Annotated in this window: 48 protein-coding genes and 1 tRNA gene (2 of these 49 running past the window's edge); 31 read left to right on the forward strand and 18 right to left on the reverse strand. The window is 44.8% G+C overall.

Going from position 1 to position 57671, the window contains the following annotated elements:
• Window positions 1-74: the 5' end (the start) of a branched-chain amino acid aminotransferase gene (locus KOD92_RS23060; protein ID WP_215235976.1), read on the reverse strand. Its footprint begins 994 nt before the window's first position; the window shows 74 of its 1068 coding nt (coding positions 1-74); the start codon lies at window positions 72-74; the stop codon falls past the left edge of the window.
• 97 nt (window positions 75-171) lie between these two features.
• Window positions 172-732, reverse strand: a complete 561-nt coding sequence (locus tag KOD92_RS23065; protein WP_215235977.1) for a cob(I)yrinic acid a,c-diamide adenosyltransferase — start codon at window positions 730-732, stop codon at window positions 172-174.
• 97 nt (window positions 733-829) lie between these two features.
• Between KOD92_RS23065 and KOD92_RS23070 the strand changes: the two genes are divergently transcribed.
• The 9 genes from KOD92_RS23070 to KOD92_RS23110 all read left to right on the forward strand — a co-directional run bounded on the left by KOD92_RS23070 (window position 830) and on the right by KOD92_RS23110 (window position 9894).
• Entirely contained in the window at window positions 830-1342 is a 513-nt protein-coding gene (locus KOD92_RS23070) for a hypothetical protein (protein WP_215235978.1), read from the forward strand.
• Window positions 1343-1353: 11 nt separating this feature from the next.
• On the forward strand, window positions 1354-2622 hold the full coding sequence (locus KOD92_RS23075; protein ID WP_215235979.1) for an S-adenosylmethionine:tRNA ribosyltransferase-isomerase: 1269 nt from the start codon (window positions 1354-1356) through the stop codon (window positions 2620-2622).
• A gap of 21 nt (window positions 2623-2643) precedes the next feature.
• A complete protein-coding gene (locus tag KOD92_RS23080) occupies window positions 2644-3804 on the forward strand; it encodes an ABC transporter substrate-binding protein (protein ID WP_215235980.1) in 1161 nt (386 codons plus the stop codon).
• Between the two features lie 4 nt (window positions 3805-3808).
• Window positions 3809-4861 carry a FecCD family ABC transporter permease gene (locus KOD92_RS23085; protein ID WP_215235981.1) on the forward strand — a complete coding sequence of 351 codons (1053 nt, stop codon included), beginning with the start codon at window positions 3809-3811 and terminating at the stop codon, window positions 4859-4861.
• Complete coding sequence (locus KOD92_RS23090) at window positions 4858-5889, forward strand: ABC transporter ATP-binding protein (protein WP_215235982.1); 1032 nt, start codon at window positions 4858-4860, stop codon at window positions 5887-5889. Before KOD92_RS23085 ends, KOD92_RS23090 begins: the two co-directional genes overlap by 4 nt.
• A gap of 82 nt (window positions 5890-5971) precedes the next feature.
• Window positions 5972-7984, forward strand: coding sequence for an ArnT family glycosyltransferase (locus KOD92_RS23095; RefSeq protein WP_215235983.1), 2013 nt, complete (start codon window positions 5972-5974; stop codon window positions 7982-7984).
• Entirely contained in the window at window positions 7962-8366 is a 405-nt protein-coding gene (locus KOD92_RS23100) for a nuclear transport factor 2 family protein (RefSeq protein WP_215235984.1), read from the forward strand. Before KOD92_RS23095 ends, KOD92_RS23100 begins: the two co-directional genes overlap by 23 nt.
• A complete protein-coding gene (locus tag KOD92_RS23105) occupies window positions 8366-8968 on the forward strand; it encodes a GNAT family N-acetyltransferase (protein ID WP_215235985.1) in 603 nt (200 codons plus the stop codon). The genes KOD92_RS23100 and KOD92_RS23105 overlap by 1 nt, the downstream gene beginning before the upstream one ends.
• Window positions 8968-9894, forward strand: a complete 927-nt coding sequence (locus tag KOD92_RS23110) for a carbon-nitrogen hydrolase family protein (protein ID WP_215235986.1) — start codon at window positions 8968-8970, stop codon at window positions 9892-9894. Before KOD92_RS23105 ends, KOD92_RS23110 begins: the two co-directional genes overlap by 1 nt.
• A gap of 78 nt (window positions 9895-9972) precedes the next feature.
• Here KOD92_RS23110 and KOD92_RS23115 read toward each other — a convergent pair whose 3' ends face one another.
• The 3 genes from KOD92_RS23115 to KOD92_RS23125 form a co-directional block, all read right to left on the reverse strand.
• Window positions 9973-11520, reverse strand: a complete 1548-nt coding sequence (locus tag KOD92_RS23115) for a tail fiber domain-containing protein (RefSeq protein WP_215235987.1) — start codon at window positions 11518-11520, stop codon at window positions 9973-9975.
• Window positions 11521-11658: 138 nt separating this feature from the next.
• On the reverse strand, window positions 11659-12537 hold the full coding sequence (locus KOD92_RS23120) for an alpha/beta hydrolase (RefSeq protein ID WP_215235988.1): 879 nt from the start codon (window positions 12535-12537) through the stop codon (window positions 11659-11661).
• A 68-nt stretch (window positions 12538-12605) separates the two neighbouring features.
• Window positions 12606-13880: a hypothetical protein gene (locus KOD92_RS23125; RefSeq protein WP_215235989.1), complete on the reverse strand. Its 1275-nt coding sequence runs from the start codon at window positions 13878-13880 to the stop codon at window positions 12606-12608.
• Window positions 13881-14131: 251 nt separating this feature from the next.
• On the opposite strand from KOD92_RS23125, the gene KOD92_RS23130 reads away from it, so the two are divergent.
• The 4 genes from KOD92_RS23130 (at window position 14132) to KOD92_RS23145 (ending at window position 20003) form a co-directional block, all read left to right on the forward strand.
• On the forward strand, window positions 14132-15622 hold the full coding sequence (locus KOD92_RS23130; RefSeq protein ID WP_215235990.1) for an ArnT family glycosyltransferase: 1491 nt from the start codon (window positions 14132-14134) through the stop codon (window positions 15620-15622).
• A 44-nt stretch (window positions 15623-15666) separates the two neighbouring features.
• A complete protein-coding gene (locus KOD92_RS23135; protein WP_215235991.1) occupies window positions 15667-16473 on the forward strand; it encodes a DUF2490 domain-containing protein in 807 nt (268 codons plus the stop codon).
• A 199-nt stretch (window positions 16474-16672) separates the two neighbouring features.
• Window positions 16673-18001, forward strand: coding sequence for an MGH1-like glycoside hydrolase domain-containing protein (locus KOD92_RS23140; protein WP_215235992.1), 1329 nt, complete (start codon window positions 16673-16675; stop codon window positions 17999-18001).
• Window positions 18002-18158: 157 nt separating this feature from the next.
• Complete coding sequence (locus KOD92_RS23145; RefSeq protein WP_215235993.1) at window positions 18159-20003, forward strand: BspA family leucine-rich repeat surface protein; 1845 nt, start codon at window positions 18159-18161, stop codon at window positions 20001-20003.
• 255 nt (window positions 20004-20258) lie between these two features.
• Here the strand turns inward: KOD92_RS23145 and KOD92_RS23150 are convergent.
• From KOD92_RS23150 to KOD92_RS23165, 4 genes are all read right to left on the reverse strand, one after another.
• Window positions 20259-20332: transfer RNA gene (locus KOD92_RS23150), tRNA-Asn, on the reverse strand.
• 84 nt (window positions 20333-20416) lie between these two features.
• Window positions 20417-20698 (reverse strand): hypothetical protein, encoded by a 282-nt coding sequence (locus KOD92_RS23155; RefSeq protein ID WP_215235994.1) that lies wholly within the window; start codon window positions 20696-20698, stop codon window positions 20417-20419.
• 20 nt (window positions 20699-20718) lie between these two features.
• Window positions 20719-21339: a 16S rRNA (guanine(527)-N(7))-methyltransferase RsmG gene (gene rsmG / locus KOD92_RS23160; protein ID WP_215235995.1), complete on the reverse strand. Its 621-nt coding sequence runs from the start codon at window positions 21337-21339 to the stop codon at window positions 20719-20721.
• Window positions 21330-22460 carry a glycosyltransferase gene (locus KOD92_RS23165; RefSeq protein ID WP_215235996.1) on the reverse strand — a complete coding sequence of 377 codons (1131 nt, stop codon included), beginning with the start codon at window positions 22458-22460 and terminating at the stop codon, window positions 21330-21332. Before KOD92_RS23165 ends, rsmG begins: the two co-directional genes overlap by 10 nt.
• A gap of 109 nt (window positions 22461-22569) precedes the next feature.
• On the opposite strand from KOD92_RS23165, the gene tgt reads away from it, so the two are divergent.
• The 12 genes from tgt to KOD92_RS23225 all read left to right on the forward strand — a co-directional run bounded on the left by tgt (window position 22570) and on the right by KOD92_RS23225 (window position 38585).
• Window positions 22570-23703, forward strand: a complete 1134-nt coding sequence (gene tgt / locus KOD92_RS23170; RefSeq protein WP_215235997.1) for a tRNA guanosine(34) transglycosylase Tgt — start codon at window positions 22570-22572, stop codon at window positions 23701-23703.
• Window positions 23704-23928: 225 nt separating this feature from the next.
• Window positions 23929-25383 (forward strand): OmpA family protein, encoded by a 1455-nt coding sequence (locus KOD92_RS23175; protein ID WP_215235998.1) that lies wholly within the window; start codon window positions 23929-23931, stop codon window positions 25381-25383.
• A 113-nt stretch (window positions 25384-25496) separates the two neighbouring features.
• A complete protein-coding gene (glf, locus tag KOD92_RS23180; protein WP_215235999.1) occupies window positions 25497-26600 on the forward strand; it encodes a UDP-galactopyranose mutase in 1104 nt (367 codons plus the stop codon).
• A gap of 140 nt (window positions 26601-26740) precedes the next feature.
• Window positions 26741-29080 (forward strand): GumC family protein, encoded by a 2340-nt coding sequence (locus KOD92_RS23185; RefSeq protein ID WP_215236000.1) that lies wholly within the window; start codon window positions 26741-26743, stop codon window positions 29078-29080.
• Complete coding sequence (locus tag KOD92_RS23190) at window positions 29080-30081, forward strand: N-acetylneuraminate synthase family protein (protein ID WP_215236001.1); 1002 nt, start codon at window positions 29080-29082, stop codon at window positions 30079-30081. Before KOD92_RS23185 ends, KOD92_RS23190 begins: the two co-directional genes overlap by 1 nt.
• A 1-nt stretch (window position 30082) precedes the next feature.
• On the forward strand, window positions 30083-31234 hold the full coding sequence (gene neuC / locus KOD92_RS23195; protein ID WP_215236002.1) for a UDP-N-acetylglucosamine 2-epimerase: 1152 nt from the start codon (window positions 30083-30085) through the stop codon (window positions 31232-31234).
• The gene (locus KOD92_RS23200) at window positions 31234-31962 is read left to right on the forward strand and encodes an acylneuraminate cytidylyltransferase family protein (RefSeq protein WP_215236003.1); all 729 of its coding nucleotides are present in this window, start codon (window positions 31234-31236) and stop codon (window positions 31960-31962) included. Before neuC ends, KOD92_RS23200 begins: the two co-directional genes overlap by 1 nt.
• Complete coding sequence (locus KOD92_RS23205; protein WP_215236004.1) at window positions 31932-33272, forward strand: glycosyltransferase family protein; 1341 nt, start codon at window positions 31932-31934, stop codon at window positions 33270-33272. Before KOD92_RS23200 ends, KOD92_RS23205 begins: the two co-directional genes overlap by 31 nt.
• Window positions 33260-34660, forward strand: coding sequence for an O-antigen ligase family protein (locus KOD92_RS23210; protein WP_215236005.1), 1401 nt, complete (start codon window positions 33260-33262; stop codon window positions 34658-34660). The genes KOD92_RS23205 and KOD92_RS23210 overlap by 13 nt, the downstream gene beginning before the upstream one ends.
• Window positions 34653-35630, forward strand: coding sequence for a glycosyltransferase family protein (locus KOD92_RS23215; RefSeq protein WP_215236006.1), 978 nt, complete (start codon window positions 34653-34655; stop codon window positions 35628-35630). The genes KOD92_RS23210 and KOD92_RS23215 overlap by 8 nt, the downstream gene beginning before the upstream one ends.
• A 393-nt stretch (window positions 35631-36023) precedes the next feature.
• Window positions 36024-38021 carry a DNA primase gene (gene dnaG, locus KOD92_RS23220; RefSeq protein WP_215236007.1) on the forward strand — a complete coding sequence of 666 codons (1998 nt, stop codon included), beginning with the start codon at window positions 36024-36026 and terminating at the stop codon, window positions 38019-38021.
• Between the two features lie 15 nt (window positions 38022-38036).
• A complete protein-coding gene (locus KOD92_RS23225; RefSeq protein WP_215236008.1) occupies window positions 38037-38585 on the forward strand; it encodes a DUF4136 domain-containing protein in 549 nt (182 codons plus the stop codon).
• 64 nt (window positions 38586-38649) lie between these two features.
• On the opposite strand, the gene KOD92_RS23230 is transcribed toward KOD92_RS23225, so the two are convergent.
• On the reverse strand, window positions 38650-38946 hold the full coding sequence (locus KOD92_RS23230; protein ID WP_215236009.1) for a YtxH domain-containing protein: 297 nt from the start codon (window positions 38944-38946) through the stop codon (window positions 38650-38652).
• 56 nt (window positions 38947-39002) lie between these two features.
• On the opposite strand from KOD92_RS23230, the gene KOD92_RS23235 reads away from it, so the two are divergent.
• Window positions 39003-40154, forward strand: a complete 1152-nt coding sequence (locus KOD92_RS23235; RefSeq protein WP_229254808.1) for a WD40/YVTN/BNR-like repeat-containing protein — start codon at window positions 39003-39005, stop codon at window positions 40152-40154.
• A 17-nt stretch (window positions 40155-40171) separates the two neighbouring features.
• Here KOD92_RS23235 and KOD92_RS23240 read toward each other — a convergent pair whose 3' ends face one another.
• Complete coding sequence (locus KOD92_RS23240) at window positions 40172-41179, reverse strand: YpdA family putative bacillithiol disulfide reductase (protein WP_215236058.1); 1008 nt, start codon at window positions 41177-41179, stop codon at window positions 40172-40174.
• Window positions 41180-41365: 186 nt separating this feature from the next.
• Here KOD92_RS23240 and KOD92_RS23245 point away from each other — a divergent pair, with 186 nt between their 5' ends.
• Genes KOD92_RS23245 through pyk form a run of 4 tightly spaced genes read left to right on the forward strand, consistent with a single transcriptional unit; the run spans window position 41366 to window position 46961 of the window.
• On the forward strand, window positions 41366-42367 hold the full coding sequence (locus tag KOD92_RS23245; protein ID WP_229254809.1) for an aminodeoxychorismate synthase component I: 1002 nt from the start codon (window positions 41366-41368) through the stop codon (window positions 42365-42367).
• Window positions 42354-42947: an aminotransferase class IV gene (locus KOD92_RS23250; RefSeq protein WP_215236010.1), complete on the forward strand. Its 594-nt coding sequence runs from the start codon at window positions 42354-42356 to the stop codon at window positions 42945-42947. The genes KOD92_RS23245 and KOD92_RS23250 overlap by 14 nt, the downstream gene beginning before the upstream one ends.
• Before the next feature lie 51 nt (window positions 42948-42998).
• Window positions 42999-45494 (forward strand): replication restart helicase PriA, encoded by a 2496-nt coding sequence (gene priA, locus KOD92_RS23255; protein WP_215236011.1) that lies wholly within the window; start codon window positions 42999-43001, stop codon window positions 45492-45494.
• A gap of 27 nt (window positions 45495-45521) precedes the next feature.
• Window positions 45522-46961 (forward strand): pyruvate kinase, encoded by a 1440-nt coding sequence (pyk, locus tag KOD92_RS23260; RefSeq protein WP_215236012.1) that lies wholly within the window; start codon window positions 45522-45524, stop codon window positions 46959-46961.
• Window positions 46962-46994: 33 nt separating this feature from the next.
• Here the strand turns inward: pyk and KOD92_RS23265 are convergent, their stop codons facing one another.
• The 5 genes from KOD92_RS23265 to KOD92_RS23285 all read right to left on the reverse strand — a co-directional run bounded on the left by KOD92_RS23265 (window position 46995) and on the right by KOD92_RS23285 (window position 54245).
• Complete coding sequence (locus KOD92_RS23265; protein ID WP_215236013.1) at window positions 46995-47540, reverse strand: hypothetical protein; 546 nt, start codon at window positions 47538-47540, stop codon at window positions 46995-46997.
• Between the two features lie 18 nt (window positions 47541-47558).
• Window positions 47559-49346 (reverse strand): sialate O-acetylesterase, encoded by a 1788-nt coding sequence (locus KOD92_RS23270; protein WP_215236014.1) that lies wholly within the window; start codon window positions 49344-49346, stop codon window positions 47559-47561.
• A 29-nt stretch (window positions 49347-49375) separates the two neighbouring features.
• Window positions 49376-50782, reverse strand: coding sequence for a hypothetical protein (locus tag KOD92_RS23275; protein WP_215236015.1), 1407 nt, complete (start codon window positions 50780-50782; stop codon window positions 49376-49378).
• Between the two features lie 327 nt (window positions 50783-51109).
• Window positions 51110-51751 carry a ligase-associated DNA damage response endonuclease PdeM gene (pdeM, locus tag KOD92_RS23280; RefSeq protein ID WP_215236016.1) on the reverse strand — a complete coding sequence of 214 codons (642 nt, stop codon included), beginning with the start codon at window positions 51749-51751 and terminating at the stop codon, window positions 51110-51112.
• Window positions 51741-54245 (reverse strand): ligase-associated DNA damage response DEXH box helicase, encoded by a 2505-nt coding sequence (locus KOD92_RS23285; RefSeq protein WP_215236017.1) that lies wholly within the window; start codon window positions 54243-54245, stop codon window positions 51741-51743. Before KOD92_RS23285 ends, pdeM begins: the two co-directional genes overlap by 11 nt.
• A gap of 181 nt (window positions 54246-54426) precedes the next feature.
• Between KOD92_RS23285 and KOD92_RS23290 the strand changes: the two genes are divergently transcribed.
• Window positions 54427-55455, forward strand: coding sequence for an acyltransferase family protein (locus tag KOD92_RS23290; protein ID WP_215236018.1), 1029 nt, complete (start codon window positions 54427-54429; stop codon window positions 55453-55455).
• Window positions 55456-55469: 14 nt separating this feature from the next.
• Here KOD92_RS23290 and KOD92_RS23295 read toward each other — a convergent pair whose 3' ends face one another.
• Entirely contained in the window at window positions 55470-57068 is a 1599-nt protein-coding gene (locus tag KOD92_RS23295; RefSeq protein WP_215236019.1) for an ATP-dependent DNA ligase, read from the reverse strand.
• Window positions 57065-57671, reverse strand: the 3' portion of a protein-coding gene (locus KOD92_RS23300; RefSeq protein ID WP_215236020.1) for a ligase-associated DNA damage response exonuclease. Its footprint extends 536 nt past the window's final position; the window shows 607 of its 1143 coding nt (coding positions 537-1143); its start codon lies off the right edge, out of view — the gene reads right to left on this strand; the stop codon is at window positions 57065-57067. Before KOD92_RS23300 ends, KOD92_RS23295 begins: the two co-directional genes overlap by 4 nt.

Below are 57671 nucleotides of genomic sequence, written 5' to 3' on the forward strand. Positions count from 1 at the left end.
TTGTTGAAGTCAACATCCTGTAAGCGAGACTGGCTTGTAGGCTGAATCTCAATCTGTAATGTGTCGGCTGTCATGATGCCAGAATTTAATTTTTCGTACGCTAATAACGACTTTATCAGGGATTGCAATTTAAATATTTAATCTATAAATACCCGATATTTAGTATAACAATTATTTTTTTGAAGATACCCGCGGATTCCACGTCACTTCCTCAATTCCAAGCTCATAAGTCATCGCCCGGCAAAGCATGAAAAGGTAGTCGGAAAGCCTGTTGAGATACCTGACAACGATTTCTTCCACTTCCTCACCCTGCTGCAAATGGATCACCCCGCGCTCGGCCCGGCGGCAAACCGTCCTGGCCAGGTGCCCGAATGAAACCGACTGGTGCCCGCCCGGCAAAACGAATGCGCGCAACGTGGGAACGCTCAGCTCGATCTGGTCCATTTCGGTTTCCAGCAGAAAAATGTCGTCATCGTGCAGGTCAGGCAATATGCGCTTGCTACGGTCTGATTCTGAGGCTAAATGCGAGCCGATGGTAAAGAGCCTGTCCTGGATTTCCTTCAACAATTCTTTCCTCCCCTCATTCACGGGCTGGTCGCGCAGGAGGCCGATATAGCTGTTCAGTTCATCCACTGTCCCGTACGCATCGATCCGCACGTGGGCCTTGCTGAGCCGCGTGCCCCCGATCAGCGACGTCATGCCTTTGTCACCTGTCTTTGTGTATATTTTCATTTTTGGCTTCGTTGTCAATTAGGTTTTAGAAACTCCCCGCCCTAATTTTGCACCCTGATTTTAATTTGGCGAAAACCTCCGGAAGGTTGAAGAATTCATGAAAATTACAACATTTGCAATAAAAATCTGGCGCTGGATGTCCATATTGTTTGTGGTCGGAGCGCTGGTCTGGACCTATTCACTATTCCCCGAAATGGTCGCAGTAGACTTTGCCAATACCGGCCTTGCGGAACGGTATGTGAGTAAAGAACATATTTTTTACATCATTATGGGTCTCTTTTTGCTGAACAATGTGGTGATCGCCGCATTTGCCAGACATATTTCCAATGTAGACCCAATGCACCTCCCGATCCCGAACAGAAAAGCCTGGGCGCAGAACCGTCCCGAGCTGAACGAGCACCTTATCAACTGGATCTACTTCCTGGTAGCGGTGATCAATACCATCATGGGATTCAGCCTTTTTGCACTGGCGACCATTAATAGCACGCAATACAAGCTGGATGTTTTCGACTTTTCTTGGGTGTATTACGCAGGGATCGTTTTAATAGTAGCTGTCTTCCTGTTGCCTTTGCGCCTGCTCCGGCCGCCTGTTCCTGAGGATAAGCTGTAAAATCTGGCGGTATGGAAAATGAGAATGGGACGCCCGAAATAACGCAGGCCGGCTGGCTTCGGGAGGCAGAGGCGATAACACTCGAAGATTACGTTTATGACCTGCCAGATGAACGAATCGCGCATTATCCGCTTGAAGTGCGCGATCAGTCCAAACTGCTTGTTTATCGAAATGGGAATATAGCTCACAGCCAATTTTCGGATTTACCGGCACAGCTTCCTGCCAATACCTTACTCATTTTCAACAATACCAAAGTAATTCCTGCGCGGGCCTATTTTAAAAAACCGACCGGCGCAGTGATCGAAATTCTGCTGCTGCATCCCGAATTTCCCACTCGGGTAATTCAGGATGCCATGCTGGTGAAGCAGCAATGCGTTTGGGAATGTATGATCGGAAACAAGAAACGGTGGAAGATAGGCGAAAGCTTGAAAACGAGTGTCGAGGTCGGTACGCAGGAAGTTACGCTGGAAGTTTCTTATGTGGATTATGTGAAAAATCATGTTCAGCTGAGCTGGAATGCAGATTTTACATTTCTTGAAATTATAAAAGCACTGGGCGAAATACCATTGCCGCCCTACCTGAACCGCGACACCGAAGAGGCTGACAAGCAGACTTACCAGACCGTTTACGCGCATCACGATGGCGCAGTTGCGGCACCTACCGCCGGCCTGCATTTCACAGATCGTGTTTTTGAAGAACTGGAAGCAAAAGGTATCCGCCGCTCATTTCTGACGCTGCACGTGGGAGCCGGCACTTTTCTGCCGATTAAAGTGGAGTCTGTTACGGCGCATCAGATGCACTCCGAGCAGGTCGTTTTTTCTAGACAATTGATTGATGAATTACTCGCGTCGCCTGAAACGATAGTTCCTGTGGGCACTACTTCGCTGCGGTCGCTGGAAAGTTTGTATTGGTTTGGTGTGAAGTTGTTTAGAAACGAAACTGACGAATTCAGGATTGAGAAACTGTATCCTTACTATTCCTCTCAAAACACACTTCCCACATCCTCGGAAGCACTTGCGGAGGTAGCGCGTTTTATGGATGCGAACTCTATGGAACAGCTGATCGGTGAAACGGAGATATTCATTTTTCCGGGTTATCGTTTTCAGCTTTGCAAAGGACTTCTTACCAATTTTCACCAGCCTGGATCGACGCTTATTTTACTGGTAGCCGCTTTTGTAGGGAAAGATTGGAAGGATATTTACACAAAAGCATTTGAGAATAATTACCGCTTCCTCAGTTACGGCGACTCTTCTTTATTGTGGGGTCAAAATGCTGATTAATAAGTGTTTCAAAATAAAACTATGAAGAAATTACTCCCACTTTTACTAATTTTCTGGCTACTGCAGGGATGTAATACAGAGAAAGCTTCCCACGAAAAACCGCAGGAAAAGCAAGCCAAAACTAGCTTCACTGACACGACAAGTGTTCGTCACGCGAAAGGTTTTTCAATCGGATATTTTGATCAGTATAAAATAATAAGCATCAAAAATACTGATTCAAGCGCCCGCCAGGACCAATATATCCTGCTCGAAAAAGGGGCCACTCGCCCGGAAGGATTTCCCGACGCGCAGGAAATCCGGATTCCGCTAAAAAGCATGGTCGCAATGTCGTCGATGCATATTGGACTGCTGGAATTTTTGGGAGCTGAAAATATACTGACCGGGCTTGGTAGCCTGCAATACGTATATTCACCCAGCGTGAATGCGATGATCAAAGCAGGTAAAGTCGCGGAAGTGGGGCGAGATAATGGTTTGAATCAGGAAAAACTTGTGGAAATGCACCCTGACCTAGTGATGACAATTGGTACATCGGGCGCAAAAAAAGATGGTTATGCAATATTGAAACAGGCCGGAATACCGGTTTTGGCCAACTCCGAGTGGATTGAAACAACGCCGCTCGCAAGAATGGAATGGGTCAAGATAGCTGCTGCATTGCTGAACAAGGAGAAACTCGTGAACGATAAGTTTGATGTAATTGAAAAGGAATATAAAAATCTGTCGGCGCTTGCAGCTTCTGCTAAGTCAAAGCCTGCTGTGATTTCAGGGTTGAATACAAAAGACGTCTGGTTTTTGCCAAACGGAGAAAACTATATGGCGCAATTTCTGAAAGACGCCGGCGCGGATTATCATTGGGGCGGCACAAAAGGCGGCGGAAGCTTGTCGCTGAATTTCGAATCCGTATATCCTTTTGCATTGGATGCTGAATATTGGGTGAATGTGGGTTTTGATAAAAGTGATACGCGCAAAAGTGTCCTGGCGATGGATTCAAGATATGCCGATTTCAAAGCTTACAAAAGCGGGAAAATGTACAGCTACAATAATCGCGTGAATGCACAGGGTTCGAACGATTTTTTTGAATCGGGTACTATCAACCCGCACAAGGTACTTGCCGATTTGATCCGTATATTTCACCCGGAGCTCCTGCCTGAGCATCAATTGGTTTACTATAAACAACTTCCGTAATAAGATGACCGCACGTGCAAACAGACAAGGGTTGCTGCTGACCGGCCTGGGAATACTTACGGTCGCCCTGTTTGCATTGGATATCATGTTGGGGTCAGTGGCAATACCATTTAAAGAGGTATTCAATATTGTCGTCTTTCAGAAATCCGAAAATACTGCCTGGTTATTTATTGTTGAAAAGATCCGTATTCCGAAGGCTATTACTGCTGTTCTGGCAGGATGCGGCTTGTCTGTGAGCGGTTTACAAATGCAAACCCTATTCCGTAACCCGCTCGCGGGACCATCGGAACTAGGAATAACTGCCGGGGCCGGGCTCGGCGTGGCATCGGTCATGCTGGCGGGCGGAAGCAGCGCGGGCATGTATGCGATCCGCGAGCTGGGAATTTCGGGCAGCTGGCTGGTGATATTAATGGCCTCGCTAGGCTCAGCACTCGTTTTGTCGCTGATCCTGTTGATCGCTGGCAGGGTGAAAGACAATGTGGTACTGCTGATTGTGGGCGTGATGATCGGTACCATTACGCTTTCTGTGATCAGTATCTGGCAATATATCAGCCAGCCGGAGCAGTTGCAGGAGTACATTATGTGGACTTTCGGCTCGCTGGGCGGCGTTACGCAATATCATTTATTTGCACTGGCGGCGGTGGTTTTGTTTGGTTTGGGAATCGCATTTATTTCCTCCAAATCTCTGAATGCATTGCTTTTGGGAGAGAATTACGCAAGAAGCATGGGACTCAGTATCAGCCGCACACGCCTGCTGATCATGATCAGTACCAGTCTGTTAACCGGCAGTATCACTGCGTTTTGCGGACCTATCGGATTCATTGGAATTGCGATCCCGCATTTGACAAGGTCACTATTAAAAACCTCCAACCACCGCATTCTCATTCCCGCAACCTGCCTGACGGGAACCTTATTAATGCTTTTTTGCGATATCGTAGCCCAATTGCCGGGCACCGAATCCGTGATCCCTATTAACGTAGTAACCTCATTTTTGGGCGCTCCTGTGGTGATATGGGTGATTTTGCGCAGTAATAACCTTCGTTCGTCATTCTCATGAAAGGCCTGCAACCCGTACTCGAAACCACCGGCCTTTCGATCGGTTACCGTTCCAAAAAAGTCGAAAAGGTTATCGCCACCCAACTTGATCTCAATTTGTATGCAGGTCAGCTGGTCTGTCTGCTGGGTGCGAATGGTTCGGGGAAGTCAACATTAATGCGCACGCTGGCTGGCTTGCAGCCTGCACTTTCCGGAGAAGTTATGCTTGATAATCAGCCGCTAACCGCGCTGAAACCCCAGGGACTGGCAACGAAACTCAGTCTTGTTTTAACAGAAAGACTCGAAACCGGTAACCTGACTGCCGCAGAAGTGATCGCATTGGGCCGCACACCTTATACGGGGTGGCTTGGGAAACTGAGTGAAAAGGATCAGGAAAAAGTAAATGAAGCAATTGCATTTACCGGGACCGACCAGCTGCTAGACCGGCACATGAACCAGCTCAGCGACGGGGAGCGGCAGAAAGTAATGCTCGCGAGGGCGCTGGCGCAGGATACCGGCGTGATCATGCTCGACGAGCCCACGGCACATTTGGATTTGCCTAGCAGGATAGAGCTGATGAAATTGCTGCATTACCTCGCCGACGAAACGCAAAAAGCCATTTTACTAAGTACCCACGAACTCGATCTTGCCCTGCAAACTGCCGACCAGCTTTGGTTGATGGAGCCCGGAAAGCCGCTGGTGACAGGCGTGCCCGAAGATTTGATATTAAACGGTTCTTTCGAATCCGCATTCAACAAGAATGGGATATTGTTCGACGCACTATCGGGCGGCTTCGTCATTGAGCGACAGGCGCAATCGTATTTAATAGACTTGTCAGGAAATGAAAAACAGGTATTGTGGACTAAAAAAGCATTTCAAAGACAAGGGATAAGGATCGAAAAGGGTGAAAGGGCAAGATTTAAGATTAACGCTTTAAAAGATCAGCTGGGAGCGAATATTTGGGAAGTGATCTTTGAAAATCGCCTGATAAAGCTGCATTCCATTGCGGAGCTTTTGCATTTTATCAAACTTAACAATGAAAAGAAATAGAGGGGCGGTGACTTAGTGCTGTTGTTTTCGCCTTATTAACTAGTTTTGGTACATACTAGTCAAACAGTACTTTACCTTCCACATGATTTTTTTGATTCCGCTGGCGATGTGGCTTTGTTCAGCCTGTTGCTATCTGGCTTTTTTCAAAGGCTCGCCCCAGTCGTTCCGGCGCTCGCTGCTGGCTTCGGGGATATTTTTGTTCTTTTTTATAGCCGCCAGTACGGAATTGCTCAGCGCATTCAATCAGATCAATGCTATTGCGATCGACATGGTTTGGCTCCTATTGAGTGTCACTCTGATCGGAATTTCAGCCCGCCTTCAAAAAAAGCAGCGTACCAATTTGCGGACGATCATGGGAGACTGGCTCGTTTCTTCCAAGGCTTTTTACAAAAAACTGGGTGCCCTTACCGTTTTTGCATTGGCATCGATATTAACCTGTACGTTAATCGTCGCCATTGTTGCCACACCCAATAACCTGGACTCGTTCAGTTATCATTTGAGCAGGCTTGTTTATTGGGTTCAAAATGGAAATGTAGAGCACTATGCTTCTCATATTGAGCGTGCTATCTCATTCAGTCCATTTTCTGAATATGTGCATCTGCATACTTACCTGCTTTCAGGCGGCAACCGCTATTTCCAGCTGGTGCAGTGGCTTTGTCTGGCGGGTATTTTAATATGCATTTCCATCATCGTATCGCTGCTTTCGGGCAGTGACCGCGCTTTGCGGATCGCATTATGTTTCGCAGCCACTTTGCCGATCGTGGTGCTGGAATCGATGACAACCCAAAACGACTTAATTGTCGCGTTCCTGATCGTAGCCACCGCTCTGTATGTTTTCGATTTTACGGTTAACCGCAAGTACATTGCTTTTTTTCTGATTGCCCTCACAGTCTCGCTGGGCATGATGACGAAAGGTACTTTTGTGTTTTACGTGCTGCCATTTGGTTTTTATTTATTGATTTTCCTGCTGATCAGGCCGGTTTACTGGAAAGCGCTCGCTTTTTCAATGGGGGGTATAGTGATTATCGTGCTGCTGCTGAATGCCCCTTTCTGGCTGCGTACCTATGAAATATTCGAATCGCCGGTGGGCACTATGAGCAATGGTAACCGGGCAGATATCCGGAGCGCGACCGACCTGACTTCGTTACTTTCAAAGCATATTTTTCTTCATCTCGGATTTGTATCCCCAAGTAATGCCTACAACAATTTTATGGAATCGCAGCTGCTCAGTCTGCACGAAACCATCGGCGTCCCGATTGACAAACCTGCGACCGGAATGCCGTTTAAAATGAATAAGCTGAATTTCAATGAGGATTTTGCGCATAACTTCTTCGGAATGTGGCTTGTACTGCTGAGTATTCCGCTGCTGTTCCTTGCCCGGCTTTCTAAGGAAGCAAAATGGTTTACCGGACTGGCCTTTCTTAGTTTTCTCGCTTTTTGCTCATTTATAGGCTACCAGATTTACGGTTCGCGGCTGCACATCGGTTTTTTTGTATTGATATCCCCGGTAATCGGACTGGTTTACGGATCAGTATTTTCCTCCGTTTTGTCCCGAATTCTGATCATTTTTCTCTGGCTTGCCGCACTGCCATTTGCATTGCTGAGTTCAACACATCCGCTTCTTTCAACGAAATGGTTTTTTGAGACCGTTTTTCCCAAGATCAATACTGCACTGCATTTAAATATGCAGGTAGGCGCTCAAAACCTAAACCTGATGCAGGAAAGTGTCCTTTTTGCTAAACCGGAGAAAATAATCTGGGGAGATTTCCTTCCGGAAACGGAGGCACTTACCCGATATGTCAATGCAAGGAACCCGCAGAAAATAGGATTTGTATTTACAGAGGCCAGTTATGATTACGCATTTCAGTATTCATTGCAAAAGGAAGGCCGTATTTTTGAGCATGTGATGGTGCGGAATCCTTCGAATGCTTTGGAGAAATCCGAATTCCAGCCTGATCTGATTTTGGCGGAACGTTTTGAAGGTGAGCAGTTTGCCTGTCATGGAAGAAGCTATAAATTAGGATTTCACAAGCGCGATAAATGGATTTATATACCTCAAAACGAATTTGAAAATGACAGCACTGGAAACCGTTGAACTGTATTACGATAGGTTTAATAATAAAGACTGGAAAGGAATGCTCGCGCTGCTCGACCCAGAAATTCGCCACGAGCCGAACCAGGGAGAAGTACGGATCGGGATTGAAAAGTTTACCGCATTTTTAGGTGATATGGACACCGCTTATGAGGAAACGCTGACCGAAATGGTCTTTTTTACCGAACCGTCAGAAACCCGGGTAGCGGCCGAATTTGTGGTGAATGGCATTTATAAAAAAGGCGAAGAAGGCTTCCCGGAGGCGCACGGGCAGACTTATGTGCTTCCTGCTGCGGCATTTCTGGAAGTGAAAGAAGGGAAAATCACCCGGGTGACAACCTACTACAATCTGCCGCACTGGATTGACCTGGTTTCGAAAAAGTAATGGAAAATCTGACATTTATCTGGAAAAAGGGCGCTGAGATCGAGTCGGTTTTTGAAGATCTGGGGAAATTACGCATTACGGTCTTTCACGATTTCCCATATCTGTATGAAGGTTCGCTCGACTATGAAATGGAATATCTGAAAATATATTCCCAGTCTGCGAAATCGTTGCTTTTCGCAGTGTACGATGGTGATCAAATGGTAGGCGCCACAACCTGCATTCCATTGTCAGACGAAACGGAAGAAGTACGTAAGCCTTTTAAAGATGCTGGTTATGAAGTAGATAAGGTTTTCTATTTCGGAGAAAGTATTCTGTTAAAAGAATGCAGAGGTCTTGGACTGGGTCACCGGTTCTTTGACGAAAGAGAAGCTCATGCACGCAGTTTCGGAAGCTTTCATATCGCGTGTTTTTGCGCTGTCGAAAGGGACGCTGATCATCCTTTAAAACCCGCAGAATATCGTCCTAATGATGCATTTTGGTTGAAACGGGGTTATAGGAAGGAGCCGGGGCTTCAAAGTAATATGGAGTGGCTCGATATTGGTGAGCGTGAGCAAACCAGCAAGAAAATGACGTTTTGGGTGAAGAGTTTAGAGAATAATTAATGAAAGTAACGATCGCTTCGGCGCAATATCCGATCACGGAACACGCGGATTTTTCGGCGTGGAAAATACATATCACAAGCTGGGTTACGGAAGCTGTCGCAAAAGGTGCACAGCTGCTGCTTTTTCCCGAATATGGTGCGATGGAGCTTGTGAGCATATTTTCGGAAGACATCAGGAACGATGTCAGAAAACAGGTCTTTTCATTGGATGGTATTAAAAGTGAGTTTTGCGCCGTATTCGAAGATCTTGCAAAGCAATATAAAATAACCATCGTTGCCCCCACTATTCCGGTTATCGAAAATGGCTTGAATGTGAACCGTGCGTATGTTTTTTCTGAGAATGGATTTGCAGGTTATCAGGATAAGTTTTTCATGACCCGTTTTGAAAATGAGGAATGGGGTATTGAAAGTGCGCCCAAAAGACTGACAGTTTTCGAAGCTGATTGGGGGAAGTTTGGTATTCAAATCTGCTACGACGTCGAATTTGCAATAGGCTCTCAAATATTAAGTGAAGCCGGGGCAACACTCATTTTGGCACCCAGCTGCACAGAGACGATCCGCGGTGCAAGCCGCGTTCACATAGGTGCCCGGGCGCGGGCGCTGGAAAATCAAGTCTATACCGTAGTCTCTCAAACAGTTGGGGATGCAGCGTGGTCGCCTGCAGTTGATATTAACTACGGTTTCGCAGCCTTTTATTCAACACCAGATACAGGCCTGCCGCAAGAAGGTATTATTTCAACTATGTTGCCGCAAAAAGAGGGCTGGCTGATTCAGGAGCTCGATTTTTCAAAAATTGAGCAGGTTAGGAGCGAAGGACAGGTTTTTAATCACAAAGACAATCAGCAAATCAGCTACACATTAAAAACAGAAGAAATCCAGATCAACCATATCCAACTTTGTCCCCGGGCTGAAGCCCGGGGCAATTGATTTTTTTCTTGCGGCCTTGCCGCTTTTGTTGGTGTTTCACCAACTTATGCCTTTGTTGGTGTTTTTACCAACATTTGTTCATTTTGCGTTGCCACTTGTTTTGACTGTATTCGCTGCTTCCAGCGCTTGCAGCCTGCTTTCGAATGTGCTATTGGAAGTTTTGAGCGCTTCATTCTCTTTTGTCAGCTGCTTAACGGATTCGATCAGGTGCGGAATAAGGCCGATATAATTAACAGATTTAAAACCCTTATCATCTGTTTGGACCAGCTCCGGGAAGAGCTTTTCGACTTCCTGCGCAACAAGACCAGTTTGCATCGACTGGTCGCGGGCAGGGTCAATCCAGTTGTAGTGATAACCGGTGAGATTATTTACTTTTCTTAAACTTCCCGAAAGCGGAGACAGATTATGTTTCAGGCGGGCGTCAGAAGTAAGGCTCACATTCCCTCTCAAATATGCATTCCCTTGATTATTAACCCACAATTGCCAGGTATCCATAAAGAACCCGACTTCGTCGTCCGTTTTCATGCCGACAAATGCCCGTTCAGTGCTTTGGGAATTATCTAAAAAAATACCCGCAGTGGCACCGTTGTGGCGTATACGCGGCCTGCCGCCAATGTCAAGAATGCGGGTAGGTTCAAGTACAAATTCTCCTAGCCCAAGATTTCCGTTTCTTATCATTGTCAATGCATTTTTTCTGGCATCAATGGACCCATTGCCTATTTGAAAAATTCGATCGGTTTCCTTGTCTATCGCAGGGTCAGGTTGATCAGAGAAGTTATTGTACAATCCGGCAACAAAGGAAGCCTTCGTCTTTGTCCTGGTAAAATATCCGAAGGCCGTGGACATATCGCCGTATGCCGCAGTATTTACTCCGAAACTGGATAAGTAATATCCTGCCGCCTCCGAATTAAATCCTGTGGCCAGAGAGTAACTTCCAAGAGCTTTTGTATTGCTTCCAAAGGCGGCGCTGACCGCACCGCTTGCCTCTGTTTCTGTGCCAGTGGCAAAGGAATTACTTCCCATTAAATTATCTTCCCATTTCCCAGCGGAGGAATAACCCACCCGGAATGCACCTTTAATCGGGTACCAGATTAGCTTATATCCATCCCCTATTGTCGGAAGAAGATATTTTTGAAGCTTTGGATCATTCGGCTCAGGTGCAATCGGGTCTAATCCTGGTTCTAGCACCATACTCTGAACGACCGGAAGCCCGTGGTTCCAATGCGACGCTTCTTTTGCCTGCAAAGCATAAGGTACACTCAGCAACTGTGTCGTTCCTAAGTCTACCAACGCATTTCCGCCGGTCGGGTCCATTTCCAACTGTATGAATTGTTCCTGCGCCTTCCATGGTATCTCTTCGAAAATTCCAGTTTTGCCAATCCCTTTCCCAATAGCTATCGTGAAAATTCCGTTTTCGTTAGTTAGGGGACGATGGTTTTCCTGGTAAACTGCTGGCCCGGTGATACTTTCGGAGTGAATGGTCACACGAAGGCGTACGACAACGTTTTTGACCAAATTACCGTCGGCACTTCGTGCCACTCCCTGAAAGTTGAATTGCTCCGGAGCCTGCGCGGCCAGAAATCGATAGGTTAGCAGAAAGAGAAGTGATAAAAATACGGATTTCATAAAGTTGCTTTAATATGGTAAAACTCCACTTGCCTCGTTTGAGGGAGTCAGACCTAATTAAAACAAACTTTAATCGAATGCTGAAAGCAATTATCCAGTAGCCCGTTTGAGATTTTTAAAGGAATATATGCCGGATGTCTAGTGGCCGATTTTTACGCTTTTCATAAAATCCATTATTTCTGAATATCTGCGGTTCCAGGGGTTAAAAAATTGCGTGATCATAGGTATGTGCTTTTTCTTTTCCTGGATGCGATAGGGCGTTTCTGGGGCATATTCCTGTAAAGCTTGGATAAACTTCTCATTACTTTTTGAGATAGAGGGATACGTTTTTCCGCCGCGGTAAATCAGCATCGGCGGCATTTTTTTGTGCAAATGATAAAGTGGCGTCGCGGCCTTCCAGATCTTCGGATCGTTCGTGAAGGTGTTCAGGTAAGTATGCCCTTTTTCTAGTTTTTCTTCTGTTAAATAGCCGAACATATCCAATCCGGCGGCATCGATGAGAATCGTTCCCGCCAGCGGATTTCCAATTTTTAAATTCTCAAAATACTGATTGTCAATAGAAACAAGCGCGGCTAAATGCCCACCCGCAGAATGCCCGGACAGAAATATACGTTCCGGATCTCCACCATATTGACTGATATTTTCCTTCACCCATTTCACAGAATTCGCAGTCGCGTGGGCCATATCGCTATAATCTACACCCGAACCCAGCGGATAATCGATCACGACATAAACGATGCCCTTCTTTGCCCAGTGATTCCCGATAATGTTGTACTGCGATTTTTTGCCCGAATTCCAGTTTCCGCCATGTACGAATAGCAGCACGTCGCTGGCCTTTTTATGTTTTTTAGGGGCAAAAATGTTGAGGTGCTGGGCAATTACTGATTTGTCAGACGGCTGATATTCAATATGTTTCGAGCGTGAAATGGGCCTGAGGGAGCAAGCGGAGAGCGTAAGTAAAAATGCGCATACGATAATGGTAAGTACAATCAAAGTAACCCTGGCTTCCGATTTCATGAGATAATGTGTCGTTTATAAAGACATACGCACATCGTTCCGCCAGCGATTACCGCTCACCAAATACCTTACAACCGCGTTACTTTTCCATTGTTTTCAAACCACGTATCTTTCACCGCTCCGGTACCATTGAAACGGATCTGAACACCGACGATGCCGGTCGGCTTATTAGGGAATTGGAGTGAATATGCCCTGTTTCCGTTTACAAAAATGCTGGCTTTTTTATCGATCGTTTCAATCCTGAGTTTCGTCCATTGCGTCAGATCGGCTCCGAATCTGGATAGGTCGGCTGTTTTGCTTGTCAGATAATTTCCGCAAAATGCGAGTGCCAGGTCTCCCACACATGCCTTTGCGGCGAGCGGAATGATGATCACATCGTCTTTGCATTGGATCAATACCTGCACAGGCTGACAGGCGTTTGCACCGAGCGCGAAGTCGTTTTTTACAGTAGTTTCAAACACAAAATTGTCACTCATCAAATCCCCCATATCCCGCTGGTTAAACATCCTCACCCGCGGCGCCTTGGGGTGAAGAGAAAGGTTATAGTTTTTCAAAATGTCCTCATTTACCTCTACAATGCCATTTTTAATGCATTCTTCTTTCTTAAAATACACCGGTGTCGGCTCGTCTTCTGCCAGGCATAACCAGCCGTCCGAAGTGATCCACAAATCGTGCGTTTTCACAATCTGGTTGTCGGCGATCAGTTTGGTATTGAAATAGCCGGGGTAATAATAAATTGCCGAATGGTAATTTTTGACCTTCGAAACGTGCGTGCGGCGCCGCATATCCCACGTTTGTATGATGAAAACGGAATCGGTTCTGGCCGCTTTTGCATTATAATGGAACACGACAGAATTGGGAACACCTTCTGTCATTATTTTATCAGCTTTAAAAGAAAATAGTTTCGGATCAAGCTCACGATCAGCGGCTGTAATGGAAAATAATGCATACCCAGCCAGCACAAGCGGGATCAATGCGAAAAACCAGTAATATCTGGATTTGCTTTTGGACGAAACGGGAGTGGGAGTTAATACCGGCTCGCTCGTGTCGGGTTGGGTAAAAAGCCTTTCCTGCCGCTGCCTGAGCATTCGCCAATCTTCATATCCTGCAAACCGGGCCAGTGCATTGAGCGTCGTGAGGGTAGGGGCGCTGTCGTATTTCAGCTTGCCCCAAATCCGCTTTAAAGTGGTGACACTAAGCCTTACGCCCGTTTTTTCGTGAAAAATGTCACTTAATTTTTCGAAATCATAGTTTGTCCAGTTTGCACTGCTGCCCCAACCGAGCTGCGACTCGATCAATGTCAGGCATTTTTGTAAGTCCTGCTCTTCTCCGTTTTTTGTCATGGCTGGCGGTAAGAATGCATTTGCATTCAAAACCAAAACCATTTGTAGCCAAAAACTTACTTCCTCTATTCCTTATTTCAATGATCCTGACAGGTATGATCAAAATCTGTCGCTGCCGCCAATGAGTTCGTGAATACCATTTGCTTGTTTTTCAACTGCTTTATTACGATTGTGCAACATTATTTATTTATCGGTTTTGTTAGTCAGCGGTTACTTAGCGATATTCGGGAATCCTAACAAACAGAACCTGCATGGGCGACACGCAACTGGCTGTTTCGAGAAAATCGATACTCAACTTAAAAATAGCAGGCTGGCTGCTGGCGATCTGCTTCATCTGCCTCACCTTCGTTCCCCGCTCTTTTGACCACGTCTTGTTCGTCGACGGGCTTGCTTACGCCGCAATTTCCCGAAATATGGCGATGGGACTTGGCTCATTTTGGGAGCCTTATTTCGCCGATTCCTTTTGGCTTCCCTATAATCGCTGTACTTTCTTTTGCGAGCATCCGCCACTTATGTTCGGAATGGAATCACTTCTTTTTCGCCTTTTTGGAGATAGTCTGGTGGTAGAAAATATCTATAATCTGATCGTTTTAATTGCCAGCGTCCTGCTTATAAGCCTGATTTGGAAGGAGTTATTTAAAAATAACATGGCGGCGCAAAAGCAAGCCTGGCTGCCTGTTTTAATGTGGTACGGAATACGGGTTGTGTGGTGGAGCGTGCCGAACAATCTGCTGGATACTACAATGGCGGTGTTCTGTTTGTGGTCTTGCTATTTTCAACTAAAAGCATTGCAATCGCCGCAAAAGAAACTCCATTACTGGGTGGCCGCGGGTTTGATGATCATGCTGGCTTGTCTCACAAAAGGTCCGGTCGGGCTCTTCCCGCTGGCGTTTCCGGCGATCTACCTGTTTGTTTACGGAAAGGCGTTTTTCACGAAAGCTGCGTCGGGGTTAGTTGTCACCTCCGTCACATTTTCCATACTCTTAGGTGCGCTTCTCATTTATCAACCGGCAAATTACTTTCTCAAAAATTACTTCGAGGGACAGGTGATGGCGGCGCTTTTACAAAAGCGCGAGCGGGTTACCTCCGGTTGGACAGCCCATTTATATCTGTTAATGCTGCTGCTGGTAAATATCGTGCCTCATTTGCTCATTCTTGGTGGACTTTACCTGTTCAAACTTTTTGCAAAAATCAATATCCCTGCCCCGTCAGAAACCCGGAAAGTGCGCATACTGACAATTCTGGTGGGTATTTCAATTATACTTCCAATGCTTGCCAGTGTGAAGCAAGGTGACTATTATCTGATGCCCGCGCTGCCTTTTGTAGGCTTATTTTTCGGCGCCTGCTGCATTGAGCCTTTACTTTTGCTGGCGGACAGATTCAGCATTTTACCCAAAGTTTTGTTTCCTGCTGTCGCAGTTTTGCTGGTCGGGTTAATGGTCTACAAGCTCGGCCACCCAGATTTCGACAGGAATTATGAAGTAGCAAAAGCGCTGAAAGCGAAGGTCCCGGAGCGTTCCAAGGTTTATCTGCCCAGGGAAGTGAGCATGGAATCGGGCATTCACACGGCCTACCAGCGTTACGCCAGACTTTCGATTGCATTTGACACCACGGACACCGACTACCTCCTTTTCGAAAAAAACGGCACCAATCTCCTGGATTCTATCTCAAAAAGCCCGGCCTACGAAATCCTCGATCTGGGTAATGAAGCGACGCTGGCCATTAGAAAAGCGCGGCGCTGATTTGGCTTGATATTTGAGTCGGTTATCTTTTCAAAATCACTTAAATGGAGCTGGCCAAAAAGAATTCTTCCCGATTTTCCGTACCTGTTTTGACGGTGCTTCTATTTTTGTCTTTTTCAAATGCAAATGCGCAGCGCGAACGTTTGATCGATCATAATGCGATTGGCTGGTTTGTCTACAACGGCGACCATAAACTGAGCGAAAAGTGGGAGTTGCATACGGAGTATCAGTGGCGGCGCATTGATTTCGTTCGGATTTGGCAGCAGTCTCTGGCACGCGTCGGCGCTAATTTCATTATTTCAGAAAAAGTTAAAATTGGGGCTGGCTACACATTCTTTCAAACGTTTCCCTACGGAACCTATCCGCAGGCAGATCTGGGAAAATCCTATCCCGAGCATCGGTTGCACCAGGACATTTCAATGGAGGAGAATTATGGAAAACTGGCATTGAAGCACCGTTTCCGGCTCGAACAACGTTGGGTTTCAGAGCTTGACGAGACAAATCCTTCAAAGGTAGCTAAGTGGCCATTTCAAAATCGGATCCGTTATCAGATCGGCGGAAGTTTTGCATTAAAGGGTCAGACAATAGACGATAAGGAGTTCTATATCAATGCGTTCGATGAAATATTTATAGGTTTCGGAAAGCATGTAGGTGAAAATGTTTTTAACCAAAACCGCATTTCACTTGGCCTGGGTTATCAGGTTTCCGACGGACTGCAAATTGAACTGAATTACCTGAACCAGATTGTCCAGCATGCGGACAATGATCCACTTTCCGGTCGGCCGGTTTTTGAAATAAATAACGGTTTCAGGCTGAATATCAACCATTCTCTTGATTTCAGTAGAAATTAAACCAATTAGTTTTTGTTCAACTGCGGCTTCATTAAGGAATATCAAATGAAAGTCCATGAACTTCTTTGCAAAACACCGCCTCTTCATTCTTTTATATTTCACAATTTTCGTCGCTAATGTAGCTGCCGCTTCAAATTTCAGTGCTTTTTCGAAATCAGATTCAGTTCCTTAACGTGAAAATCTGAATGGGAGCGACGTAGTGCCGGTTCTGACTTTCCCGGGCATTACACAGGCAGACTTTCAGGATGCATTCAATGTATTGAACGAATGTCTGGTGATGAATGCTGGTTTTGGGTTCAAATATCCATTTATCGCGCCGGGCGGGCATTATGGGCAATGTTGGTGGCAGCTGGATGGTTCGATCAGTTTGCAGGCAACGAAATGGGTGAACCAGACATTTTCCGAAAATATGGTCCGGGGCTTCGCAGGGGTGCAGAAACCCGACGGTCGGATACCGCTGTATGGGCACGATAAAGTTCCTAATTTTCCTACCTGCAGCTCGCTGCCCAAACTATTCGAAGCTGCGTACCAGGTTCTTAAACATTCCAGGGATAAAAAGCTGATCGCCGAAACTTATAGTAGCCTCAAACTTTACCTCGACTGGTGGTTTTCCGACGCCCGCCTCGACAAGGAAAGCGGCCTGATCACAGGCGTATTTGAAGAGTCTTTCCCTCCTTTTGAAAACAGGTTAAAAGCCGTCGCACAGGTGGATTTGAATGTGGAAATAGTGGCGAGCTGTCAGGTTGTGGCAGGTCTGGCGAAGAAATTGGGACTAAAATCGGATGTTATAAAGTATGCAAGGCTGGGTGAAGAATTGAAGCAAAGTATTAATAAATACATGTGGAATGAGCCTACGGGCGCATATTTTGCCTATTTGGTAAATGAAAAAAAGCAGGACGATAAGCTGATCTGCTACACATTCGATCCGCTCCGCTTCGGAATCGCCCCGGCTGACAGGATTCCGGCGATGATCCGCATGCTGACAGACCACAAATATTTTAACTGGGAAGGCAATGCAATCACCAGCGTTGCCAAAACCGATCCGCTTTATAATGAAACGGTAGGCGACTACAATGGAAATCCAGCCTGGTCGGGCGATATCTGGACACTTCGGAACCAGGTGGTGATTGAAGGATTGGAAGATATCGGAAGGTTTGACCTTGCGTCGGAGCTGAGCTTAAAAACGGTGCAGATGTTCAACTCAAACTACACCGAATTCCTGAAAACTTCGGACGCGAGCGGCCAGGGCGTAAAAAGATACGCATGGAGCGCCGCGCAGTACATTCAGATAATGACGGAAAACATATTCGGTATTGATTACAACAGATTTACAAAAACGATCACCATTAAACCAAACCTGCCAAAAGCATTGCTCGGTCAGGATATTGCGTTGGAAAAATTGCTCCTGCCGGACGGTAACCGGCTGAATGTATATGTTTCGAATCAAGCCGGTTCGGTGAAGGTGAGATATACTATCGATGGTGATCGAAACGATATGGAAGTGGTCGTAAGCCTGGCCGGGCATTAAAAGTCAGGTCCAGTTCTTGTGCCATTACTTCAATAATGACCATTTCGTCATGGACTGCTTCAGTACCTTTCTTTCCCTCGCTATTTAGTTTTGAAAATATGGGAACTTCGACGATAAATCGCATATTTATTCCAACATTACTCAATACTTTATCCGCATGACCAAACTCTGCTCCCGTTTAAATTTTTTATTGTCCATCTGGCGGCCCCTGCTTCCAATTTTACTAATTTTTGTTGCAGTAGATTTTTCCTACGCACAGATTGCCGCTACGGATTATGTAACCATCTGGAAAACCGATAATGCCATTCCTGAAAATACCCAGATTTCTATTCCGGCCTATGGTGAGTACACGCTCTATTATGAAAGTATTCCGGCGGGCATATCCGGCACGCTACCGGAAACCGGCACTTTTACGGATGTTCAAACTATTACGTTTCCGGCTGCTGGCACATACCGGGTAGCTATTAAACCAACCGGCTCCATTCCATTTCACAGGATCACTTTTGGAATTTTGGGAGGCTCTGACACCATATTAGAGATTGAGCAATGGGGGACGACCGTTTGGTCATCAATGGAAGATGCATATGTGAATTGTAGTTTCCTAACATCATTGCCGGAAACGGATTTGCCGGTGTTGAGCAGCGTCACATCAATGCGATCCGCCTTTAACGGATGCAGGTCCCTAACCGGCTCCTCGAAGATGAATGACTGGGATGTCGGTAACGTAACTGATATGCAAGGTACCTTTACCAATGCAAGTGTGTTCAATCAACCGATCGGTAAATGGGATGTCAGTAATGTAACTAGCATGCTGTATACCTTTAACAATGCAACTGTATTCAATCAGTCTCTGGCAGATTGGGATGTAAGCAGCGTGACAAATATGCGAGCGATGTTTTGGAGGGCAGAAGCATTCAATCAGCCGATTAACAGCTGGAATGTAAGCAATGTGACCACTATGCGGGATATGTTTTTGCAGGCTAACAGTTTTAACCAGCCGTTGGATAACTGGAATGTGGCGAATGTCAGTGTTATGAGATCAATGTTTGAAGATGCTGTGAGTTTTAATCAGCCCCTTGGTAATTGGAACGTTACCAATGTGAACGACATGGGAGATATGTTCCGGGACACGGAAGCCTTCGATCAGCCTTTGAACAATTGGAACGTCAGCAATGTGACCCTTATGGCGAGTATGTTCAGAAATGCATCAGCTTTCAACCAGCCGCTCAGTCAATGGACATTTAGTCCTGACAATATCAATTTGAATAACATTTTTACTGGCAGCGGCCTTGATTGCGGTAATTACAGTACTTCTCTGATTGGGTGGGCGGCAAATCCTAACACGCCTGACGGAATAATTCTGGGTGCCGATGGAAAGGTTTATGGCCCGCTAGCAGTAACTGCACATGACGATCTGATAACTAACAATGGCTGGACGTTCAACGGCGACAGCTTTGACGCCACCTGTGCAGGCCTTCCGGTTACATTAGTATCATTTGGGGTAAAAAAGCGGGAATCTTCCTTACTGCTCACATGGTCTACCGCCGAGGAAACAAACAGCGAGAGGTATGAAATACAAAGAAGTGCAGATTCCAAGATCTGGAAAGCGATAGGAATCGTGGCTTCTGCTGGCGAGAGCAGGGTTACTCAGCAGTATCAGTTCAATGATCACTTTCCGATGGATGGTATCAGTTATTATCGCCTGAAAATGGTTGATAAAGATTTAACATTTGCATTCAGTGGCATCGAAGCTATTGAATTCTCTACCGATACGGGGTTCGGCATATATCCCAACCCTGCCAGCGACAGACTCCTGATTGATGATTATAAGCAAATCAAGCAAATCGAAATATACAATGCCTCGGGGCTAAAATTGCTGGACAACAAGAGGGTAGGTGCTCATGGACTGGACCTAAGGAGCCTCATGCCAGGTATACATACGGTTAAAATGTATTTCGAAAATGGTCATTTTCAGACCAGTAAGCTTGTGATTTCCAGGTGAAGCAACCGATATGGCGCTAATCAAACGTGAACTGGTCTACGACGGCATCTTATAATCCACAGCGAGTTCTCTTGCCTTTGCGCTATCAAATGCGTGTTTAAAGGGATTTTATTTGATTGATCGCCTGATGAATTTCAACGTTTCCTTCCCTTTCCACAATTCGATACCTATTGCAACCTCTATTGCGACAAAACAAAAAAAGCACCTAGCAAATTAATGCTAAGTGCTTTCGGAGCGGCGAACCGCATTTTCAGGCTCCCGAAGTTGGGCTCGAACCAACGACCCTCTGATTAACAGTCAGATGCTCTAACCGGCTGAGCTATTCAGGAGTGTAAACCCGGTTGTTTATTCGAATTATGGTGCAAATGTAAGCGTCAAAGGTATATAGCGCAAGTTTTCACGCTAAAAAAATGTTACGCCTGCACCTTCTGCAATATTAACTCCTTGACTTTCTTGGCATCTCCCTTCGTAAAATTGTTGATAATAATTTCAGGACGCATTCTTGGGATCACCCGGATCGTCGAGAAAAACATGCCGCTGTCGACTTCAACACCTGAAATGTCGGAATAAAATACAAAGTTGTCCGTACTTCTGAAAAGCTTGCTCACTTTGAATGTTACACCTTTATCCCCGAATGTTACTTTATCCGGAAAAAATGGATTCATTAGTCCACTGGCGCTGAATTGTTCGTTCATAAGATTAGGTTATTAAATTTTTATAAAGGTACGTAGACGACCTTCTTCGTCTCAAAGAATTCTTCACTGAAATAGTCCGATAGCTCGAAAACGCGCTTTTTGTGCGGCAATTCTGCCAGCTCTTCGGTCAGGTCGCCGCCTTTCAGGTATAAAATTCCGTTCCTGAGTTCGTGAAATGAATTTCGGCTGATGTTTTTCCTGACCCAACCTACGAAAGGAGTAATTCGGGTAACCGCTCTGCTCACCACAAATTCGTAAGAATCGTCCAGCTTTTCGGCCCTGATCTGCTCGGCTTTCACATTGGTCAGCTTCAATGCATCGGCGATTTCCTGCACGACGCGGATCTTTTTCCCAATACTATCCACCAAATGAAACTGCGCATCGGGAAACATGATCGCGAGCGGAATACCCGGGAATCCGCCGCCGGTACCTACGTCCAAAACGCTCGTGCCCGATTTGAAGGGCTGCACCTTGGCAATACCCAGCGAGTGCAGAATGTGTCTTTCATATAATGTATCAATATCCTGCCTCGAAATCACATTGACCCGCGCATTCCAATATTGATATAGTTCTTCCATTTCGCTAAACTTACTGCGTTGATCATCAGTAAGTTCAGGAAAATATTTATTGATTAATTCCATGTCCGGCGAGGCCTTCTTTTAATTAGAGTAACAAATCCGAAAACGGTATAATAGGCGAATAACGCAAAATCCATCAGCAAAAAACTAAACCACTCTACCGTTTTATCGAGTTTTAAATTAATAAGGATCAGCAAAAACCATTGGATCACCCAACGGGCCCCAACAATGATCCCGAGATATTGCAGATAGACAAAGTCCATGGTGACCAGTCCGAAAACCAGCGCTACCAGTCCCAAAAGCCAGATCGCAATGTGGCTGCCGGAAAGCAGGGCCAACAGGATCTTGTTCCGCATTTTATAGTATTTACTAACCGAAATATGCCGCTGTTTCTGACGGTACCACGCTTTCCAGGTCGTTTTTGGGATAGAATAAACAAATGAATCTTCCTCGATCGAAACGGTGGTGTTTGAGCTGTTCGATACTTCATTCAGGAAAATATCGTCATCGCCGCCGAATACACTTTTGTGCTTATAAAAACCTTTGTTTGCGAAGAAAACAGAACGCTTATATAATATGTTACGTCCGACACCCATATAGGTCATTCCGGCGAGCGCGAACGATAGGTACTGAACGGCGGTGTAAAAGGTTTCGACACGGATAAACCAGTTGAGCAAACCCGCATTTTTGGAATAGGGGGAGAAACCTAAAACGATATCCTTGTCTTCCGTCACGCGGGAGGTCATTGCAGTAATCCAATGTGTGGAGGAGGGGCGGCAATCGGCGTCGGTCATCAATGCGATCGGATATTTGGCCTGCTTCATTCCGACTGTCAACGCGTACTTTTTCGGAGTAACGTGATCAAACTGATCGTTGATCCGGATGTACCTGATATGTTTCCAATTAAATATGTTGCTGCGGATATAATCTTCGCTTCCATCGTCCGACCTGTCGTCGAGCAGGATTACTTCAAATTCGGGATATTCCTGTGCGTCCAGCAGCGGCAGCAACTCAGTCAGATTTTCCTTCTCATTCCATGCGCATACGAGTACAGTTACTCCCGGCCTTGAATTGCCATAGTTCGCGCCTTTTTCATAAAATGCAAGTCTTGTAAAAAAGAAGAGATAATAGAATAATTGTACTGAAACGAACGCCGCTAGCGCATAGAGTAAAGAGTCGGCCACAATAGAAGAGAGAAGTAAATTTTTACCATATTGTCACAAATATACAGTCATTGTCAGGATTCTTCGAGACCTTCAATCTATTTTTGCAGGGCAGAAATTTAAAATTTAAATGAAGTTTACATTAGAGGCGAAAGACCCCGGATCGAAGGCGCGGGCAGGATTCATTGAAACAGATCACGGAATAATTGAAACGCCGATATTCATGCCGGTGGGGACTGCGGGTACAGTAAAAGCAGTTCATCAGCGCGAGTTGCACGACGATATTCAGGCACAGATTATTCTTGGGAATACATATCATCTTTACCTTCGCCCCGGACTCGATATTATTGGCAGGGCTGGCGGCTTGCATGCATTTAATGGTTGGGATAAACCGATCCTTACCGATAGCGGCGGCTACCAGGTTTACTCACTGGCAGGTACCGGTAGAAAGATAAATGAAGCAGGTGTGGTATTTAAGTCACACATTGACGGTGGCGTACACACATTCACGCCGGAAAATGTGATGGATATTCAACGCACGATCGGAGCAGACATTATCATGGCGTTCGACGAATGCACACCATATCCCTGCGATTTTTCGTATGCGCGGCAATCCATGGAAATGACTCACCGCTGGCTGACGCGCTGCTGCGAAAGATTTGACAGTACAACTCCGCTTTACGGTCACAATCAGACACTTTTCCCGATCGTACAAGGCAGTGTCTATAAAGATCTCAGAAAACAGTCAGCAGAATATATTGCTTCTTGTGACAGGGAAGGGAATGCAATAGGCGGACTGTCAGTTGGGGAGCCGGCCGAGATCATGTACGAACTGACGGAAGTGGTTTGCGACATTTTACCGGAAAATAAACCAAGGTACCTCATGGGAGTTGGAACCCCTGCGAATATCCTGGAATGTATTGCTTTGGGGGTAGATATGTTCGACTGTGTAATGCCTACCAGAAACGCCCGTAATGGCATGATTTTTACTACGGAGGGAGTGATCAATATCAGGAATGAGAAATGGAAGGATGATTTCTCGGCGATCGATGCCGGCCTGGGTGGTTATGTGAGCACTTTCTATTCAAAAGCGTATCTGCGTCATCTGATCAAATCGGATGAAATGCTTGGCGCACAAATTGCAAGTGTACATAATCTTACTTTTTACCTCTGGCTGGTGCGGAGTGCGAGGGAAAAAATCAAGGAAGGGAATTTTGTTTCCTGGAAGAGGGAAATAGAAAAAAAAATAAATCAACGTCTTTGAAAGTTGCAGAATCGGCATTTCTTTCGGGAAAAATTAAAATGAAAATTCCTGAAACTTTTTCCAATTCTGGTGTACTTCGGTTGATTTAATGATATTGTTAACCTATTTTTGTGCGCACTAGGCATTTGGTTAACGTACAATTGGCCATGAATTGAATACCTAATTTACTCATAATTGACTAAAAGATCAATCCTAGTTAATCTTAATAACGCTAACTTGAATAGTATGAAAAAAGTATCCCAGTTGATTTGTTCGTTTGCCTTGGGGGCAATGATGGCGCTGCCTTCATTGGCGCAACCACTAGAGCAACCGAATTCTCCGGATTACAATCCCAAAGCAACCTACGACGGTCCCTACAAGCTGAACACCTGGTCAATTTCAGCGCATTTCGGTCCATCCATGTTTTTTGGCGATTTAAGAGAGTATGATTTCTGGCCTGTTACCAAAACAACAGCTGACAGCCACAAGGAATCCGGAACAATTCAAGGAGGCCTCACTTTAAACAAACAGCTTTCATACTGGTTCGGCTCTCGCCTGGACGTTTCTCTCGGAAACCTGAGAGGTATGAAACGCCGGAATTACAACCGTTATTTTGAGGGCAACTATTTTGATGTTTCTGTTGCCGGAACAGTGAATTTGAAAGGTCTTTTAATGGGACCTAATAAAATGAAACGCTGGAAAGTAGATGCGTATGTTGGAGTAGGACAGATTTTCTACAACGCTGACGCTTACGATCTGACTGGCGGTGTTAAGTTGCGCGAAACCGGCAGCATGAACGACTGGATCGTTCCAACGGGATTGAACGTTAACTATGAAGTAACCAAAAGAATTGACATCGGACTTGACTTCCGTTTGACTCATACAAATTCTGACTACCTGGACGCAACGTTCGGTGGTGACTACGACAGAACTGCGAATAGCTTTGTAATTGCAGATCAAAAAACCTCCCGCAAAGGAAATTCAGAACTGGATAGCTACGGATATGGTGCTGTGCAGGTAACTTACAAATTGGGTAAAAACCCATTGAAAGTTCAGAAAGTGGATGGCAAATGGGATTACAAACCTGACGAAGGCGGATACTACCACCTGCGTTACACGGATCCTAAGGCGCTTATCAAGCCTCCGAAAATCCTTACACTTGAAGAAATGGACTCAGTTGCAAAAGCAAACCGCCCAAAAGATATCGATCCAAGATTGTTGCTTGATACAGATGGTGACGGTGTTTCTGACTTCTTCGATAAAGAACCAAATTCACCTGCTGGAAGCATAGTTGACGGTGGTGGTCGCGTTCTTGACTTCGATGCTTACGTGAAAAATGCGCTTAAAAATGGTGCAGCTTGTGCTGAGATCTTCGCTAACGTAATGTTCGATACTGACAAAAACACGATTAAGCCAGAAGCTCAGGAAATGTTGAAAAATGTAGCGAAACTGATGAACCTGAACGGTTGCCGCTTGCAATTGGCTGGTCACACGGATCGTCGTGCATCTGACCGCTACAACATCGCACTTTCACGCCGCCGGGTTGATGCAGTTAAAAACTACCTGATCAACGAAGCAGGATTGACTGACCCAAGCAAAGTGATCGTTGATTACTTCGGTTCATTCAAACCAATCGCTGATAGCGCAAGACGTGAAGGACTTCAAAGAAACCGTCGCGTAGAACTTAAACTTCTTCCATAGTATTTAATGGAATAAAGATAAATACAGAATAAGGTCTCCTTCATGGAGGCCTTTTCTGTTTTATAAAGGGGTTGAAAAACAAACATACTTACATCAATTATTCTAAAAACTGAATGAAACAATACGATTATCTGGTAGTGGGGGCGGGGTTATGGGGTTCCGTCTTTGCGCATGAGGCTACTAAACGAGGCAAGAAATGTCTTGTAATTGACCGAAGATCACATATTGGCGGTAATGTTTACTGCGAAAATGTAGAAGGTATTAATGTCCATAAGTATGGCGCACACATCTTTCACACTAACGATAAGGAAGTATGGGATTATGTGAACTCATTTGTTGAATTCAACAGATATACGAATTCCCCGATCGCTAATTTCAATGGGGAGATGTATAATCTGCCTTTCAATATGAATACCTTTTACCAGCTTTGGAAGGTAAAAACGCCAGAGGAAGCGAAGGAAAAGATCAGGGAACAAGTGGAAGCGGCAGGTATTAAAGATCCGCAAAATCTGGAAGAACAGGCAATTTCTTTGGTTGGTACCGATATTTATGAAAAGCTGATCAAAGCCTATACAGAAAAACAATGGGGGAGAAAGGCGACCGAGCTTCCTGCATTCATTATCAAACGTTTACCTGTTCGGTTTACGTTTGATAACAACTATTTCAATGATAAATATCAGGGTATTCCAATCGGCGGGTATAACAAACTGACGGAGGGACTTTTGGAAGGTGTGGAAGTAAGGTTAGGGGTTGATTTTTTCAAAGAGCGGGAATCACTTACCGCACTCGCGGAAACGATTGTCTACACAGGACCGATTGATGAATATTTTGACTTCAAATTCGGCCAGCTTGAATATAGAAGTCTTCGGTTTGAGAATCAATTACTTGACCAGGAGAACTACCAGGGCAATGCAGTTGTGAATTATACCGACGGTGAAACTGCTTTCACGCGTATTATTGAGCACAAGCACTTTGAATTTGGTACGCAGCCCAAAACTGTGGTTACCCACGAATATCCGCAGGAATGGGTAAAAGGCGCAGAACCATATTATCCTGTTAATGACGACAAGAACACGGCTGTTTTTAACCAGTACAAAGCGCTTGCTTCCGAAGAGGAACAGGTGATTTTTGGAGGTCGCCTGGCCGAATATCGATATTATGATATGCACCAGGTTGTTGCCTCAGCACTTAAAAAAGTGAAGGTGCATTTCGCTTAAAAACGCATTCACGATAACGTAATCCCCAGTCCTGTTAGGCTGGGGATTTTTTTGTAAAAGTTTTTTCAAAAAAATTTCAGTTATCGCGTTACGTAATCTACTAACCTCCGTCTAAATCATACTAAACTAACCAGTATGTAATGGCGGATCATAATTTAGAGTTAATTACCAGTTTGCGGGCAGATGAGCAGCGTGTTTCGATGTATGCTTTCCTGAGGGACATACTTCAAAACTGGCACCTGTTTCTGATTGGGTTGATAGTCAGCGTATTAATCGCTGCTGTTTATCTACGGTATGGCACCCCGAAATACCTGATCGAGTCTTCACTATTGATACGGGACGATTCACGCGGATCGAACTTCGGGGATGCTGCTGCACTGGAAAACCTGGGTTTATCAGTAACCAACAGCAGTATTGACAATGAAATTGAGATTTTAAAGAGCAAGAGCCTGGCTGAAAACGTCGTGGATGCGCTCGCGCTTCATGTCAGCTATTTCGCAGAGGGCCGCGTGAAAACGACTGAGCTGTATGAAAAGTCGCCTTTCAAAATTGTATTTCTCGATACAAATATTCGTAGAAATACACCAGCTAAGTATCAAGTGGTGTTTTTGAAGGATAATGCGTTTGAGCTTACCAGGAATAAACGAACAGTTTTCGGGAGATTCGGCGACACGATTTCAATTGACGACCGGGCCGTAGTCTTGTCAAGAACTCAGCATGTTTTTTCGGGAGAAGGCAAATATTATTTGGTTGTAGAGAATAAGGAAAATTCGATCCGGAAACTGACTGCGGGTTTGTCTGTTTCGGCTGCGAACAAGTTTGCCAGTGTAATTAACCTGTCTATCAATGAGACGATCCCTGAAAAGGGCGAAGCGATCTTGTCGACGCTGATTAGGCATTATATCAGTAATAGCATTGATGACAAGAATAGGGTAGCAGATAATACGCTCACTTTCATAGGTCAAAATTTAGCCCAGGTTTCGTCCGAACTGCATAAAATTGAAGGTAGTATCGAGCAATTCCGGAAAACGAACAGGTTACTGGATATCGAAGCAGAAACCCGGCAGCTGATCGAACAGGCAAGCTCGACATCAGATCAATACAGTCAGTTTGCAATTAAATTAAAGATTGTCGAAACCATTGCGAAGTATATAATTGACAACCCGACAGGAATCATTCCCAGCTCCCTGATACAGCAGGAGGCCAACTTTAAGGAACTGGCCATTAAATACAATGACTTGATTCTACTGCGAAGCAAGAGTTTGGTCACGATGAATAAAGGTCACCCGGCGATATTGGCAATTGAAAATCAGGTAACTGGACTAAGAGCTGATATACTATCTGCCCTCGATATTCAACAGAAAGAGCTGGGTATAAGTCTGGATGCAATTCGACGGAGCGGGCAGGGATATCAGGATGCGATTTCGAAAGTGCCGCCGAAGCAAAGGATATATTTGGATTATACGCGGCAGCAGCAGATCAAGCAGGAACTGTATTTGTTTTTGCTGAAAAAACAAGTCGAGACTTCAATTTCCAGGTCATCGACAGTCCCAAATGCGAAGGTTATTGATCCTCCCAACGCAGATTCGAATCCTGTCACGCCGAATAGACAGCTTGTATTTCTGGTATCGGCTTGTTTCGGTTTGGGTATCCCGATGGCGGGTCTGCATTTATCGAAAGTATTGAGTGACAAAATTCATGACAAAAATAGTCTTGCTCAATACTGCAGAGCGCCGGTAATCGCAGAAATCAGTTACCAGAAAGGCGCTCATTCAAGATTCTTACAGCCCGACGGAAAGAGTTTAATTTCGGAACAGTTCAGGACACTCCGGGCGAACTTGCTTTTCGCTTCTGGTCTGGCAGGTTGCAAAACTATCCTGATCACGTCGGGAAATGCCGGTGAAGGGAAGTCTTTCGTAGCGGCGAATCTCGCTCAGTCTTTCGCGATGATTAGTGAAAAGGTATTGCTTATTGAGCTGGACCTGCGTAAACCCTCCCTGGCGAAGTATCTCAATGTAGAATCACGTGGCGTCACTGATTATCTACTTAGTAAATCAGATTCCGATATTTTGATCCAAAGATCAGGGCAGGGGCAATGCTTTGACGTGATCACCTCCGGCTACCCTCCACCGAACCCCGCAGAGCTTCTATCAACTACAAAGTTCGAAAAGTTGATTTTGACACTGAAAGAAAAGTACGATCACATTGTCATTGATACCCCGCCGGTAGGTTTGGTGACGGACGCGAATACGCTCAGATCTTTTGTCGACGGCACCTTATATGTAGTCCGGCAAAATGTTACCGGCCGACAGCAAATGCATGATTTGAACAAGCTATTCATCGATAACCGATTATCAAATCTTCATGTACTCTACAATGGTTTTCAGCAGGCTGGCCGCTACTATCAGTATTATGAAAACGAAGAAAAAAAAGGCTTGTTCTTCAAATGGAAGCATAATTTCAAACTAACCCAATGGTAATGGACAACATTTACATGATTTGTGAAGTCGGTCAGGCGCATGAAGGGAGCATCACACTTGCACATGCATATATCGACGCGGTTGCCAAATCCGGCATCAACGCAATGAAATTCCAGGTTCACATCGCGGAGGCAGAAAGTGGCCCTTATGATAGTTTCCGGCAAGTTTTCCCGTTCGCTGATACTACGAGAATGGCGTATTGGAAAAGGATGGAATTTACAAAAGCGCAATGGGCTGAGCTCAAACAGCATTGTGAATACCATGGACTTGACTTTATTGCCAGCCCTTTTTCCATAGCCGCTGTCGACCTTCTGAATGAGATTGGGGTTTCCAGGTTCAAAATCGGTTCTGGGGAAACGGAAAACCTGCTGATGCTGGATAAAATCGGGGCAATTGCCAAGGAGATAATTGTGTCTTCGGGGATGAGTACCTTCTATGAACTTGATGAAACAATAGCTTGCTTGAAGCAATATCCCTGTGCGCTTTCAATTCTGCAATGCACCACCGCTTATCCCACTGATCCGTCCCAGTGGGGATTGAATGTCATTGAGGAACTCAAAAAAAGATACCTGTTGCCGACCGGCTTCTCGGATCATTCGGGCGGGCTGTTTGCCTGTCTGGCTGCGGCAACCCTTGGGGCCCGGCTCCTTGAATTTCATGTGACTTTTGATAAAAGAATGCTTAGCCCGGACGCATCATCCTCACTGGGAGTGGATGAGGTATTCAAATTGGTGGAAGGGGTGCGGGCAATAGAGCATGCGCTGGGCAACCCAGTCGACAAATCTGATAATTCCGCATTCAGGATTTTGAAAGCGCAATTCGGTAAATCCCTGGTCGTCAATAAATTCATGCAAAAAGGGCAGCTGATATGCATGGACGATCTGGAATCTAAAAAGCCAGCCGGCCTGGGCATTCCACCGAATGATTATAATCAGGTTTTAGGTAAAGTATTAACCCAGGATGCACAGCAATGGGATTTTATAACTGAAAATCATTTCTGAGATGCGAAAAGTTTGCGTAGTAATTACGGCCCGGGCTACTTATGGCAGGGCGAAGACTTTATTGCAGGCAATTCAGGAACATCCGAACCTTCAATTACAATTGGTTGTGGCAGGTAGCACTTTATTAGAAAGATATGGGCACGTGGCGAGTCAAATCGAGGATGATGGTTTTGCAATAGATGAGCGTATTGCCAACTCTTCCATTACAGACGAACCCACGTCTGCTGCGATCACGACTGCTTCCGGTATTCTCGAACTTGCACACACTTTTGAGCGAATCAGGCCGGATGTGGTGGTGACAGTTGGCGATAGGTTCGAAACTATGTCCACCGCAGTTGCGGCAGCTTATATGAACATTCCCCTCGCACATGTTCAGGGAGGGGAAGTGACTGGTAATATTGATGAGAAAGTGCGTCACGCAGTCACCAAAATGTCTGATATACACTTTGTGGCGACTTCCGAAGCACGCAAGAGATTGATCAGAATGGGCGAGGCTCCCGAAACAGTATTTTACACGGGCTGCCCGTCGCTGGATATTGTAATGGATGTTCTTAAAAATCCAGTGCTGGATTTTGACCCTTATGAACTATACGGCGGAATAGGAAGCAAGCCAAATTTATCAGACCCTTTCGTAACTGTTTTGCAGCACCCCGTAACCACTGAATCGGAGCTTTCCGAAGAACAGCTTAACAGCACATTGAGCGCGATTATTTCGCTGCAACTTCCTGTATTGTGGTTTTTGCCAAATGCAGACAGAGGCACCGCGGGCACATTTAACAGGATCAGTACATTTTACGCTCAAAACACACTTTTGCCATTTCATTTCTTCAATAACATGCGCCCCGAGCATTTTTTGAAGATCCTTAAAAATTGTGTCTGTCTCGTAGGCAATTCCAGTTGCGGTATTCGGGAAGGTGCAACATTGGGGGTTCCCGCTGTCAATATCGGCAGCAGACAGAAAGGGCGGGAGCGGGGTCAGAATGTGGTGGACGCAGAGCACCGGAGCGACGCAATATTTGAAGCTATACAAAAGCAGGTATCCCGCCCGCATTTCCCACCAGACTTTATTTACGGTAAAGGCAGTGCAGGCCGGCAAATTGCAGATCTGCTTGCCAGTGTTCCCTTCAGCATCGACAAGAAAATCACTTACTGATGAATGCACCTATACGAATTTTAGGAATTATCCCGGCGAGAGAGGGTTCCAAAGGTATTTATAATAAGAACATGAAGCTGCTGGCAGGCAAACCGCTCATTTACTATACCATTGAATCGGCACTGAAATCCAAGCTGCTCGATACCATTATCATATCCAGCGACTGCCAGCGGATTCTTGAATATGCGCAGCAATTCCCGGCTATCGAAATTCCATTTGTGAGACCTAAACACCTTGCGTCAGACTTTTCTACTTCGCTCGAAGTAGTCCGTCACGCTTTGAATTACTATGCTGAGGCGGAGATCGCGTTTGAATATGTTGTCTTGCTTCAACCTACGTCGCCATTTCGAAGTCCGGATTTGGTCGATAGATCTATCCAGTTAATTATTGATAAACAAGCGGATAGCCTTATTACAGTTCAGAAAATACCGCACAAGTTTCATCCTGACTGGGCTTTTTTTGACGGACAGCAAGGTTTGCGGCGGGCAATCAAGGAAGATGAAACGATTGTACCGAGGCGCCAGGATTTGTCCGACAGCTACTACCGGGATGGTAAGATCTACATTTCAAAAACGGCCCTGATCCGCGAAGGGAGGCTCTTAGGTGGAAGGATTGCGAGTCTGCTGACGGAAGGCGAGCTGGATATCAATATTGATTCTTATGCTGACTGGGAGGCAGCGCAAATACAGATCGACAAATGGAGACAATACCAAAACGCAGGCTATTGATCCTGATAACCAATCAATTTGCAGTCCTCAATATGATTCACACAGGTTTTCTGGAAAAGCTTTCAAGGAGATACGACATATCGCTGATATCTGATTTGATCAACAAAAGGGATCTCGCGTCGATCAATGAACACTTTAACTGCTCCCTGGAACTGCTGAATACGCACGTTCCATCAGAAATCCGGTTTCTCCGTTTTTTGCGGTGGATTGAAAAGGTATTGTTTTTCATGACATTCAATACTTCTACGCGCCGCATTAAGGTGTTGCAGCTCGGGTTACCCTTCCGGTTTCTGCTGTATTGTTTCGATAAAATGCCGATCGTGAAGCGTTTTTCACGGTCAATGCTGTCCAAAATCAGGGAAATAATTATTCTCATATCATCGCGGATGTTTCAAAAAGAGGGGCAAAGTGTGCTCCATTTTGATGGTATATTGTCCTCGTCTCCGCTGGATATCCGCGAAAATATAATTGTCAATTTTCTTATTAGATACACCAGGATTCCGGCGATGGGTGTCGTTATAAGTTGGGATAACCTGACATCCAAAGGGCTTATCAATAGTGATTTTGATCAGATGCTCGTTTGGAACCAACAAATGGCAGCGGAGTTCGAGCAGCTGTATTCATTTTGTAAAACAAAACCAAAAATATGCGTTTCAGGGGTTCCCAGATTTGATATTTACTTCGGGAAAAGAACAAGCCGGCCAGCAGAGTCCGGAAGAAAAACGATCTTATTCGCGACCAGCGCACCTAAGCATTTCCCGGACCAGTATCAAATCGTCGAAGATCTGCGGGAATACATGCAAACCAGAAACGGATTTTCATTACTTATCAGGTGCCACCCAGCAGACGATCCCGACGCTTACCGACAGTTTGCGGCTGAAAACGTGGAGATTTGGCCGTCGCAAAAACAAAATCGTTATTCTCCTTTCCCGGCGCTCGATTTTCTGGAAGTTTTAGCAGACACGCTGTTTCGTTGTGACGTCTGTCTGCAAGTAGCCTCCACCATGCGTCTCGACGCAGCTGCATGTAACAAACCGACTATTAGTATTGCTTATGATGGAAATAGGAAATTGCCCTACGCGCATTCGGTCAGGCGTTTATATAGCTATTCGCATCAGATTCCGCTGAATCGTCTTCGCCTCGATCATCCTGTGTTTAGTAAAAAGGAGCTATTTGAATGCCTGGACAAATTGCTCGTAGAAGACTTGGGAAGCACTGATCATAGATTGGCGATACAAAAATTCATTCATCACACCGAAGCAAAATCGGTTAACTCGATGATTCAATATGTGGATGAATGGCTCACTTAGTCGCGGAAATTTTGCTGAAAGGGCTGGGCTCGCTATGTTTTACAAGCGCTTTTCTTTTCCTATTCCCTTCGTTGATAGTTTTTGGAGATACTGAATTCCAACTTACTATCGTGCTTTCGTTTTATGTGTATTGTTTTGTTGTACTATTTACTTTCTCGCCTGACAAGCTCTTTCACGTCGTTTCGATTCCGCTTTTTACACAGTTTTTGCATTTGTTTCAAAAATATGCTTTCCCGGCCGGCGCTAATTCACTTTGGCGCTTAATGCCGTTTTTAATACTCATTCTGTACTTTCTCAATTTTTTTGTCAAAAAGGAGATTACAATATCGGCTTACGAAAAGCTGTTTCTGATCGTCTGGATTGTGCTAGGCTTTTTTTATCTATCCATATCTCCAAATCTCGGGCATATTATAGTAGGGGCGACTGTTCTCGGTCTGCTCATTTTGCCCTGCAATTTTATCTATCTGAGATTTGCAATGCAGGCAACAGACTTTTGCCGAAAACTTGAAAAGTACTTATTTGTCAGCTACCTGATATTGGGCGTCGGGACTTTTGGTTTGGTTGTTGCCGGAGCCGCCTATAAAGGTTCGGATAACTTACTGGCTACCAGGAATATTTCTGACACCAATATAACAATGGCCTATTTTGTACTACTATGGCCGTTTGCGATGCTGTATGCGAGCAGGTTCAGGCAGCAATTCCTTCGTTTTATCACGAGTTCAGTGACTCTGGCGATTCTCGTCGCCGTGGTTGTACTTTCATTTTCAAGGGGAGCGGTATTGTTGATCGGCCCTTTTATCCTGATTTCCCTCTGGCTCACTTCAAGGAAGGCGCTTATGCTTATTCTGATGATCCTTTCCGGCATAACCCTGCTCTTTCTGGCTCAAATCGAAACCTTCCTTGCAACCCAGGATCTGACTTACTTCTGGAAACTTAGGTTTGGCGAAGCTTCAAAAGGAAATGCGATCAGTAAGCTGCTCGAAGCCAGCGGGAGAAATGAAATCCAGGCAATCGCTTACAAATTGTTCCTGGACAGTCCGCTGGTTGGGCATGGTACCGGTAGCTTCGAAGTACTGGGTCCCGGTTATCGGGAAGCGCATTCACTTTGGTATACATTACTGGCAGAGAACGGGTTACTCGGAGTTATTCTGATGTACCTGCTTTTATTAAAATGCTTCTGCACTGTTTGGACGGTCAATGCCGGCGGGAGAAACTATATGGTAATGCCGCTCTCCATACTTTTTTACCTGCTATTCAACCACACTGTTGGAAGCGTTTTCGTGATCATCCCATCCAAAAGTGTGACCGTTAATTGTATAGCCCCAATTTTGCTTATATGCCAGTATTTCTATGCGAAACGCCAGGTTTCAACTTGTTTCGATGGCTAACATATTGATTATCGGTCGGTTGCCCCCACCGATTGGTGGAGTCACTATCCACGTGAGCCGGCTGATCGAGAACCTGGAACGAATCGGTTTCAAAAATTTCGACTTCGCTGACTTGAATGAAGGTCTTCCGGGTGTCCTTTGGAAATTTGCCACAAACCGTGCGATCCACCTGCATGTGTCCAATCCTTACTGGCAATTGTGCGTGGCGCTGATTTGCAGACTATTGCTGAAAAAACTGGTGGTCACCTACCATGGGAATTGGGGACGTTATGATTTGGCTGGAAATCTCTCCGTCACTTTATCCTGCTGGCTAGCGCACACTCCTATTATACAAAATGAGGAAAGTTTCAAAAAGGCATTTCAATGGAACAAGAATGCGAAACTAATCTCAACCTATCTCCACTCCGACCATATTGCGCCGCTTGACCCAGACACTGCGTCACTGCTTTTGAATTTTACCAAAAAATACAAACTTATAACCTGCACGAATGCATGGAATGTAGCATTCGATAAATACGGAAAGGAGATTTACGGAATTTCTGAGCTGGTTGAATGGGCTGCCGAAAACGAAAGTCATGCGTTAATCATTTCCGATCCCTCCGGCAACTATGCGCCGTTTATCAAACAGAAATATCAACATATTTCTGCTAATGTGTTGTTTCTGTCCATCCCGCACGATTTCAGGAACATCCTGAAAGTGTCAGATGCATTTATCAGAAATACTTCTACGGACGGGGTATCTCTGTCAATTTGTGAAGCAATGGAGTTGAATGTACCGGTTTTAGCTTCGGATTCAGTAAGTCGGCCCGCACATTGCCGCATATTCAAAAGTTTATGGCAACTGGATGTGGAAAGTGAAATCGTTGCGGGGAGAAAGATGCTTTCCGGCAGCAATAGCGAACTATGTGGCGGAGAGGTTATTCAAAGATTGATTGCGGTGTATCGGGAAATCCTGGCAGATAGAAGTTGAGTGGCTGCAAAAAAACAAAGGCATAGAAAAATTTCCATGCCCTGTTTCACACTATACACACACTATATTTTTAATATCTATATCAATCTATTTGATGGCTCTCGGATTCAATTCCAATACCGCAAAATAACAAACTAAAGTAATTAGAAAAAAACTTTCGATTGTGAATTTCTAAATTCTAATAAGAAAATAATGGATAATTTTTAAATACAATTCGGCAAAATCCATTAAGGTGTCAAATTTAGGGAAATATTCTTTAATAATTGCTCAAAGGTTTGCCTCTCGTTACATTCGTATACGCGAAATTTTAGTATTGTCTTTTTTGTTCCTAAGACAGATACGCGAAAATGAGAGGAGCTGCGCGATCGCGTTAACGAAATTAGATTACAGTACATGAGGATCAATCCTGAAACCGTAGACCGCATCAAGCAGGCCGCCGACATTGTGGAGGTGGTAGGAGATTTTGTGTCCCTAAAAAAAAAAGGTGCAAACTATTCAGCCTGCTGCCCGTTTCACAATGAAAAAACACCTTCTTTCAACGTAAACCCCGTCAGACAGATCTATAAGTGCTTTGGCTGCGGGGCTGCGGGCGATTCGATCAAGTTTGTAATGGATGTTGATAATGTAGGTTATGGAGAAGCATTGCGCTATCTGGCCGGTAAATACAATATCGAGATCGAGGAGGAGGAGATGACCGATGAGGAAACACTCCGGCAAAACGAGCGGGAGAGTCTGTATATCGTGCTCAACTTCGCCAAGAATTTTTATCAAAACCAGCTCCAAAACTCAGACGAAGGACAGTCGATCGGATTGAGCTATTTCCGGGAAAGGGGATTTACGAATGAGATCAGGCAGAAATTCGAGCTGGGTTACAGTCTGGACATCTGGGATTCTTTTTCCAAAGAGGCGCTTGAAAAAGGTTACTCGGCGGAGCTGCTCGAAAAAGCCGGGCTGCTGATTCCCCGGGAAGGCAGCAGCAGCGGCGGGTACGACAGGTTCAGAGGCCGGGTGATTTTTCCTATTCACCATGTCGGCGGAAAAGTGATCGCTTTCGGCGCGCGTATTCTGAAATCTGACAGCAGTTCGAAAGCCAATCAACCTAAATATTTAAACTCACCTGAAACGGCGGTTTATCACAAAAGTGATGTACTGTACGGAATATTTCAGGCCAAAAACGCAATACGGCAGCTTGATCATTGCTACCTGGTTGAGGGATATACAGACGTTATTTCACTGCATCAGGCTGGAATTGAGAACGTTGTAGCATCTTCGGGTACTTCACTCACGATCGAGCAAATCAAGCTGATCGGTCGTTTTACACCTAATGTAACAATACTTTACGATGGGGATATTGCCGGGATAAAAGCTGCATTACGAGGTTTGGATCTGGTTTTAGAAGAAGGTCTGAATGTTAATATCGTATTATTTCCCGATGGCGACGATCCCGATAGTTATGTGCGGAAAGTGGGTGCGGAGGCTTTCAAGCAATATTTAAAGAAAGCTTCAAAAGACTTTATCACATTTAAAACCGAAGTACTGCTACAAGATGCGGGTGATGATCCTTTCCGGCTGGCTGCTGTGATTGGCGAAGTGGTGAGCAGTATCGTGAAGATCCCGGATGCGATCAAACGGCAGGTGTTTTTTCGGCGCACATCGGAAATGATGAAGGTGGATGAGCAAATGCTGATCACCGAGGGCAACAAGCTCGCGCGCAGACTTTCAACTCAGAAAAAACCTGAAAGAGCTCCGTTTCAACCCGGCAGTATGCCCGAGGGGCCGAATGATATTGGTTCGATGCCGGGGAATTTCACTTTTTCCGAAGACGACTTCAATCCTTTTGAGCCGGAGCCAGTCACGCACGAGGCGCCGCAAAAAAGTAAGTTATATTACCAGGAAGAAGCTTTTACGCGTCTTTTGGTGCTTTTTGGGACAAAGGAACTGGAACCTACTATCACAGTTTGTCAATACGTACTCGGCGAGATTGATGGAATAGATTTTAAAGATCCCATTTTTCAACATTTGCTGACTCTCTTTCGCGAAAACCTGGGGCGTAACTATGTACCGGACACAGACTATTTTCTCAATCACCACGAATCCGAAATCAGAACGTTGACAATAGGCTGGCTGACAAGTAAGTATGAGCTGAGCGGGCTCTGGTCTGAAAAGTATGAGATATATGTTCCGTTTGAGGCGGATGTATTGGACAAAACCGCCTTCGTGAATATCCTGCGGCTGAAAAAGGCGTTTATTGAGGAAAAAATGAAGGTATGTCTCGACCAGGCGGTACACGCAAAGTCTGAGGAGGAACAGACCAATATTATGGGCGAGTTTATTTTTTATAAGGGTATCAGTATGGCGGCTGCCAAAGAATTGGGAAGTGTTATCGGATAACTAAAATAGCTGATCATGAAAAGTATCGTTTCTGCAACGCTGGGGCTGATTTTAATTGCAATGGCCAGTTGCAGCACCTCTTATAAAGTTTTAAAACCAAAGCAGGAAGACAATTTCAGGCTTTCGGATTATCCAACATTTGGGTTCTATGAAATCGAAGCTTCCGGTGATACGGTTTCAAAGAATTTTGAACAGAACGTTGAAGTTATCAAAGCGGCAGTCGCTCAGAATTTGCAGGCGAAAGGCCTCGATGAGGCGCGGGACGCGAATTTGAAGGTAAATATCGCACTTTCAGTAGAGGAGAATGAGCAAACCAGACAAACCGATTTTCGGACGGACGGACTGCCGCGCTACATGGGCCAGCGGCGTTATTCGTGGAAAAGTGAAGAGGTTGTAATAGGTAAATACAGGCAGGGAACATTGATGATTGACCTGGTGGATGCTGCAAATAACAAGCTCGTGTGGCAGGGCGGCGCTTCTGGCATTATCCCGGAAAAGAGTAAGAATTTTAAGGAAGATATTGATCAGGCAGTCGCAGAGATTATAGGTCAAATTCCAAAGTAAGACGCAGGAAAAAGGCCGGTTCGCTGCGAACCGGCCTTTTTAATATCTTTATATGGGAGTGCGATTAGTGATTTACTACGCCGCGCACTTTGTCATTTACATTGTCAGCGACAGCACCAGCTTTGTCTTTCACCGTGCTTACGTTTTTCAGGAAGCCTTCTTTCAATTTATCAGCTAAAACAGATAGCTCTTCGAGGCTTTTTTCATATTTATCTTTGGCATTTCCCCCCAGGTCATTCGCTCTGTGCTTGATCAGCTTGCGAGTGTCTTTTCCGTTTTTAGGAGCAACCAAAAGGCCGATTGCGATGCCTGTAAGCAATGCACCAATAGAGCCTATCAAAAATTTTTGATTCTTGTTCATATGAATTTCCTATTTTGTGATAATAATAGATTAGAATAGCAAGCAACAAAAATACTGTGCCAATTTCTTTAAATACTTCTTCAATAGGCGGCCTCAAATATCTGACGGCGCTTTTCATTTCATTACAGGTCTCCCTGTCAATGCCGGCTTATGCACAATGGAGGGTTATGGATATCAAATCGAATATTCACATGCGGGCTGTTCACACCGTTTCGCCTACTATCTGCTGGGTTGGCGGCTCGAAAGGGACGATTTTGAAAACAACTAATGGCGGAAAGACCTGGGCAACGTATAAAGTACCCGGCGCCGACTCCCTGGATTTCCGGGATGTGCATGCAATTAACAAGAATACATTGGTGGCGATGAGCGCAGGAGAATCCGAGAAAGGTCAGGCGAAAATATACCGGACCGAAGATGGCGGCGAGAGCTGGAACCTTGTGTACCAAACTACACAAAATGGGGTTTTTCTGGATGGAATCGACTTTTGGGATAAAAATAAAGGGATTTGTCTCGGTGATCCGATCGACGGAAAACTGTTCATATTGACTACCGAAGACGGAGGTAAAAGCTGGGCTGAACTACCAATCGAAAAGCGTCCGGTGGCAGAACCCGGCGAAGCTTGCTTCGCTGCGAGCGGAACTTCTATTATTACTTTCGGAAAAAGCAATGTGTACATCGGCACCGGAGGATCGAAAATGGCGCGCGTTTTCAGGTCAGAAGATTTTGGGCAAAGCTGGAAAGTATCCGCAACGCCACTACCGGCTGGACCTACCAGCGGGATATTTGGGTTGAGGTTTTGGTCAAATAAAAATGGAATTGCTGTGGGCGGGGATTACAAAAAAACCACCGACTCGACATTAAATGTGCTGCTTACAAAAGACGGCGGAGTAACCTGGACTCTATCAAAAATGACCGTTCCGGCGGGCTTGAAAGAGTGTGTTGCATTGTATCAAAAAACCGACGCAATATGGACGGGGGAGACGCAGCTCCGGGCAGATGATTACGCACTCGTCGCCACCGGCCCGTCAGGCAGCAGCTATTCTATTGATCGAGGTAAATCGTGGCGGTTTTTGGGGAAAGAAGGATTTCACGCGGTCAGTTTCGCAGGAAATGTGGGTTACGGGGTAGGAGCCAGTGGTTTGATCGGGAAAGTGGAAAAGCTTTCTTTCAAAAAGAGAAAAAGAAAACTGGTATTTGTTGATGAATAGCCGGCTGAATGCCGGATTTAAATCCTGTCAATCAACTCCTTCACTGTCCTGATCTCGCGGCCGGCCAGATGATCTGCAATGGCGGCGGCATGATCTCTTCCGTTTTCAATAAATACCTTTTCGGTAAATATCCCAGCCATGACCGTTCCGCAAAGGTAGAGTCCTGGTACATTCGTTTCGAAATTTTCGGTATTGAATGTAGGTACTTTCGTAGCCGGATCCAGTTCTACGCCGCATCTTGTAAGTAAGTGTTCGTCAGGAAGATAGCCCACCAGCAAGAACACAAAGTCGGCCGGAAGCCACTCAGTTTCTCCCGTTTCAGTATTTCTGATCAGCATTCTGCCGGGTTCAATAGCCTCGGTTACACTATTGAATCGGGTGTGGATCTTGCCTTCTTTTACCCGGTTTTTAACATCAGGTACCAGCCAGTATTTCACTTTTGTCCTGAAATCTGCCTCCTTATGTACGATCGTTACGTGCGCATCGTGGCGATACAATTCCAATGCAGCCTCCACAGAAGAGTTGGAACCGCCTACCAGAACCACATTTGTATACGAATATTTAAAAGGCTCATCATAGTAATGCGAAACATTCGGCAGGTTTTCGCCAGGCACATTCAACAATCTCGGCACATCGAAATACCCCGTAGCGAGTACTACATTTTTCGACTGAAAAATCTGCCCGTCGTTTGTATAAGTCAGAAAAGTGCCGTCTGGCTGCTTCTCGGCGCGATCTACATCTATAAATAACTTGAAGTTGAGGTTGTAGTAGCCGGCCACCTTGCGGTAATATTGCAGCGCCTCGTTGCGGCTGGCTTTCACCTCGGAAATAGCGAAAGGTATCCCGCCGATCTCGATATTTTCAGCGGTGGAAAAAAAGCGCATTCTCCTCGGGTAGTTCCGGATCGACTCGGTCAGATTTCCTTTTTCCAAAATCAGGTAATCCATGCCGCTTTTGGCAAGTTCCACGCCCATTGCCAGTCCACAAGGACCACCGCCGATTACTATAACATCGTAAATGTGCATTACCTCAGATATGTTTTGATTCTTTGTATTTCCGGCAGCCTGCCCGCAATTCGCCGGAACGCCGGAGCGCCGGAGCGCCGGAATGCCGGAACGCCGCCTATTCAATTTAACCCGGCAAATCGGATATTGGTTTCTGAACTTTGTAAATTCGCTTACGGTTAAAAATGAGCGATATTCCGCATAAAATTGGAAAACGGGCTGGACACTTTTACGGGCAATCTGAACAAATGGGGAAACGAAGGAATTCCGTTTGTTTTTCTTGTGGATTATAAGATGCAAAAGCCGCTCGCATGGAAGCTGACCGACATTCATCTGTCGGAAATAATGTTCGATCTGAATGGTTTTTCTAATCAAAAACGCAAGGTTGACAGCTTTTTGGGAGATTTTTCTTTCCACAAATCACCTATATCTTTCGAGGAATACGAGCCGAAGTTCAATCACGTGATCGGCAATATCAGGGCTGGGAATTCATTTTTGCTGAATTTGTCTTTGCCTACGCCGGTAGAAACCAACCTGACTTTTAAGGAAATATTTGAATACAGTGACGCGCCTTACCGGTTTTGGTTAAAAGACCAGTTTGTGTGTTTTTCACCCGAAATATTTGTCAGAGTCAGTGGAAACCGAATTTCTTCTTTTCCGATGAAAGGCACTATCGATGCTTCGGTGCCGGATGCTGAAAATGTGATATTATCGGATTTCAAAGAAGCTGCGGAACATGCGACGATCGTGGACCTGATCCGGAACGATTTGAGTATGGTGGCGGAAAAAGTTTGGGTCGAAAGGTATCGTTATATTGATAAAGTGCAGGCTTACGACAAGACGCTTTTGCAGGTCAGCTCGGAAGTAGCAGGCATTTTGTCCAATGATTTTAATGGTAATTATGGCGATTTACTCTTGCATTTGCTTCCCGCTGGTTCCATCACCGGCGCTCCTAAGCCGAGTACTTTAAAGATCATCGAAGAGGCAGAAGGCTATGAAAGAGGCTATTACACTGGCATTATGGGTTATTTTGACGGCATAAATTTTGAAAGCGCGGTGATGATCCGTTTTATTGAAAACCAGAATGGAAAAATGGTTTTCAAAAGTGGCGGTGGAATTACGGCCCTGAGTAATGCACGAGGCGAGTACCAGGAATTGATTGACAAAGTTTATCTCCCATTCAACCATATCCCGCATGTTGTGTATTGAAACGATTTGTGTTGAGAACCGCGAACTAAAAAATCTGGCCTACCACGAAGCCAGACTGAACAGAACGCGGCAGGAACTTTGGGGTTACCAGGATCAGTGGGACCTTGCTGAAATGATTGAAGTGCCTGATTCTGTGGCTAATACCATTCACAAATGCAGAGTTGTGTATGATCGCAAAATTGACAATATAAAATGGGAACCCTACTTGCAGCGGCCGATCAAAAAGCTGAAAAGGGTGTACCATAATAGCGTGGATTACAGCTACAAATATGATCAACGCGACGAATTGAATACACTTTTCGCCCAGCGCGAGGAAGCGGACGATATATTGATCATAAAAAATGGTTGGGTTACGGATTCGTTCTATTGCAATGTAGCATTCAGTGACGAAACCGGCTGGTATACACCCAATACCTATTTATTGCCCGGCACGCAAAGGGCGTTTCTAATTGACCAGGGCATTATTCAGGAGCGGCAAATCTCGGAGACTGATATCTTTACATATGATTCGGTCAAGCTTTTCAACGCAATGGTAAGTTGGGAAAAAGCGCCTGTGATTGATGTGAGGATGATTGATTAATTAATAAAAAGCGAAAGCGAGACAACTATTTTTTAACTTTTTCTACACAAAATGACCTCTTTTTTTGAGGAAGAAACCACGCTTTTTGTTGATTTGATTTTGCCGGTTCCGGTGCCTTCGTTATTTACTTATCGGGTTCCGCGCGAGCTGAGCGGGCTTGTGAAAGTAGGCGCGCGGGTGATTGTTCAGTTTGGTAAAAAAAGGGTGATTACTGCGGTTATAGCAAAAATTCACTCGACGCCACCGCCGCAGTACCAGGCGAAATATATCATGGAACTGCTTGATGAGCAGCCTATTGTAACCAATCACCAGCTCGAACTGTTCAAGTGGGTAGCAGAATATTATCTCTGTAATATCGGCGAGGTACTTAATGTAGCCTTGCCCGCCGGTTTAAAAATCACCAGTCAGTCGAGGATCCAGTTGAACCCCGAGTTTGAATATGAGGATCTTCTGACGGATCAGGAAGCGATTGTAATTGAGGAGATCAAAAAACATCAGACACTCTCATACGAAGAGGTGGAGCGGTTGTTGCAAAAGTCGAATATCACATCTATAATCAAGTCACTTGTAGGCAAACGGGCGGTGATCCTTTACGAGGAAGTGAAGGAAAGATACAAGCCAAAAGTTGTCAAAAAGATCAGACTGACAAGTGCTTATGTCAGTAATGCGGCGCTGTCTGCACTGGCAGGTTCGCTTGAAAAGAATCAGAAACAGCAGGATATTCTGCTCAAATACCTCAGTTTCATTCCGGTTTACAATAACCCCGACCTCAATCAAAAGGGTTTAGACAAATCTATTTTCGGCGGCGACGATTCCATTTCCGCTTCGTCATTGAATACATTAATTAAAAAAGGAATCTTCGAGCAGTTTGAAATATTTATTTCCCGGTTTGAAGAAATTCCCGCAGGTAGTACCACTGCAATTACTTTGACTGAAACCCAAACAGAGGCAGTCGCGCAGATTCAGGAGCATTTTAAACACAAAGAAGTAGTACTCCTGCACGGAATTACCGGTAGTGGTAAAACCGAAGTATACATTGACCTAATCCGTCAAGTGCTCGAAAGCGGCTCGCAGGTACTTTTTCTATTGCCCGAAATCGCATTGACCACACAGATTGTGGTGCGATTGAAAAAGGTTTTTGGAGATGTAATGGGAATTTATCACTCTAAATTCTCGGACAACGAGCGCGTCGAAGTTTGGAAAGGGATCCTCGACGGGAAGTTTCAGTTTGTAGTTGGTGTGCGTTCCGCTATTTTTCTTCCTTTTGATAATCTGGGTTTGATTATTGTGGATGAAGAGCATGAATCTTCGTACAAACAGCACGATCCGGCTCCGCGCTATAATGCCCGCGATGTGGCGGTGATTATGTCTTATATGCACAACGGGAAAACGCTTCTTGGCTCTGCAACTCCTTCACTGGAAAGTTATTACCACGCGACAAGCGGCAGATATGGATTGGTAGAAATGAAGCAGCGTTTCGGAAATGCCGCACTGCCGACTTTTGAATTGATTGACATTAAAAAAGAGAAAAAACAGAAGAAGATGAAAAATGAATTTTCGTCTGTTTTGATCGAACATTTACAGCATAACCTCAAACACAAAGAGCAAACGATCCTTTTTCAGAACCGCCGCGGGTATTCGCCTTATATGCAATGCGAGGAATGCAACTGGATTTCTGAATGTGCCAATTGTGATGTTAGTTTGACTTACCACATGAAAGTGAGGGAGTTACGCTGTCATTACTGCGGGCACAAGGAAGAAGTGCCTCGTACCTGCCCCAACTGCGGCTCTCCGAAAGTGAGGACGATCGGCTTTGGTACCGAAAAGATCGAAGATGAAATTAACCTGATGTTTCCCGAGGCGCGCGTGCAGCGAATGGATATGGATACCACGCGCGCGAAAAATGCATATCAGCAGATCATTCAGGATTTTGAGGTTGGTGGGATTGATATTCTCGTTGGTACACAGATGGTTAGCAAAGGTCTGGACTTCGATAATGTGAGCATTGTAGGTATTTTCGATGCCGACAGAATGATCAATTTTCCGGAGTTCAGGGCCACTGAGCGGGCTTTTCAAATGCTGACACAGGTGAGCGGCAGAGCAGGAAGGAGGGCGGACAAACCGGGGAAAGTGCTGATTCAAACCGCAAATCCAGGCCAAAAATTGTTGGAAAGAGTTGTCCTGAATGATTATATAGGCATGTACGAATCTGAAATCGGAGAGCGTGAAAAATATAACTACCCTCCTTTTTCGAGACTGATTAAAGTTACTGTCAAGCATATTGACGAGGCTACTGCAAACCGTGCTGCGAAGGTACTGGCTGAAAAGCTGGCCGGAAATCTCGGTTTAAGCAGGGTTTTGGGACCTCAGCCGCCACTCGTGGAAAGAGTAAGAAATCTGTTTTTGTTCGACATTCTCATCAAACTTGAGCGAGAAAAGATTAATTTTAAGGCGGCAAAGTCATTCATACAGGAAAAGGTAATTGACATATTGACCGACAAAACATTGAAAAGCATCCAGGTCGTGATTGACGTGGACTGTTTATAAAAATCATTTCTTACTGCAAAATCCCCTATGTCTTCCAAAAAAACCAGAATTGTTGCAACAGTAGGTCCGGCCTCAGAAACAAAAGAAACATTATATGCACTCGCAAAAGCCGGAGTAAATGTATTTCGTCTTAATTTTTCTCACGGTACCCACGCCGACCACCTTGCAAGACTCACTACGATCAGGGAGATCAACGAAGAACATGGACTGAATCTGGCGATCCTGCAAGATTTACAAGGACCCAAGATCCGTATTGGCCTTGTGGCTGAAAAGGATGGGGTTCTGATTGAGCCGGGCAAAAAGCTGATTCTGTCCAATACAGAGGTATTAGGTACTGCCGAAAAGGTTAGTACTCCTTACGATGGTATGTATAACGACGTTAAAATCGGCGACCGTATCCTGATGGACGACGGAAAACTGGAAGTGCTGGTAACCGGACTTGACGGTAGCGACGTGGTAACGGAAGTAATTTACGGCGGTTACCTGAAATCTAAAAAAGGTGTAAACCTTCCAAATACGAGAGTATCAATGCCTTCTGTAACAACAAAAGATTACGAAGATCTTGACTTTGGACTTGAAAACAACGTAGAATGGATTGCTTTGTCATTCGTTCGTACTGCGGCTGAAATCCTGAAAGTAAAGGAATACATCGCGAACAAAGGTAAAACGGCGCGTTTGGTGGCGAAAGTTGAAAAGCCGGAAGCGATCGTGAATATTGACGAAATTATTGAAGCAAGCGACGCGATTATGGTAGCTCGCGGTGACCTGGGTGTTGAACTTCCTGCCGAGGAGGTACCGATGATCCAGAAAATGATCGTTGATAAATGTAACAAGGCCGGTAAACCTGTAATTGTTGCCACTCAAATGCTGGAAAGCATGATCGACAGCCCACGTGCGACACGCGCGGAGTTGAACGACGTAGCAAATTCAGTGTTAGACGGAGCTGACGCGGTAATGCTAAGTGCGGAAACTGCTTCCGGTAAATATCCGATCCTTGCCGTTGAAAGCATGACACGGACCATTGAAAAAGTGGAATCGGCTACAAACAGCATTTATTTCAAACACCATGCATTTGTAAATGAAAGTCCGGGTTCTTTCAAATTGAACGATAATGTGGTAATGAGCGCCTGCCGCCTTGCCCGTGATACGCAAGCGAGCGCAATTATCGGGATCACGCGGTCAGGTTATACTTCTTTCCGTTTGTCTCACCACCGCCCAAAGGCGAGTCTGATTATTTTCACTTCTAACAAGGTGTTAATGAATCAATTGGCTCTTTACTGGGGAACGAAAGTTTATTTTTACGACCGTGATCAAGACGTATCGACTGACGATCTGATCGAGGATATCAAAACGTTTTTGGTTGAAAAAGGCGAGTTGCAAAAGGGAGATGTATTTATCAATACCCTCAGCATGCCGGTTTCGAGACAACGTAAAACGAATACAGTGAAATTGAGCGTTGTAGAGTAATTTACAAGCTATATTATAGAAGAAGGGACTGCTTTAACCGGCAGTCTTTTTTGTTTTTGGACTTTCAAATGCATCTATCGCAATGTAATTATCGCCTCCATCGCCACTCATTTTGTAAATAGTAGCTCCTTTTGGACAATGATCAAATACCAGTTTGAGGTAGTCAATGGGTGGAATAGTATCTCCTGGCCGATTTAAGAATTTAATGTTGGCAAAGCTTTCAGCCGATAATTCCTGTTCTGAGGAAATGACAAAGCAGGTTCTGCTATCGAGTATGAGATGAATGTGGCTATTAAAATTATGCTGATCCAATTTAACAACACTCAGATTTCCCTTCGCCAATACCAGGTAAGTGTTTTGCTCATCGCCTTTAAAGAATTTCTCAAAAAGATACTCCGTGCATTCTTTGAATAGCGAATCATATACATTGATATCATTCGCAGGTCCTGCAAATGCAAATCTGATGCATTGAATATTAGCTGCAAGTTCGCGCTCGGCATTTGTTAAGCCGGCAAGAGGAAAGTCCGAAGAGAGATAGAGGTTTTCTTTGAAGATATTTTGGAAGTGGTATGTTGTCAAAATGCCAGGTCAAATTCTTTATTTAACTATCACAAATCTCTTTGTAATACCCAACGTTTCCGCTTGTAGGAGACAGGTATAAGTTCCTGGTGCATTTGATTTCATATCCAAAGGGTAACTGAATTCGCCATTGGTATGAAATCCATCAGCCAATTTTTTTATGGTTCGGCCGGATACATCTAATACTTCCAATCTAACTGCTCCTGCGGCAGGCAACGTAAATGAGATAATTGAAGGCTGATCTGTGACGGGATTCGGACTAATTATCAATTTATAGATACTTTCATTACTAACATATGCGTCTTTTCCCTCGGCTGATAAACGTGCAGGTGCTAGTCCGCAAAAAGCTTTTCTTAAATATTCAGGTGACAAAAGCCAGTTACCATTCGGATCTTTGACGTAGCTGAAACCATCATCACCTGTCGGGTTCGTGCCAGGTGAATTTGTTTTACTATTCCATCTATATTCATTAAATCCTGCCGCCAGCAAAATCGGGAATCCTGGTAAGCCCATTTGAAAGTTTCCTGTCGGAACAATTGCGGCCGGAAACAGATTACTTGCTGTTCCATATATCGCAAGTCTCCATGAAGTTGCCAGATCTATAAGCCCCCACATATAAATGTGAGTTCCGTCCAGTCGGGTAGATATTCCATCAGTTGATGGGCCTGGATGTACATTTGGATCAGCGCCAATCAGGGCGTTTTGGGCATTGATAACATTCATTGAGGTTGTCCCGCCTGTCAATGATGCCCGCGCAACATACCAGGTCAAATTCGGAGATCCGAAATCTGTCCGGGATTTATTGATCACGAATTGCAAGCGACTTTGGTAATTTGCGGAAGAAGTACCTGCACTATTATCTGCTTCCCCCTGATGCCATAAAACAGCCTTTAGGCCAAATACTTTGCCATAGAATTTTAGGGCATTCTTTAAACCTAAGTATGGTTGTCCCTTGGCATCATTCATGCTTACATTGTATAAAGCACATAGATAGGTTCCAAACGCGTTTGTAGTGATACCCTTCGCTCCCTCTTCCCAATTAAGTACTGTTGTTCCTCCAATAGCAGCGTTGAAGAAAGCCGAAGGCACTTGCTGATTGATTGCGATTTGCTTTCCTAGGGGAGCATAGCACCAGCTATTGAACCCATTTGCTCCGACACGGAATAAGGTCGGATCTATTTGTGGAATGAGCTTTTCCATCCTTGGGTATGAATAAATATCCTTTATGCATGTCCCATCAAAATTGTGCACACTAACACAGTCGTAAGAAGGATCGTTAGGTAAATACGTATTTTGATTAAAATTATCACCCTTTCCAATAGCTTGCGCATTGGACTGCCCGGCAATAATAAATACATCACCTACACCAAAGCGAATTGTCGAAAAAGCCTGTACAGCTGCCCCAACACCACCGTTTGTAGCCATAATTTTTAAGTCATACCATCCGCCATCAAGATTAGCGAGCTCATTCTTAAACAATCCTGCACTTTTATTGAACAGAGAAAATTGTGTCCAGGGAATCTTGTCAGAGACGTATGTACCGAATTGCAAATTCAGCTTTTCTACTTTATAGTAGTAGGTGTATTGAGGACAGGGATCAGTTTCGCTGGTTGGTTCTGTGAAGAATTGCCCCGTAAAAATTACATTAGCCTTATTTGAACTGTTGCGCTGAGTTACAGACCTATTAATTGGCCAGGTAATGGAAACGGAATATGCCAGCACGGAGATGCACGAAATCAAAACAATAGTAAATGTGAGAAATAGCCGTTTACAATGTATGTTCTGAACAAATAGGGAAATTTTCATAGCTATCAGGATAGTTAAATGTTCATAAATCACTTCACTTTTTCCATTTCCTTCGCATACAGTCCCACATCGATTAATGGGATTTTTGATTGATACGATGCATTCAAAACTTTGATGACTTCATTTGCTAATACAGCTTGCCCTATTGCGGAGGGATAAATTCCATCCGCAGAGAAAAAATTACCATGGGAATAAGAAGGATCGATTTTATAACCATCATCAGTAACATAGTTTCCCGATAGAATTTTCTTGTAAATAGCGTAAAAGTCAACTAGTGGATGATTGTATTCCTTTGCCCATTTTGCTACAAATAAATTATTATATAACTCGGGTCTCGAAGCTTCCCTTTCATTAATTATATCCAGATCAGTTAGATATTCATTCTCGCTATTCCCATTAAAAAGATCTATTACTTTTCTGGTTGGCAAAAATATGGTTCGGTTATTTGCCTCCTGAATGTCTTTTTCTGATACCGCAATTTTGATTGGCTTATTCAGCTTAGACGAGAGATTTTTGTAGTTATACCAATTGAAGTAAGGAAAGTCGAGAACGTCAGGTATTGTCGCATATACATATTTCGTATTGTTCTTTTTTAGATAGTTGATCACATTTAATTCCCAAAAAACTTCCCGGGGGCCCAGTAACCCAGCCTGTCCGCCTTGGATATGACTTTGAATATAGACATCGGCATTAATGTCGACTATTGCTACGTCCGGTTGAATTGAATTAAGATATTCCCAAACTGACTGTTTTTCCGAATGCACGACTCTTGATAATAAGGAATTTGTCAGATTACCAGTTGTCCATAAATAATTTGCATCCATCGCGTACGGAGGAAGCGGGATATTATTGCGGTATTGAATTTCATTTAATAATGTAGTCTTTGGGTTCAGTTGGTAAGAATTTGGATGATTGCCTGGAACTGATAAGTTATGAACAAGCCCTTGGGAATAGGGTGCGAAGAAGTTTTTCTCAGGGTCAATGTAGGCCAGATTGTTAGTTACTTTTGACCAAGATGGTAATTCTGAATCAGATTGTCTGAGATAATATCCCGTCCCATTACCGTTCTGTTTATCAAAAACTGCCTGATTGAAGTTTTTTAAACCCATTTGTCTCGCGACGAGATTGGGATAGGAGGTAAGCTGGCCCTGTCTGGTCAGCCCTCCATCTCTATATCCTGCTGCAGTCCCGGTACCAATTGTTAGTAAAACGGGTTCTTTTTCGCCGGATTTGAGAGCTCCTAAGTCTACCTTTCCAGATTGCGGCGTCCAATTGAAAGATGGATCTGATTTTACGGGGATACTTACCTCAGAGACAAGCAACGGATTGTCCGACTGCCATATACTTTCAATTTTTTCTTCAATGCCGACGTTGCTGCAATTAATTACAGTTCCTGAGCTTAGTATAGCCAGAAAGATTGCTAATTTAGTTTTCATGACTGATAAGATTTAGATTTAAAATGCTTTTTTAATTCGCCTTGATAAACTAACCGTGGCAATTGGAGTATAGGAATACGCCACAATTGCCGCAGATTATCGAATCTGAAAGTTCGACACGGGCAAATGTCAATAATTGCGAGAAATGTTGAGAGAGACTTAATTATTGGCAGGCTAGAACTTAGCTGAATCCGCTGCTTACTTGTAACTTTTACTATTGGAATAATAGCGGTAATGCAGAAGATTTTTCAAATCTAATATTTTGTACTATCAATACAAATTGGTTTAATATTTTCCCTGAATTTCACTTGTAGTAGTCTTCCGTTTTTAACAAACCGAAAATACCTTAGTATCAGTCGTAATATAAATCTTTCTATTCTTCGTTAAATCCATTTGAAATCCCCCAGTGAAAACGCCGAAACTTGGCAAAATAGCCTGGTGATTATCTACGACAAAACAAGGCAGGCGAACACTTTGGCGGCCTTTTCCGTAGGTTGTGAAAACGGGGTGCACGTGGCCGGCGAAGACGAATTTATTCTCAATTGCATCTACTTTCGGGTGATGTGTAAAAACGAAATCACCTTCTTCGTAATCATTTAAATGCACTGCAATATCAGCTTCCAAAAACAAGCTCACAGGCAAAATATCGTGGTTGCCAATTACGATCAGCATTTCGATATAATGGTGCTGCATTCGCCAGTCGTGAAAAAGCTCCCATTCTGCATTGTACTGGTTGTGAAAAAGGTCGCCTAGGAAGATAATTCGGGTAGCGCCGGTATTTTGAACGAGCTCATTGAGCCGCTTGAAATTGTTGTCGATCGCATTGGGCGGCACTGCAATTCCTTCTTTTCTGAAATGCGTAATCTTGCCTAAATGGAGGTCTCCGATCAATAATGTCTGCGTTTCCTCCCAGAAAATGGCCTTCTGACTTAATAAAATAAAATGTTCCCCTCTAATTTCAATCTGCATTACTGTACTGTTTGATCATTTTCTGGATGCGGTCTTCCAGCTTTTCCGAAGTTAATTGTTCTCTCAGCCGATCCACCATAATCGGGAAAGAAAATGGGGTAGGTTTGGGTGTTTTTTTAACGATAATTTTCTGCGTCGCAATGCGGTCGAGCGCATTCCGCATCCGCACTTCTTCGAGCTGGTAAGTAAGTACTTCCTGGTAAGCCTGCTTGATCAGCAGGTTGTTATCCTCGTATTTGCTCATTACCGTAAATAATAACGAGCTGGAAGCCTGTAACTGTCTCGTTTTTACATTTTTTCCAGGATATCCCTGAAACATCAGTCCCGAAATCGCCGCTATTTCCCTAAATTTTCGCTTCGCCATTTCCGTCGCATTCACACTCTGATAGATATCGTCGACCAGATGTTTGGTGGAAAAAAGGTCGTTTTCTGCCAAAAGCTTTTCAAAATCCACATATTGATCACTTAACAGCTCAAAACCATAATCATTCATCGCAACTGAAAAAGTAATGGGAGTGAGCTTGCTGATCCGGTAGGCGAGGATAATGGACATCCCTTCATGCACGAGCCGACCTTCAAAAGGGAAAATAAAAACGTGGTAACCTTCGCGCGTTTCGCATTGCTCGATCAGCAGCTCGTCCGTTTTCGGTATCATCGAGCGTTCTGCCTGCAATTCCAGCAGCGGCCGCATTTTAGCAAGTTCTTTTTCTTTAAATGGGTTTTCGATCGCATCAGCCAGTCGCTCGCGGATGAATGTGGATAGCTGCGAGGAAAGCGGCATTCTCCCACCTGCCCAACGAACCAGAAACCCTTTTTTACCCTGTGCTTTTTTAACAGAAACAGTCATTTCGTGAATGCGCAAAAACTCTACCGTCATTCCCGCGAATGTAAAAACGTCGCCCGGTTTCATCCACGTTACAAAAGACTCCTCCACCGTTCCGAGATATTTACCGCTTTGCAGCTTCACTTTGATCCCGGTTTCAGAAACGATCGTTCCCATACTCAACCGGTGGCGCAATGCAACGCGCCGGCTGGTAACTACATAGCGCCCATCGACGCGCTCCACTTTTTTATATTCATCATAAACCGTAAGCGACGAGCTGCCCGTGGTGATGTATCCCAAAAGCCACTCCCATTCCTGCCGGTTCAGATATTGGTACCCATAACTATCGCGCACTTCCTCAAACAATGCGGCTTCCTCAAAACCTTCTCCGACTGCCAGCGTCATCATCCATTGAGCCAGCACATCGAATGCGTGAGCAACCGGCGGCCGGTCTTCGAGTATATTTTTGGCAACACCTTCCCGGAGTGAGACTGCTTCAATCAATTCCAATGCATTGGTCGGACAAAAATAGATCTTACTATCCACGCCCGGCCGGTGACCGCTCCGTCCCGCTCGCTGGATAAATCGCGCGATACTTTTCGGGCTGCCGACCTGAATTACTGTATCCACTGGCCTGAAATCCACACCCAAGTCCAGACTCGCTGTGCAAATCACAAGCTTCAACCTCTCATCGTGCAGCGCTTCTTCCACCCAATCGCGTATTTCTCGGTCGAGCGAAGCGTGGTGCAAGGCCATAATTCCGGCAAATTCAGGGTATTTTTCAATGATAGTCCGGTACCAGATCTCGGTCCCCGATCTTGTATTGGTAAAAAGCAATGTAGTATTGCTCTGGTTCACGATCTGCACCACCTGATCCACCAAACGCGTACCCATATACCCCGACCATGGAAGTGTCTCAACCCGCTCAGGTATAATGCTTTCGACCAGAATTCTCTTATCCGTATTTGCTTTAATGATCACCGAATTCTCTTCCGGAAAACGCATTCCGAGTAGTACTTGTTTGGCTTCGTTCAGGTTACCAATAGTCGCCGATATTCCCCAGGTTTGGAGGTTTGGATTCATATTCCGGAGTCTTGCAATCGCGAGTTCGGTCTGGGTACCACGTTTGCTGCCCATTAACTCATGCCACTCGTCGACTACCACTGTATGTAGGTTTTTGAATAGCTCTGAATTATTTTTTTGAGCAAATAAAATATGCAGACTTTCTGGGGTAATAATCAATGCATCAGGCATTTGCTTCTTTTGATCGCTCCTGTCTTTTGCATTGGTATCGCCCGTCCGCATTCCAACGCGCCACGTCAGGTTCATTTCCAATGCAGCCAATTCCATATTACGGAAAAGGTCTTTCGAAAGCGCGCGCAATGGCGTTATCCAGAGTACTTGCAAGCCTTTTTTAGCCTTCGGTTCTTTTGACTTAGTTTTTGGTTCTTTTGGATTAGCCTTCGGCTCCTTGGCAGGAAGCGAATTAATGTGCCTGATCAATATCGGAACCCAGAGCGAGTACGTCTTTCCGCTGCCTGTCGGCGCATTTACCAACCCGCTTTTACCGTCTAGATACGCAGCTGCAGCCTCTTTTTGAAAAGTCGCCCACTTCCACCCCTTGTTTTTAAACCATTGTTCAGCAATACTATGTCCGCGGGATTTGGTCAAGGGTTGTTACGGGTTAAAATGAATATATCAGCATTAATGTCAAATACTGTACCATAAAACGTTGCGATACCGAATTGTTCAATTGCAGTCAAAATAGCTACTTTTGTCCAAAAGCTTAAAGTCAATTTTTGAATTAAGGCTCTGCCAACGTTGACACACTAATATCAATCAAATAAGAAATATGCTTAACAGTATTCAAATTCTCCGCGCGATTGCAGCCCTTTTGGTTGTATTTGCCCACTTTGAATTTGTGAAGCCCGCAGTAGGAGGATTTGGCGTCGATATATTCTTTATTATCAGCGGCTTCATCATGGCCTACATTGTCAATAAAAATTCCGACGCCTTTCTATACCGCCGCCTGGTCAGGATCATCCCGATTTACTGGTTTATGACTTTGCTGACACTTGCGCTTTATGCTGTCAAACCAAGTTGGTTCCGGAGCTTAATTGTTACGCCTGAGGCAGTTATCAAATCGCTTTTGTTCATTCCCTACCGCATCAAAGGCAGCGGGCCCATTCTCTCTCTCGGCTGGACATTGACGTACGAAATGTTCTTTTACGTTTGCATTGCTGTATTTACCGCGATTTTTGGAAACAGAAAAGGAATGAATGCGTGTCTTATTTTCCTGACACTTTTCGTAATTGTTTTCAACGTTTTTCCGGTTCGAAACTACATTGTCCAGTTTTACAGCAACACTATCATCCTGGAATTTGTAGCGGGAAGCCTGTTGTATCAATATTGGAAGGCATTTGGAAACATCAAATCAGGACTTCTCAATGCAATGGGCTTATCGCTGGGAGTTGCCTCATTCGTATTCCTGCTGTTTGCTGATTACCTGCACGACCCCAATTTGACCCGATTTATATTGTTCGGTATCCCCGCCTTTTTCATTGCCAATGCGTTTTTGATTTTAGAGGAAAAAGTCAATCACAAAAACAAAGTTCACGCCACTGCTATTTTGCTCGGCGACGCGAGTTATGCAATGTACCTCGTTCATCCGTTTGTGATCTACGCGTTTATCAGATTAATTTTCGTCAGGTTCAAAGTGGAGGGAACCGCATTTGAGCTAACCCAATTGATCGGTACAATGATCATCGTCTGCCTCGTCGCAGTTGCTATTCACAAATGGTTTGAAAAGCCTGTTTTGAAAGCTTTGAAATCGGTTTTGGATAAGAGGTTTGATTCGAAAAAAGTTGTTAAGCCAGTCTGAGAAGCTGTCTGGCTTCATTTATACAATTCTAAAATCCCTTTCAAATTTTCCAATGTATCAGCTTCCTCTGCCTTCTTATCCTGCCTCCATCTCAATATCCTTGGAAACCTCACTGCAATCCCGGACTTGTGCCGCGTTGAAGCATTAATCCCTTCGAAACCGATTTCAAATACCAATTCCGGCTTTACTGTGCGCACCGGGCCGAACTTCTCGATTACATTTCTTTTGATAAAATAATCCACCTTTCCGATTTCCTGATCAGTTAAGCCAGAGTAAGCTTTGGCGAAAGGGACCAGTTTTCCATCGTCTCCCCACACAGCAAAAGTATAATCTGTAAACAGTTCAGCGCGGCGGCCTGAGCCTTTTTGGGCATATATCAAAACGGCGTCGACGCTCAGCGGATCCACTTTCCATTTCCACCAATCGCCTTTTTTACGCCCAACCTGATAGGTACCCGCTTTACGTTTGATCATAAAACCCTCTGCATTCTGCTCGCGCGAAGTTGAATGCAGGTCATGTAAATCCTTCCACTCCTTAAACTCAATTAATGGAGAAAGATAGAAAACTGATTCCCCGGCAACCTGACTGTGCAAGAGTTCGAGTTCAGCGCGGCGTTGCTCCTGCGTCAGTCCGCGAATATCTACGCCATTTGCTTCCAGCATATCATAACCCAGAAATGCTATCGGCGCTTCTTCAAGTACTTTTTTGGATAAATTCTTCCGGCCAATCCTAGTTTGCAGCACATTAAAAGGCATTGGTTTTCCTTCCTGATAAGTCACGATTTCACCGTCTAGCACAGTCCCGTTTGGCAAAATATCCGCGAGGAAATGCAGCTCTGGGAATTTTTCGGTAGAAAGTTCTTCACCTCTTGTCCAGATGAAAAGCTCATTATTTCTATGAATGATCTGCGAACGGATTCCGTCCCATTTCCATTCTGCAAACCAATCTGTGGGATCACCTAAATCTGATACATCTCCTTCGATTTGATAAGCTAGATAGTAAGGATAAGGTCGCGACGCATTGTCGTTTTCACCTTTGTCAAGAATAAGCTTTTCAAAAGTTGTGCTCTGCGGCTCCCATTGGCCCATTACGCGGTGGGCGATCACATTGGAGTCAGTCTCCGTAGCTTCGGCTAATGCTCTCACCACCAAAGTTTGAGAAACACCAATTCGAAAGCTGCCCATTAAAAGCTTATTGAAAACAAAGGTTTCATGCTGCGAAAGCTGAGCCCATGCATTGACTATATGCGCGTGTTTTTCTTCATCGGTCATCTTCGGCAACTCGCCCAGGTATTCAAACCAACCGGTAAGCGATTTGTCCGAACCTGTGCTTCCTGTTCTTGGCAAAAGCAGTGAAATGGTTTCTCCCAAGTCACCCACGCTATGATAACTTTCCTGAAATAACCACATCGGTACATTCGCTTCCTGCGCCGCCCATTCTTTCACCATCGTGCGGTTTACCTTGAATGAAGGTCGCCGGCCGGTGAAAAGGGTAAGTGCCCAGAGCTTGTCCTCGTCGGACGCTTCCAGGAAATATTGTCTGAGTAAATCGACTTTCGCATTCGTTTTGTTCGTGCGGTCGAGGTTCATGAAGAGGTCTGCGAATTGTTTCATGGTTGCTGGCCTCCTGCCCCTAAATCCCCCTGGGGGGACTTTTCTTTTGATGTATTTTCGACGTCATCGTCTAGTATTGCTTTGTGTTGCTCGTAACTTTCACTTGCTACTGCCGCGTCTTGTACTACTTCTTCCTCCTCATTTTCATCTTCGTTTCCGTACATGGTGTTCACTTCTGCGGCCCAGATGCCGTTTTCATTTAGCCAGCGGGAGTAAATGGCGGTGTATCCATGCGTTACATATACTTTCTCAGCGCCGGTTTCTAAAACTGCCGTGTTCAAATCTGGCCAGTCCACGTGATCGCTCAGCACAAAGCCCTGATCGACAGCCCGACGGTTTTTAGCACCCCGCAGCGCCATCCAGCCCGAACAATATCCCAGAGAATAAGGGGCAAATTTTTTGATCCACGTGCTGCTATCCACCGAAGGAGGCGCAACAACTAATGCGCCTTTAAAGAGTTTCTTATCAGTTTCCTTTGTTACTAATGTGAGTTTGGGCAAATCAAATCCAGCCTCTCGCAGCCTCTCATTTAGTGTGAAAATAGCGCCGTGCGCGTAAATAGGTTCTTGCTGCAACTGAATATTTTTCAAGATCCGCTGCATT

It is taken from the genome of Dyadobacter linearis (assembly GCF_907165045.1).
Taxonomy (GTDB): Bacteria; Bacteroidota; Bacteroidia; order Cytophagales; family Spirosomataceae; genus Dyadobacter; species Dyadobacter linearis.

What these genes read in the sequence shown, in the direction of transcription:
- KOD92_RS23065 (WP_215235977.1), bottom strand. Translation starts at nt 732, where the DNA reads ATGAAAATATACACAAAGACAGGTGACAAAGGCATGACGTCGCTGATC.
- KOD92_RS23070 (WP_215235978.1), top strand. Translation starts at nt 830, where the DNA reads ATGAAAATTACAACATTTGCAATAAAAATCTGGCGCTGGATGTCCATA.
- KOD92_RS23075 (WP_215235979.1), top strand. Translation starts at nt 1,354, where the DNA reads ATGGAAAATGAGAATGGGACGCCCGAAATAACGCAGGCCGGCTGGCTT.
- KOD92_RS23080 (WP_215235980.1), top strand. Translation starts at nt 2,644, where the DNA reads ATGAAGAAATTACTCCCACTTTTACTAATTTTCTGGCTACTGCAGGGA.
- KOD92_RS23085 (WP_215235981.1), top strand. Translation starts at nt 3,809, where the DNA reads ATGACCGCACGTGCAAACAGACAAGGGTTGCTGCTGACCGGCCTGGGA.
- KOD92_RS23090 (WP_215235982.1), top strand. Translation starts at nt 4,858, where the DNA reads ATGAAAGGCCTGCAACCCGTACTCGAAACCACCGGCCTTTCGATCGGT.
- KOD92_RS23095 (WP_215235983.1), top strand. Translation starts at nt 5,972, where the DNA reads ATGATTTTTTTGATTCCGCTGGCGATGTGGCTTTGTTCAGCCTGTTGC.
- KOD92_RS23100 (WP_215235984.1), top strand. Translation starts at nt 7,962, where the DNA reads ATGACAGCACTGGAAACCGTTGAACTGTATTACGATAGGTTTAATAAT.
- KOD92_RS23105 (WP_215235985.1), top strand. Translation starts at nt 8,366, where the DNA reads ATGGAAAATCTGACATTTATCTGGAAAAAGGGCGCTGAGATCGAGTCG.
- KOD92_RS23110 (WP_215235986.1), top strand. Translation starts at nt 8,968, where the DNA reads ATGAAAGTAACGATCGCTTCGGCGCAATATCCGATCACGGAACACGCG.
- KOD92_RS23115 (WP_215235987.1), bottom strand. Translation starts at nt 11,520, where the DNA reads ATGAAATCCGTATTTTTATCACTTCTCTTTCTGCTAACCTATCGATTT.
- KOD92_RS23120 (WP_215235988.1), bottom strand. Translation starts at nt 12,537, where the DNA reads ATGAAATCGGAAGCCAGGGTTACTTTGATTGTACTTACCATTATCGTA.
- KOD92_RS23125 (WP_215235989.1), bottom strand. Translation starts at nt 13,880, where the DNA reads ATGACAAAAAACGGAGAAGAGCAGGACTTACAAAAATGCCTGACATTG.
- KOD92_RS23130 (WP_215235990.1), top strand. Translation starts at nt 14,132, where the DNA reads ATGGGCGACACGCAACTGGCTGTTTCGAGAAAATCGATACTCAACTTA.
- KOD92_RS23135 (WP_215235991.1), top strand. Translation starts at nt 15,667, where the DNA reads ATGGAGCTGGCCAAAAAGAATTCTTCCCGATTTTCCGTACCTGTTTTG.
- KOD92_RS23145 (WP_215235993.1), top strand. Translation starts at nt 18,159, where the DNA reads ATGACCAAACTCTGCTCCCGTTTAAATTTTTTATTGTCCATCTGGCGG.
- KOD92_RS23155 (WP_215235994.1), bottom strand. Translation starts at nt 20,698, where the DNA reads ATGAACGAACAATTCAGCGCCAGTGGACTAATGAATCCATTTTTTCCG.
- rsmG (WP_215235995.1), bottom strand. Translation starts at nt 21,339, where the DNA reads ATGGAATTAATCAATAAATATTTTCCTGAACTTACTGATGATCAACGC.
- tgt (WP_215235997.1), top strand. Translation starts at nt 22,570, where the DNA reads ATGAAGTTTACATTAGAGGCGAAAGACCCCGGATCGAAGGCGCGGGCA.
- KOD92_RS23175 (WP_215235998.1), top strand. Translation starts at nt 23,929, where the DNA reads ATGAAAAAAGTATCCCAGTTGATTTGTTCGTTTGCCTTGGGGGCAATG.
- glf (WP_215235999.1), top strand. Translation starts at nt 25,497, where the DNA reads ATGAAACAATACGATTATCTGGTAGTGGGGGCGGGGTTATGGGGTTCC.
- KOD92_RS23185 (WP_215236000.1), top strand. Translation starts at nt 26,741, where the DNA reads ATGGCGGATCATAATTTAGAGTTAATTACCAGTTTGCGGGCAGATGAG.
- KOD92_RS23190 (WP_215236001.1), top strand. Translation starts at nt 29,080, where the DNA reads ATGGACAACATTTACATGATTTGTGAAGTCGGTCAGGCGCATGAAGGG.
- neuC (WP_215236002.1), top strand. Translation starts at nt 30,083, where the DNA reads ATGCGAAAAGTTTGCGTAGTAATTACGGCCCGGGCTACTTATGGCAGG.
- KOD92_RS23200 (WP_215236003.1), top strand. Translation starts at nt 31,234, where the DNA reads ATGAATGCACCTATACGAATTTTAGGAATTATCCCGGCGAGAGAGGGT.
- KOD92_RS23205 (WP_215236004.1), top strand. Translation starts at nt 31,932, where the DNA reads ATGGAGACAATACCAAAACGCAGGCTATTGATCCTGATAACCAATCAA.
- KOD92_RS23210 (WP_215236005.1), top strand. Translation starts at nt 33,260, where the DNA reads ATGGCTCACTTAGTCGCGGAAATTTTGCTGAAAGGGCTGGGCTCGCTA.
- KOD92_RS23215 (WP_215236006.1), top strand. Translation starts at nt 34,653, where the DNA reads ATGGCTAACATATTGATTATCGGTCGGTTGCCCCCACCGATTGGTGGA.
- dnaG (WP_215236007.1), top strand. Translation starts at nt 36,024, where the DNA reads ATGAGGATCAATCCTGAAACCGTAGACCGCATCAAGCAGGCCGCCGAC.
- KOD92_RS23225 (WP_215236008.1), top strand. Translation starts at nt 38,037, where the DNA reads ATGAAAAGTATCGTTTCTGCAACGCTGGGGCTGATTTTAATTGCAATG.
- KOD92_RS23230 (WP_215236009.1), bottom strand. Translation starts at nt 38,946, where the DNA reads ATGAACAAGAATCAAAAATTTTTGATAGGCTCTATTGGTGCATTGCTT.
- KOD92_RS23240 (WP_215236058.1), bottom strand. Translation starts at nt 41,179, where the DNA reads ATGCACATTTACGATGTTATAGTAATCGGCGGTGGTCCTTGTGGACTG.
- KOD92_RS23250 (WP_215236010.1), top strand. Translation starts at nt 42,354, where the DNA reads ATGTTGTGTATTGAAACGATTTGTGTTGAGAACCGCGAACTAAAAAAT.
- priA (WP_215236011.1), top strand. Translation starts at nt 42,999, where the DNA reads ATGACCTCTTTTTTTGAGGAAGAAACCACGCTTTTTGTTGATTTGATT.
- pyk (WP_215236012.1), top strand. Translation starts at nt 45,522, where the DNA reads ATGTCTTCCAAAAAAACCAGAATTGTTGCAACAGTAGGTCCGGCCTCA.
- KOD92_RS23270 (WP_215236014.1), bottom strand. Translation starts at nt 49,346, where the DNA reads ATGAAAATTTCCCTATTTGTTCAGAACATACATTGTAAACGGCTATTT.
- KOD92_RS23275 (WP_215236015.1), bottom strand. Translation starts at nt 50,782, where the DNA reads ATGAAAACTAAATTAGCAATCTTTCTGGCTATACTAAGCTCAGGAACT.
- pdeM (WP_215236016.1), bottom strand. Translation starts at nt 51,751, where the DNA reads ATGCAGATTGAAATTAGAGGGGAACATTTTATTTTATTAAGTCAGAAG.
- KOD92_RS23290 (WP_215236018.1), top strand. Translation starts at nt 54,427, where the DNA reads ATGCTTAACAGTATTCAAATTCTCCGCGCGATTGCAGCCCTTTTGGTT.
- KOD92_RS23295 (WP_215236019.1), bottom strand. Translation starts at nt 57,068, where the DNA reads ATGAAACAATTCGCAGACCTCTTCATGAACCTCGACCGCACGAACAAA.